The 57671-nt window shown below is 60.1% G+C and carries 53 protein-coding genes (1 of these 53 running past the window's edge); 25 read left to right on the top strand and 28 right to left on the bottom strand.

Annotated features, from left to right (window positions below; all coding sequences use genetic code 11):
* The 3 genes from amn to CE491_RS08345 all read right to left on the bottom strand — a co-directional run.
* Positions 1-1329, bottom strand: the 5' portion of a protein-coding gene (gene amn, locus CE491_RS08355) for an AMP nucleosidase (protein WP_199885029.1). 168 nt of this gene lie to the left of the window's left edge; 1329 of the gene's 1497 nt are visible here — the first part of the coding sequence; the start codon lies at positions 1327-1329; the stop codon falls past the left edge of the window.
* A gap of 254 nt (positions 1330-1583) precedes the next feature.
* Entirely contained in the window at positions 1584-3233 is a 1650-nt protein-coding gene (locus tag CE491_RS08350) for an acyl-CoA dehydrogenase family protein (RefSeq protein ID WP_110947878.1), read from the bottom strand.
* Positions 3234-3458: 225 nt separating this feature from the next.
* On the bottom strand, positions 3459-5414 hold the full coding sequence (locus CE491_RS08345) for a sensor histidine kinase (RefSeq protein ID WP_110947877.1): 1956 nt from the start codon (positions 5412-5414) through the stop codon (positions 3459-3461).
* A 339-nt stretch (positions 5415-5753) separates the two neighbouring features.
* On the opposite strand from CE491_RS08345, the gene CE491_RS08340 reads away from it, so the two are divergent.
* The 4 genes from CE491_RS08340 (at position 5754) to CE491_RS08325 (ending at position 9551) form a co-directional block, all read left to right on the top strand.
* Positions 5754-6551, top strand: coding sequence for a hydroxymethylpyrimidine/phosphomethylpyrimidine kinase (locus CE491_RS08340; RefSeq protein ID WP_110947895.1), 798 nt, complete (start codon positions 5754-5756; stop codon positions 6549-6551).
* A gap of 24 nt (positions 6552-6575) precedes the next feature.
* Positions 6576-7202, top strand: a complete 627-nt coding sequence (gene thiE, locus CE491_RS08335; protein ID WP_110947876.1) for a thiamine phosphate synthase — start codon at positions 6576-6578, stop codon at positions 7200-7202.
* A gap of 50 nt (positions 7203-7252) precedes the next feature.
* On the top strand, positions 7253-8536 hold the full coding sequence (gene hemL, locus CE491_RS08330) for a glutamate-1-semialdehyde 2,1-aminomutase (protein ID WP_110947875.1): 1284 nt from the start codon (positions 7253-7255) through the stop codon (positions 8534-8536).
* 451 nt (positions 8537-8987) lie between these two features.
* Positions 8988-9551, top strand: coding sequence for a tetratricopeptide repeat protein (locus CE491_RS08325; RefSeq protein ID WP_110947874.1), 564 nt, complete (start codon positions 8988-8990; stop codon positions 9549-9551).
* A gap of 23 nt (positions 9552-9574) precedes the next feature.
* Here CE491_RS08325 and CE491_RS08320 read toward each other — a convergent pair whose 3' ends face one another.
* Positions 9575-9901 carry a DUF1820 family protein gene (locus CE491_RS08320; RefSeq protein ID WP_062384926.1) on the bottom strand — a complete coding sequence of 109 codons (327 nt, stop codon included), beginning with the start codon at positions 9899-9901 and terminating at the stop codon, positions 9575-9577.
* Positions 9902-10036: 135 nt separating this feature from the next.
* Here CE491_RS08320 and miaB point away from each other — a divergent pair, with 135 nt between their 5' ends.
* From miaB to lnt, 5 genes are all read left to right on the top strand, one after another.
* The gene (gene miaB, locus CE491_RS08315; protein WP_110947873.1) at positions 10037-11365 is read left to right on the top strand and encodes a tRNA (N6-isopentenyl adenosine(37)-C2)-methylthiotransferase MiaB; all 1329 of its coding nucleotides are present in this window, start codon (positions 10037-10039) and stop codon (positions 11363-11365) included.
* Positions 11366-11651: 286 nt separating this feature from the next.
* A complete protein-coding gene (locus CE491_RS08310) occupies positions 11652-12656 on the top strand; it encodes a PhoH family protein (RefSeq protein ID WP_110947872.1) in 1005 nt (334 codons plus the stop codon).
* Entirely contained in the window at positions 12649-13149 is a 501-nt protein-coding gene (ybeY, locus tag CE491_RS08305; protein WP_110947871.1) for an rRNA maturation RNase YbeY, read from the top strand. Before CE491_RS08310 ends, ybeY begins: the two co-directional genes overlap by 8 nt.
* Before the next feature lie 5 nt (positions 13150-13154).
* Positions 13155-13997 (top strand): HlyC/CorC family transporter, encoded by an 843-nt coding sequence (locus CE491_RS08300; protein ID WP_110947870.1) that lies wholly within the window; start codon positions 13155-13157, stop codon positions 13995-13997.
* 28 nt (positions 13998-14025) lie between these two features.
* Positions 14026-15546, top strand: a complete 1521-nt coding sequence (gene lnt / locus CE491_RS08295) for an apolipoprotein N-acyltransferase (protein WP_110947869.1) — start codon at positions 14026-14028, stop codon at positions 15544-15546.
* A 147-nt stretch (positions 15547-15693) separates the two neighbouring features.
* Here lnt and CE491_RS08290 read toward each other — a convergent pair whose 3' ends face one another.
* Positions 15694-16455 carry a YdcF family protein gene (locus tag CE491_RS08290; protein WP_110947868.1) on the bottom strand — a complete coding sequence of 254 codons (762 nt, stop codon included), beginning with the start codon at positions 16453-16455 and terminating at the stop codon, positions 15694-15696.
* Between the two features lie 86 nt (positions 16456-16541).
* On the bottom strand, positions 16542-16925 hold the full coding sequence (locus tag CE491_RS08285; RefSeq protein ID WP_110947867.1) for a hypothetical protein: 384 nt from the start codon (positions 16923-16925) through the stop codon (positions 16542-16544).
* 441 nt (positions 16926-17366) lie between these two features.
* Here CE491_RS08285 and leuS point away from each other — a divergent pair, with 441 nt between their 5' ends.
* From leuS to CE491_RS08260, 5 genes are all read left to right on the top strand, one after another.
* Positions 17367-19973 (top strand): leucine--tRNA ligase, encoded by a 2607-nt coding sequence (gene leuS, locus CE491_RS08280; protein ID WP_110947866.1) that lies wholly within the window; start codon positions 17367-17369, stop codon positions 19971-19973.
* An 88-nt stretch (positions 19974-20061) separates the two neighbouring features.
* The gene (locus tag CE491_RS08275; protein ID WP_110947865.1) at positions 20062-20667 is read left to right on the top strand and encodes an LPS-assembly lipoprotein LptE; all 606 of its coding nucleotides are present in this window, start codon (positions 20062-20064) and stop codon (positions 20665-20667) included.
* Positions 20668-20708: 41 nt separating this feature from the next.
* Positions 20709-21746 carry a DNA polymerase III subunit delta gene (gene holA, locus CE491_RS08270; RefSeq protein WP_110947864.1) on the top strand — a complete coding sequence of 346 codons (1038 nt, stop codon included), beginning with the start codon at positions 20709-20711 and terminating at the stop codon, positions 21744-21746.
* A 266-nt stretch (positions 21747-22012) separates the two neighbouring features.
* Complete coding sequence (arfA, locus tag CE491_RS08265; RefSeq protein WP_110947863.1) at positions 22013-22171, top strand: alternative ribosome rescue factor ArfA; 159 nt, start codon at positions 22013-22015, stop codon at positions 22169-22171.
* A gap of 89 nt (positions 22172-22260) precedes the next feature.
* On the top strand, positions 22261-23595 hold the full coding sequence (locus CE491_RS08260) for a lytic murein transglycosylase (RefSeq protein ID WP_110947862.1): 1335 nt from the start codon (positions 22261-22263) through the stop codon (positions 23593-23595).
* A gap of 220 nt (positions 23596-23815) precedes the next feature.
* On the opposite strand, the gene lipA is transcribed toward CE491_RS08260, so the two are convergent.
* The 12 genes from lipA to CE491_RS08200 all read right to left on the bottom strand — a co-directional run bounded on the left by lipA (position 23816) and on the right by CE491_RS08200 (position 35274).
* Positions 23816-24877 (bottom strand): lipoyl synthase, encoded by a 1062-nt coding sequence (gene lipA, locus CE491_RS08255; protein WP_110947861.1) that lies wholly within the window; start codon positions 24875-24877, stop codon positions 23816-23818.
* A gap of 1 nt (position 24878) precedes the next feature.
* A complete protein-coding gene (gene lipB / locus CE491_RS08250; RefSeq protein WP_110947860.1) occupies positions 24879-25526 on the bottom strand; it encodes a lipoyl(octanoyl) transferase LipB in 648 nt (215 codons plus the stop codon).
* Positions 25526-25801 carry a DUF493 domain-containing protein gene (locus CE491_RS08245; RefSeq protein WP_110947859.1) on the bottom strand — a complete coding sequence of 92 codons (276 nt, stop codon included), beginning with the start codon at positions 25799-25801 and terminating at the stop codon, positions 25526-25528. The genes lipB and CE491_RS08245 overlap by 1 nt, the downstream gene beginning before the upstream one ends.
* Positions 25802-25899: 98 nt before the next feature.
* Positions 25900-27060: a D-alanyl-D-alanine carboxypeptidase family protein gene (locus CE491_RS08240; protein ID WP_110947858.1), complete on the bottom strand. Its 1161-nt coding sequence runs from the start codon at positions 27058-27060 to the stop codon at positions 25900-25902.
* 205 nt (positions 27061-27265) lie between these two features.
* On the bottom strand, positions 27266-28294 hold the full coding sequence (locus CE491_RS08235) for a septal ring lytic transglycosylase RlpA family protein (protein ID WP_110947857.1): 1029 nt from the start codon (positions 28292-28294) through the stop codon (positions 27266-27268).
* Positions 28294-29304 (bottom strand): lytic murein transglycosylase B, encoded by a 1011-nt coding sequence (gene mltB / locus CE491_RS08230; protein WP_110947856.1) that lies wholly within the window; start codon positions 29302-29304, stop codon positions 28294-28296. The genes CE491_RS08235 and mltB overlap by 1 nt, the downstream gene beginning before the upstream one ends.
* A 17-nt stretch (positions 29305-29321) precedes the next feature.
* Complete coding sequence (gene rodA / locus CE491_RS08225; protein WP_199885031.1) at positions 29322-30425, bottom strand: rod shape-determining protein RodA; 1104 nt, start codon at positions 30423-30425, stop codon at positions 29322-29324.
* A 31-nt stretch (positions 30426-30456) separates the two neighbouring features.
* Positions 30457-32355, bottom strand: a complete 1899-nt coding sequence (gene mrdA, locus CE491_RS08220) for a penicillin-binding protein 2 (RefSeq protein WP_110947854.1) — start codon at positions 32353-32355, stop codon at positions 30457-30459.
* Between the two features lie 31 nt (positions 32356-32386).
* Entirely contained in the window at positions 32387-32854 is a 468-nt protein-coding gene (gene rlmH, locus CE491_RS08215; protein WP_110947853.1) for a 23S rRNA (pseudouridine(1915)-N(3))-methyltransferase RlmH, read from the bottom strand.
* Between the two features lie 9 nt (positions 32855-32863).
* Entirely contained in the window at positions 32864-33256 is a 393-nt protein-coding gene (rsfS, locus tag CE491_RS08210) for a ribosome silencing factor (RefSeq protein WP_110947852.1), read from the bottom strand.
* 16 nt (positions 33257-33272) lie between these two features.
* Positions 33273-33905, bottom strand: a complete 633-nt coding sequence (gene nadD / locus CE491_RS08205) for a nicotinate-nucleotide adenylyltransferase (protein WP_267894474.1) — start codon at positions 33903-33905, stop codon at positions 33273-33275.
* Positions 33906-33999: 94 nt separating this feature from the next.
* A complete protein-coding gene (locus CE491_RS08200; protein WP_110947850.1) occupies positions 34000-35274 on the bottom strand; it encodes a glutamate-5-semialdehyde dehydrogenase in 1275 nt (424 codons plus the stop codon).
* A 289-nt stretch (positions 35275-35563) separates the two neighbouring features.
* Between CE491_RS08200 and CE491_RS08195 the strand changes: the two genes are divergently transcribed.
* Both CE491_RS08195 and CE491_RS08190 read left to right on the top strand, forming a co-directional pair.
* On the top strand, positions 35564-36247 hold the full coding sequence (locus CE491_RS08195) for a DNA-3-methyladenine glycosylase (protein WP_110947849.1): 684 nt from the start codon (positions 35564-35566) through the stop codon (positions 36245-36247).
* A gap of 3 nt (positions 36248-36250) precedes the next feature.
* On the top strand, positions 36251-37567 hold the full coding sequence (locus tag CE491_RS08190; RefSeq protein WP_110947848.1) for a bifunctional DedA family/phosphatase PAP2 family protein: 1317 nt from the start codon (positions 36251-36253) through the stop codon (positions 37565-37567).
* Positions 37568-37688: 121 nt separating this feature from the next.
* Here the strand turns inward: CE491_RS08190 and CE491_RS08185 are convergent, their stop codons facing one another.
* The 3 genes from CE491_RS08185 to CE491_RS08175 are packed head-to-tail and all read right to left on the bottom strand — an operon-like array spanning position 37689 to position 39365.
* On the bottom strand, positions 37689-38279 hold the full coding sequence (locus CE491_RS08185) for an LON peptidase substrate-binding domain-containing protein (protein WP_110947847.1): 591 nt from the start codon (positions 38277-38279) through the stop codon (positions 37689-37691).
* A 10-nt stretch (positions 38280-38289) separates the two neighbouring features.
* The gene (locus CE491_RS08180; RefSeq protein WP_199885030.1) at positions 38290-39000 is read right to left on the bottom strand and encodes an LrgB family protein; all 711 of its coding nucleotides are present in this window, start codon (positions 38998-39000) and stop codon (positions 38290-38292) included.
* A 2-nt stretch (positions 39001-39002) separates the two neighbouring features.
* Positions 39003-39365: a CidA/LrgA family protein gene (locus tag CE491_RS08175; protein ID WP_110947845.1), complete on the bottom strand. Its 363-nt coding sequence runs from the start codon at positions 39363-39365 to the stop codon at positions 39003-39005.
* 239 nt (positions 39366-39604) lie between these two features.
* Here CE491_RS08175 and CE491_RS08170 point away from each other — a divergent pair, with 239 nt between their 5' ends.
* The 3 genes from CE491_RS08170 to CE491_RS08160 all read left to right on the top strand — a co-directional run bounded on the left by CE491_RS08170 (position 39605) and on the right by CE491_RS08160 (position 42648).
* Positions 39605-40060 carry a MaoC family dehydratase gene (locus CE491_RS08170; protein ID WP_110947844.1) on the top strand — a complete coding sequence of 152 codons (456 nt, stop codon included), beginning with the start codon at positions 39605-39607 and terminating at the stop codon, positions 40058-40060.
* A 140-nt stretch (positions 40061-40200) separates the two neighbouring features.
* Entirely contained in the window at positions 40201-41895 is a 1695-nt protein-coding gene (locus tag CE491_RS08165; RefSeq protein ID WP_110947843.1) for a C13 family peptidase, read from the top strand.
* A 111-nt stretch (positions 41896-42006) separates the two neighbouring features.
* Positions 42007-42648: an oxidoreductase gene (locus CE491_RS08160; protein ID WP_110947842.1), complete on the top strand. Its 642-nt coding sequence runs from the start codon at positions 42007-42009 to the stop codon at positions 42646-42648.
* A 154-nt stretch (positions 42649-42802) separates the two neighbouring features.
* Here CE491_RS08160 and CE491_RS08155 read toward each other — a convergent pair whose 3' ends face one another.
* The 4 genes from CE491_RS08155 to CE491_RS08140 all read right to left on the bottom strand — a co-directional run bounded on the left by CE491_RS08155 (position 42803) and on the right by CE491_RS08140 (position 47218).
* Positions 42803-43093, bottom strand: a complete 291-nt coding sequence (locus CE491_RS08155) for a YceK/YidQ family lipoprotein (RefSeq protein ID WP_110947894.1) — start codon at positions 43091-43093, stop codon at positions 42803-42805.
* Complete coding sequence (gene ubiX / locus CE491_RS08150) at positions 43086-43715, bottom strand: flavin prenyltransferase UbiX (protein WP_110947841.1); 630 nt, start codon at positions 43713-43715, stop codon at positions 43086-43088. Before ubiX ends, CE491_RS08155 begins: the two co-directional genes overlap by 8 nt.
* Complete coding sequence (gene mpl, locus CE491_RS08145) at positions 43712-45061, bottom strand: UDP-N-acetylmuramate:L-alanyl-gamma-D-glutamyl-meso-diaminopimelate ligase (protein WP_110947840.1); 1350 nt, start codon at positions 45059-45061, stop codon at positions 43712-43714. The genes ubiX and mpl overlap by 4 nt, the downstream gene beginning before the upstream one ends.
* Positions 45062-45295: 234 nt before the next feature.
* Positions 45296-47218 (bottom strand): sigma-54-dependent Fis family transcriptional regulator, encoded by a 1923-nt coding sequence (locus tag CE491_RS08140; protein WP_110947839.1) that lies wholly within the window; start codon positions 47216-47218, stop codon positions 45296-45298.
* A gap of 306 nt (positions 47219-47524) precedes the next feature.
* Between CE491_RS08140 and exaC the strand changes: the two genes are divergently transcribed.
* The 6 genes from exaC (at position 47525) to CE491_RS08110 (ending at position 53290) form a co-directional block, all read left to right on the top strand.
* Positions 47525-49045 (top strand): acetaldehyde dehydrogenase ExaC, encoded by a 1521-nt coding sequence (exaC, locus tag CE491_RS08135; RefSeq protein ID WP_110947838.1) that lies wholly within the window; start codon positions 47525-47527, stop codon positions 49043-49045.
* 200 nt (positions 49046-49245) lie between these two features.
* The gene (locus CE491_RS08130) at positions 49246-49698 is read left to right on the top strand and encodes a GNAT family N-acetyltransferase (protein WP_110947837.1); all 453 of its coding nucleotides are present in this window, start codon (positions 49246-49248) and stop codon (positions 49696-49698) included.
* Between the two features lie 209 nt (positions 49699-49907).
* Positions 49908-50555 carry a DedA family protein gene (locus tag CE491_RS08125; protein WP_110947836.1) on the top strand — a complete coding sequence of 216 codons (648 nt, stop codon included), beginning with the start codon at positions 49908-49910 and terminating at the stop codon, positions 50553-50555.
* A gap of 3 nt (positions 50556-50558) precedes the next feature.
* Positions 50559-51377 (top strand): M90 family metallopeptidase, encoded by an 819-nt coding sequence (locus tag CE491_RS08120; protein WP_110947835.1) that lies wholly within the window; start codon positions 50559-50561, stop codon positions 51375-51377.
* A gap of 107 nt (positions 51378-51484) precedes the next feature.
* The gene (gene ppa, locus CE491_RS08115) at positions 51485-52012 is read left to right on the top strand and encodes an inorganic diphosphatase (RefSeq protein WP_110947834.1); all 528 of its coding nucleotides are present in this window, start codon (positions 51485-51487) and stop codon (positions 52010-52012) included.
* A gap of 552 nt (positions 52013-52564) precedes the next feature.
* The gene (locus CE491_RS08110) at positions 52565-53290 is read left to right on the top strand and encodes a LexA family transcriptional regulator (RefSeq protein WP_110947833.1); all 726 of its coding nucleotides are present in this window, start codon (positions 52565-52567) and stop codon (positions 53288-53290) included.
* 787 nt (positions 53291-54077) lie between these two features.
* Here the strand turns inward: CE491_RS08110 and CE491_RS08105 are convergent.
* The 3 genes from CE491_RS08105 to CE491_RS08095 form a co-directional block, all read right to left on the bottom strand.
* Positions 54078-55079 (bottom strand): LLM class flavin-dependent oxidoreductase, encoded by a 1002-nt coding sequence (locus CE491_RS08105; RefSeq protein WP_110947832.1) that lies wholly within the window; start codon positions 55077-55079, stop codon positions 54078-54080.
* 88 nt (positions 55080-55167) lie between these two features.
* Positions 55168-55923, bottom strand: a complete 756-nt coding sequence (locus tag CE491_RS08100; protein ID WP_110947831.1) for a glucose 1-dehydrogenase — start codon at positions 55921-55923, stop codon at positions 55168-55170.
* 194 nt (positions 55924-56117) lie between these two features.
* Positions 56118-57377 (bottom strand): cytochrome P450, encoded by a 1260-nt coding sequence (locus CE491_RS08095; RefSeq protein WP_234407544.1) that lies wholly within the window; start codon positions 57375-57377, stop codon positions 56118-56120.
* Positions 57378-57671 lie beyond the last annotated feature (294 nt).

The raw sequence follows: 57671 nt of genomic DNA, 5'->3' as shown, positions 1-57671 counted from the left end.
CTTGTCGGAAACACAGAGCAATGTTCCGTAGGGCACACGCAGGCGATAGCCTTGAGCTGCGATGGTGCCGCTTTCCATGTCCACGGCCACCGCGCGGGACAGGTTGATCAGCGGCCGCTCCTGCGCCCAGCGCAACTCCCAATTGCGGTCGTCGTAGGTCAGCACGGTGCCGGTACGAAGGCGCTTTTTCAAATCGTCGCCACGCTCGCCCGTGACTTGCGCGGCCGATTCCTGCAACGCCAGTTGCACCTCGGCCAGGGCGGGAATCGGGATGTTCGGTGGCAGTACGCGGTCAAGAATGCCGTCGCGACGCATGTAAGCATGAGCCAGTACGTAATCGCCGATGGTCTGCGACTGACGCAGACCGCCGCAGTGGCCGATCATCAGCCAGCAATGCGGACGCAGCACGGCCAGATGGTCAGTGATGTTCTTGGCGTTGGACGGGCCGACACCGATGTTCACCAGCGTTACGCCGTGACCGTCTTCGGCGATCAGGTGATAGGCCGGCATCTGGTAGCGGTGCCAGACCACGCTGGAGACGATGGCCTGGGCCTCGCCGTGGTCCATGCTCTTGTCGACGATGACATTGCCCGGCAGCACCATTTTCACGAAGCGCGGATCGTCACGCAGTTTTTCCAGGCCGTGAACGATGAACTGGTCGACGTAGCGATGGTAGTTGGTCAGCAGAATCCAGGGCTGCACATGGCGCCAGTCGCTGCCGGTGTAGTGCACCAGGCGGCGCAGCGAGAAGTCCACCCGGGCGGCGTCGAACAGCGCCAGTGGCAGCGGGTCGGTATTGGCCCAGTCATACAGGCCGTCGGCGATGCCGTCGGTGGCGGCGGACAGGTCGGTGCTCGGGAACACCCGGGCCAACGTCGCGGCGGTGACGCCCGTGCCGGCCAGTTCATCGCCCTGCTCGACCACGTACGGATAAGGAATGTTCTGCTCGCTGACGCCCACTTCGACCGTGACGGTGAAGTCGTTCATCAACGGCACGAGCTGTTCGAGCAGGTATTTGCGGAACGCCGCCGGGTGAGTGACCGTGACGCTGTAAGTGCCGGGCAGTTGCACCTTGGCGTAGGCACGAGTGGTCAGCGGTACTTCGCCGTGGCAGTGATAGGTCAGGCGCAGTTCGGGGTAGCGGAACAGCAGACGCTCGGCAGCGTCGGGCTCGACGCGATCCTTGAGATAACGCTTGAGCGCCTGGCTCAAAGCGCTGGTCGCACGTCCGTGCAGCTCGGCAAGCCGGTCCACAGCTTGCTCGGCGTTTTCTACGACAATAAAAGCTTCAGTCACGATGCGCATCCTTCTGATCTTGCAAGACTCCATCTTGCCTGCAACCGATGACGAAGGCACGAGTTGTGTCAGAGAGAGCGGTTCTCCACTGTCGTAACCTCCAGCAGCGCCTACAGTGGAATTGTGTCGTCCACGGATGATGAGGTCACCTCCGAACCCGGGCGTCATGACCTCGAGTTGCACGGGGCTCCATTGCAGGAGCGCGACTGCCCGCGAAAGCATTGTGCCAGTCGCCGGATGGGCCTCTGAAACGCCGCAAATCGCGGGCAAGCGCGCTCTTACACAATTCATCCCACCTGAGGCGACGACCTGGCCACCAGCGCCTCGACATCCACCCCACGCGGCAGCGCGCCGTAGACCCGGCCAGGGTGTTGCAGCCGTCCGGCGATGAAGCCGTCGCTGACCACCGAATTCCCCGCTTCGAGCAGCAGCTTGGCCTGCAGGCCGACGGCGATGTCTTCGGTCAATTGCCGGGCGCGGTACTGGATGTCGCTGGTGTCCATGAACGCCGTCTTCAACTGCTCGATATGCGCCGCCAGGCGCGCATCGCCATGGCCATCGCCCAATTCATCAAACAGCGCATCGAGTACGCCCGGCTCCTTGGACAGCGCGCGCAACACGTCCAGGCACTGCACGTTGCCCGAGCCCTCCCACGTCGAGTTGACCGGCGCTTCTCTATATAGACGCGGCAGGATGGTGTCTTCGACGTACCCCGCGCCCCCCATGCATTCGGCGGCTTCGTTGATCATGGCTGGGGCGCGCTTGCAGATCCAATACTTGCCGACCGCCGTTACCAGCCTGGCGAAACGCGCTTCATGGGAATCGTCCAGACGCTCCAGCGCACGCCCCATGCGCAGGGTCAACGCCAGCGCAGCTTCGCTCTCCAACGCCAGATCCGCCAACACGTTCTGCATCAATGGCTGCTCGCTGAGCACACGCCCGCCGACACTGCGATGTGCGCAATGATGCGCAGCCTGGGTCAGCGCCTGACGCATCAAGGCGCTGGAACCGGTCATGCAATCGAAGCGTGTCATGGCGACCATTTCGATGATTGTCGGCACCCCACGCCCTTCTTCGCCGACCATCCAGGCCAGTGCACCGCGAAACTCGACCTCGCTGGAGGCGTTGGACCAGTTACCCAGTTTGTTCTTCAGGCGCTGTATGTAGAACTCGTTGCGAGTGTCGTCCGGGCGATGGCGCGGCAGCAGGAAACAGGTCAGGCCCTTGTCAGTCTGTGCCAGGGTCAGGAAGGCGTCACACATCGGCGCCGAGCAGAACCACTTGTGGCCGACCAGCTCATACGCCTGACCGGGGCCGGGTTGACCAACCGGATAAGCGCGCGTGGTATTGGCCCGCACATCAGTGCCGCCTTGCTTCTCAGTCATAGCCATGCCGATGGTGGCCCCGGCCTTGTGAGCGATGCCAACGTTGCGCGGGTCGTACTGGGTGGCGAGGATTTTCGGCAGCCAGATATCGGCTAGATCAGGCTGCAACCTGAGAGCGGGCACGCTGGCGAAGGTCATGGTCAGCGGACAGCCGCTGCCCGCTTCGGCCTGCGTATGCAGGTAGCTCATGGACGCGCGGGCGACGTGGGCGCCTTGCCGTGGGTCGGTCCAGGGTAACGAGGGAATGCCGTGCTCGACAGCGGTCTGCATTAACTGATGATAGGCGGGATGAAACTCCACCAGGTCTATGCGATGGCCATAGCGGTCATGGCTGGCGAACACCGGTTTGTTCTGGTTGGCGAGGAAGCCCGCCTCCATCAGCGGTCCGCCCGCCAGAGCGCCGTACGCATCGATTCTCGATTCCGCCCAGCCTGCACCGAAACGCTTCGACCATTCCTGCAACGGCAGGTCAATGCGATAGAGGTTAGTCCCGTCCAGCGACGGCGGCTGATTGGTGACTTCATGGGTTTCGGCGAACTGATGCAGATTCATGGGCGGGCTCCGGTTCGAGTCGGCACGCGGCGATCGCGCAGATGCGAACCAGTGAATCACGCAGCGCAAGCCGAAAAAAGCGCCATAGGCGACTAAATGACGGCGGTTTTGCCCTGCTGACAGCTCTAGTTGTAGGAGCGCGCTTGCCCGCGATAGCGCAGGGTCAGACAGGTCTGGATCGCCCCACACTCGCGGGCAAGCACGCTCCGACAGTTCATACCCGCATCAAACCACCGGCAACGCCGCCCGTTGTACATCCAGACTCAACCTGAACTGACTGCCATTGCCCGGCTCCGACTGATGGCTCAAACGCCCGCCCTGCAATTCGATCAATTGCCGACAGATCGCCAGCCCAATTCCAAGGCCGCCGTACTCGCGGGTCATGGATCCGTCGACCTGATAGAAGTTGGCGTACAGCGTCTCTTCGTCCAGCCGAACGAAACCAATGCCGGTGTCGATGACGTCCATCAGCAAGCGCACCTGCTGCTCGTCGGTGTGGCCTTTCACACTTATCCTGATAGAGCCGTTTTGAGTGAACTTGATGGCGTTGTCCACCAGACAATCCAGACACTGGCGCAACTTCAGTTCATCGCCCTGCAGGCTGTCCGGCAGGTCTTCGTCCAGTTCGACGCTAAGGGCAAGGCCCTTGCCGCGGGCCAGAGGCTCGAATGTGCTGCGCAGCTGAAACAGCAAGTGGCGCAGGCTGAAGGCTTCGCTGCGCACCTTGATGCGTCCGGCCTGCAATTCGGTGAGGGTCAGGATACCGTTGACGATGCCCATCATGTTTTGCGCCGAGTCGGCGGCGGTCTGGCGGTACAGCTCGATTTCGTCTTCGGCCCAGTCCATCTGCATCAGCTCAAGCGAGCCGATCACGCCGTTCATCGGCGTGCGCAGTTCGTGAGTAAGGGTTGCCAGAAACTCGTCTTTGAGGCGGTTACTCACGGCCAGTTGCTGGTTGAGCTTCTCCAGATCCCTGCTCGACTGCGCCAGTATCTGCGTCTGGCGGTCGCGCATAGTGTTAATGCGATCGGCCAACGCCAGCGACAGCAGCGCGACCTCCACCACCGAACCGATCTGGCTGGCGTACATGGTCCAGAAGTTATTCGGCAACTGCCCCAGCAACATGGTGGCGTTGATGACGCCGCCCAGCAGAAACGCCGACCAGGCGAAGATGAAATAACGCGCGACGCGGCGCCCCTTGAGCCAGGCAACGATGCCGATCAGCAGGATGACCGGCGTGAACAGCAACACCAGCCCTGTCACCAGACGCAACGCGATGCCGTAATCCTGAGTCAGCGCCAGCAGCATGATCACCGTTGCGCAGGTCATCATCAGCAGCAACGGTGTATCCAGCCAGCGGCCCAGTCTTGGGGTTTGCAGGAATTTGCGTGCGAACTGGCTGGCGAACAGGATTGCCGCAGCGATCAGGAAAGTGGTGGACGTGTTGGCCCACCAAGGGCTGTCCGGCCACAGAAACTCGATTCCGGCGCCATTGACCGACACCTGATACAACCCGAAGCAGGTGATGTAAAGGATGTAATAGAGATAGCTGGTGTCACGCACGCTCAGGTAGATGAACAGGTTGTAGACCAACATTACCGCCAGCACGCCGTAAATCATCCCGAGCACGTAAAGCCGCGCTGGCTGGTCTTCGATGTAGGCGTGACCGGCCCAGAGATTGAGCGGCGCCTGCACCGAGCCGTGACTGGCGACGCGTACATACGCGGTCTTGCTTTGGTTAGGTTTGAGGTTCAGGTCGAACAGGTAGTTGTTTTGCTTTATCTGACGGCTGTCGAAGGGCAGCATGTCGCCGGTCTGCCAGGTAAGGCTGGGCTCGGCGGTTTCACTGGCGAGGTACAGGTCCACGTGATCCATCGGCGGATAGGCAAGCTCGAGCAGCCAGTCTGCGGAAGCGACCGGATTGACCGGGCGATAGGTCAATTGCACCTTCAGCCAGAACGCCGATTCCGAGAAACCCGCGTTGAGTGAACCGGCGTCGAGCGCGCGAAACCGGGCCTGGCCTTTGGGCGATGACACCTCTTCGATGGCGGCGCTGCCTGTCGGGTCTTCGAATACCTGCGTCGCGCGACCGAGCGGCAGCATGCGCGTGGTTTCATCGAACTCCAGGGCACAGGCCAGCGTTGGGAGCAGAGTCAGCAGCAGGGTCAGGAGAAGACGCATGAACCACCGCCGACAATATTCTGAGCGGCGACGTGAAACCCTTGATCCATGGGAGGCAATATTGGATTCCGGGCCGGGATTTCGGCCAGCTTGTTTAACGGGCAACGCACTTGCATTCACTCTTTTGGCAGAAGAAACAGAATATGGGCAGGCAGCATAACGACCGATGGCCGCATGACACTATCTGTATCGTCACCCACCCCAATTTCGTGATGCTTTCAGGACGACTGGCGCAGCCATGCCCGCAGGCAGCGGCCTGGAGCCCTTGAGCCGGTGCAGACGAAAAATCTGCCGCCGACCAGCGGCCCGGCAAAAGCTTTAGTGGTAAGCTCGCGCACCATGAATATCTATAGCTCCCGCCCCGTTGTCCTCTGTCTCTCCGGCCACGACCCCAGTGGCGGCGCCGGCTTGCAGGCAGATATCGAAGCCCTGCTCGCCCAGGGTTGCCACGCCGCTCCGGCGGTCACCGCGCTGACCGTGCAAGACACCGTGAACGTCACCGACTTTCGCGTTCTGGATCGCGAGTGGGTGTTGGCTCAGGCCAATGCCGTGCTCAACGACTCTCCCGTGGCTGCCGTGAAGCTGGGGATGCTCGGCTCGCTGGAAATGGTCGACACCGTGGTCGAGTTGCTCCAGGCCAACCCGCATCTGCCGCTGGTTTGCGACCCGGTCCTGCGTGCTGGCGGCGGCGGCCGATTGGGCAAGGACGAAGTGGGCTATGCGATGCGCGAGCGTCTGCTGCCGCTGGCGACCATTGCCACGCCAAATCTGCCCGAAGCACGGATTCTGGCCGAACTGCCTGAGGGCACTGCCGACGAATGTGCCGAAAAGCTCTTGCCGTTCTGCGAGCATCTGCTGATTACCGGCGGGCACGGGGACGAGAATGAGGTTCACAATCGGTTGTACATTCGCAACGGCCAGTCGCACACGTTTACCTGCCAGCGCCTGCCGGGCAGCTATCACGGCTCCGGCTGCACGCTGGCCAGCGCTCTGGCCGGTCGCCTGGCCCTCGGGCAAGACGTAATCAGCGCCGTGCAAACCGCGCTGGACTACACTTGGCGCACGCTGCGCGACGCCGAACAGCTGGGCAAAGGCCAGTTCGTACCCCGCCGCCTGCCGCTGGATTTCTGCTCGTAACGCCACGAAAAAGAGGCACCCCTGATGAAATTACGTGGCTTGTATGCCGTTACCGACAGCCAACTGTTGGCCGGCAAATTCCTGGCCTATGTCGAAGCCGCGCTCGATGGTGGCGTGACTCTTCTGCAATACCGCGATAAATCCGGTGACGAGACACGCCGTCTGCGTGAGGCCTCCGAACTGCTCAAGCTGTGCGAGCGCTACAAGACCCGCCTGATCATCAACGATGACGCCGAAGTCGCTGCCCGTCTTGGTGTCGGCGTGCATCTGGGGCAAACCGACGGCTCGCTGCCAGACGCCCGCGCCCTGCTCGGTCACAAGGCCATCGTCGGTGCCACCTGCCATGCGCAGCTTGAACTGGCGGAGAAAGCCAGGATCGACGGTGCTACCTACGTCGCGTTTGGCCGCTTCTTCAACTCCAACACCAAGCCCGGTGCGCCTGCGTGCAGCCTTGAAATGCTGGCCCAAGCACGAACGCGGATCAAATTGCCGATCGCCGTCATCGGCGGCGTCACCCTGGAAAACGCCGCCCCGCTGGTCGCTCACGGCGCCGATCTGCTCGCGGTGGTGCATGGCCTGTTCGGTGCTGATTCCACTCAGGAAGTGACGCGTCGCGCCCGTGCCTTCAACGACTTGTTCAAACCAGCCTGACCCCACGTCGGGCCGGTTCATCTCATTCGATTCAAACAGAGACCTTCACCATGTCCCGTTCTGAAACCCTGTTCGCCAACGCACAGAAACACATTCCCGGCGGCGTCAATTCGCCGGTCCGTGCGTTCAAGAGCGTCGGTGGCACCCCGTTGTTCTTCAAACACGCCGCTGGGGCCTACGTCACCGACGAAGACGACAAACGCTACGTCGATTACGTGGGTTCCTGGGGCCCAATGATTCTTGGTCACAGCCACCCCGAGGTGCTGGACGCCGTGCGCAAGCAGCTCGAACACGGCCTGTCCTATGGCGCGCCGACCGCGATGGAAACCGAGATGGCCGATCTGGTCTGCTCGATCGTGCCGTCGATGGAAATGGTGCGCATGGTCAGCTCCGGCACCGAAGCCACTATGAGCGCGATCCGTCTGGCCCGCGGTTATACCGGACGCGACAGCATCATCAAATTCGAAGGCTGCTACCACGGCCACTCCGACAGCCTGCTGGTCAAAGCCGGTTCCGGCGCGCTGACCCTGGGTGTGCCAAGCTCGCCAGGCGTTCCGGCGGCGTTTGCCAAACACACGCTGACCTTGCCGTTCAACGACATCGAGGCGGTCAAGGTGATGCTCGCGCAGGTGGGTCAGGAAGTGGCCTGCATCATCGTCGAGCCGGTCGCCGGCAACATGAACTGCGTGCCTCCCGCGCCGGGCTTCCTGCAAGGCCTGCGTGAAGAATGCGACAAGCATGGCGTGGTGCTGATTTTCGACGAAGTGATGACCGGCTTCCGTATAGCCCTTGGTGGAGCCCAAGCCTACTACGGCGTCAAGCCTGACTTGAGCACCTTCGGCAAGATCATCGGCGGCGGCATGCCGGTGGGCTGCTTCGGCGGTAAGCGCGAGATCATGTCGCACATCGCGCCGCTGGGTCCGGTGTATCAGGCTGGCACGCTGTCCGGTAATCCGCTGGCGATGGCTGCGGGCCTGACCACACTGCGCCTGATCAGCCGCCCGGGTTTCCATGACGAGCTGAGTGCCTACACCACACGCATGCTCGAAGGCCTGCAACAACGCGCGGACGCGGCGGGTATTGCGTTCGTGACGACGCAGGCGGGTGGCATGTTCGGCCTGTATTTCACCGACGCGAAACAGATCGTCACCTTCCAGGACGTAATGAGCAGCGACGCCGATCGCTTCAAACGTTTCTTCCACCTGATGCTCGAAGGCGGGGTGTACCTGGCGCCGAGCGCATTCGAAGCCGGTTTCACCTCCATCGCTCATGGCGAAACGGAGTTGCAACATACGCTGGACGCGGCCGAGAAGGCGTTCGCGCAGTTGAAATAAAACGAGTCGGTAGAAGCGCTTGCCGGCAAAGGCATCAGCCCAGCGACATTGATGTTGCCTGACCCAACGCCTTCGCGGGTAAGCGCGCTCCTACCGTATTGCGTTAGCCACATCCCTGGAGCGACGCATCGTCTGTAGGAGACGTCGAAGGTTACGACGGCAGCGAAAGCGCAATGTCTGTCGATGAATACGCAACGGGCCCGACGCTTTCCTCCGAAAGCGCCCGCAGCAATCTGATCCCGACAGTTGATTCGCACTGTTCTCGGAATGTTTTGTTCAATACCGGGTAACGCACACCGCTTCGAGCCCCCAAACACAGGGCAATCAGGCCCGTGCAGCAGAAAATCAGTAAAGACTTTGTAAGGTTGGCCCTGCTTATTTCATAATGCGCAGCCAGCACGTTTAGCTGGACGGGCATGCCCGCACCTTTTTCAGAGGTAAGTCGACTTCCATGAATCGCACCGGCCGCACCCTTGCATTGGGCTGCCTGTTGCTTCTTCATCCCCTGCTGGCGAATGCAGGTGGCAACTCGTTGTTAATACCAGCGGTGGGTCGCTGCACCCTGAATACCCAGCCAGACAACCTGCCAGCCGCTTTGTCGACTTGCCAGCAGGCGGCTCAAGGCGGGGATGCGCAAGCGCAATACGAGTTGGGACAGTTCTATTACGACGGCAAGAATACGCCACGTGATCTGACCCAGGCACTCAACTACTTCGAACAAGCCTCGTTACAAGGTCATGCGCAGGCACAGTATCAACTGGGTCTGATGTTCTTCCGTGGTGAGGGCGTGCAAGCCAATAACATCCAGGCGTATATCGTGCTGAAGATGGCGGCGGTCAACGGCTCGGAAGATGCCTTGGATCAGGCCGACGAAGTTTCCGCGCAGATGAAGAAGGAAGATCTGGAAGTCGCCACCCAGGTGCTGGGGCAAATCTTCCGCAAATACCTGCTGGAGCTGCAAACTGCCGAAGGGCGCACACCTTTCGCGCCCTTCCCTGATACCAGCAAGCCCTGATTGCCTGGCCTGCTCCGCAGGCTTTATTTGTCCGGCATCGGCATCGGAAACGGCATGACGTTGCCGGTCTGACGCGCTTCGCTGATCTTCGCGGTGCCCATGCGCTCGACTTCATCGATACGCACGATCGAATGCATCGGCACGAAGCTGCGCACCACGCCATCGAACTGTGCCTTCAACTTCTCTTCGCTGGGGTCTACCACCACGGTCGTACGCTCGCCGAAGACGAATTCCTCCACTTCCAGGAATCCCCACAGATCGCTTTGGTAGATCTGTTTGGCGTACATCTCGTACACCTGTCCCTGGTTGAGAAAAATCACCTTGTAGATTGGAGCTTCGCGTTTGGTCATAACAGGCAGGCAATGATCGGTGTTTTGAAAAGGGCGCGAACTATAGCATGCCGCTGGTTAGGCAACGCTAGGAAGCTGTGGCCATGGTCCCTATAATGCGCGGTTCTTCGAATCACCTGATGAATCCGAACCCGCATGGCCAAGAAGCTTTACATCGAAACCCACGGCTGCCAGATGAACGAGTACGACAGCTCGCGCATGGTTGATCTTCTGGGCGAACATCAAGCACTGGAAGTCACCGCCCGCGCGGAAGACGCCGATGTCATCCTGCTCAACACTTGCTCGATTCGCGAGCGGGCGCAGGATCGCGTCTATTCTCAGCTTGGCCGCTGGCGCGAGCTGAAACTGGCGAACCCGGAAATGGTGATTGCCGTCGGTGGTTGCGTCGCCAGTCAGGAAGGCGCGGCGATTCGTGATCGCGCGCCTTACGTCGATGTCGTGTTCGGTCCGCAGACCCTGCACCGCCTGCCGGAAATGATCGACGCCGCACGCGTCACGCGCTTGCCGCAGGTCGATGTCTCGTTCCCGGAAATCGAAAAGTTCGACCACTTGCCCGAGCCTCGTGTCGATGGCCCGAGCGCTTATGTGTCGGTGATGGAAGGCTGCAGCAAGTACTGCACGTTCTGCGTGGTGCCTTACACCCGTGGCGAGGAAGTCAGCCGTCCATTCGATGATGTGATCTCTGAAGTCTTCCACCTGGCCGAGAATGGCGTGCGTGAAGTGACGTTGCTCGGGCAGAACGTCAATGGCTATCGCGGCACGACCCACGACGGCCGTGTGGCGGACCTTGCCGAGCTGATCCGCGTGGTAGCAGCCATCGACGGCATCGACCGCATTCGCTACACCACCTCGCACCCGCTGGAGTTTTCGGACAGCCTGATCCAGGCCCACGCCGAAGTCCCGGAACTGGTCAAACACCTGCATTTGCCGGTGCAGTCGGGTTCGGACCGAATTCTGGCGGCGATGAAGCGCAATCACACCGTCCTCGAGTACAAGTCGCGCCTGCGCAAGCTGCGGGCGGCAGTGCCGGACATCTGCATCAGCTCGGACTTCATCGTCGGTTTCCCCGGCGAGACCGAGAAGGACCACCTGCAGACCATGAAGCTGGTGGAAGACGTGGGCATGGATTTCTCCTACTCCTTCGTCTACAGCTCCCGCCCGGGTACCCCTGCGGCGGACCTTGCTGACGACACACCGGAAGAAACCAAGAAAGAGCGCCTCAAGCAGCTGCAGGATCTGATCAACCGCCAGGGCTACGAGATCAGCCGCAAGATGGCGGGCACCGTGCAGCGCATTCTGGTAACCGACTACTCGAAGAAAGACCCTGGCGAGCTGCAAGGTCGCACCGAAAACAATCGCATCGTCAATTTCCGCTGCGACAACCCCAAGCTCATCGGGCAGTTCGCCGACGTGTACATCGACAGCGCGCAACCGCACTCGCTACGTGGGTCGTTGTTGCAATAACGTGCGCCGCCCCCATGTATCAGCACACTGTTGATCGCGCGGCCGCCACATCAATAACCTGTGGGAGTGAGGTTGCTCACGAAGACTGGCTTTAAGACGATACATTCGCTGCGGATGTACTGGCCCCTTCGTGAGCAAGCTCACGCCCACAGAGGTCGTGCCGGGTTTGGCAATACAGGCGAATCCTGCCGCCGTTCGACCATTAGTAAGTGAGCCCTTTCGGACACTGTCCACAGGGGTTATCCTTCGTTTCACATTCACTGCCGTCGGGCGGCTAAAAACCACTTTGAACGCACCTATCGAACCACATCGTTTCAGCCTTGAACCTATCGAGGCACACCGCTTCGCCAATCTGTGCGGACAGTTCGACGAGCACTTGCGCTTGATCGAACAACGCCTGGACATCGAGATCCGCAATCGCGGAGGCCAGTTCGAGATGATCGGCGAACCCAGACAAACCACGTCAGCTGAAAACCTGTTGCGCCGACTGTATCGGGAAACCAAGAGTACCGAGCTGTCGCCGGACATGGTTCACCTTTTCCTGCAGGAATCCGGCGTCGAAGCGCTGGACAACCACCCTGCCGCCGAAGTCGGCGTAGCCCTGCGTACCAAAAAAGGCATGATTCGCCCGCGCGGTCTGAATCAGCAGCGGTACGTAAAGGAAATTCTCGCCAACGACATCAACTTCGGCATCGGCCCGGCCGGTACCGGCAAGACCTACCTGGCCGTGGCTGCTGCCGTCGACGCGCTGGAGCGCGAGCAGATCCGCCGCATCCTGCTGGTTCGCCCGGCGGTCGAAGCGGGCGAAAAACTCGGCTTCCTGCCCGGTGATCTGGCGCAGAAGATCGACCCCTATCTGCGACCGCTTTACGACGCGTTGTACGAGATGCTGGGCTTCGAATACGTGGCCAAGCTGATCGAAAAACAGGTGATCGAAGTCGCGCCGCTGGCCTACATGCGCGGCCGCACCCTTAATAACAGCTTCATCATTCTCGATGAGAGTCAGAACACCACCGTCGAGCAGATGAAGATGTTCCTGACCCGTATCGGCTTTGGCTCTACCGCCGTGATCACCGGTGACATCACCCAGATCGACCTGCCAAAGGGCACCAAATCCGGGCTGACCCACGTTATTGAAGTGCTCAAGGACGTGCCGGGCATCAGCTTCACCCACTTCAAGCCCAAGGACGTCGTGCGCCATCCGCTGGTGCAGCGCATCGTCGAAGCCTACGAGCGCTTCGAGGAACGCAACGATCAGAGCGGCTCACGGGACAACCGCCGCGATGCTTGAGCTGGATTTGCAAGTCGCCTCTCAAGCCAGCGCCCCGAGCGAAGCCCAGTTCCGCCTCTGGTGCGAAATGGGCCTGCGCCAGCGCTCGGCTGATTCGGAAATGACGATTCGCCTGGTCGATGAAGTCGAAGGCCGGGAACTGAACCACACCTGGCGGCACAAAGACTACGCCACCAACGTGCTGTCGTTCCCTGCCGACGTCCCCGATGAACTCCTCGATATCCCGTTGCTGGGCGATCTGGTGATTTGCGCCCCTGTCGTGGCCCGCGAGGCTGCCGAACAGGGCAAGACGCAGGACGCACACTGGGCGCATCTGGTGATTCATGGCTGCCTGCATTTGTTGGGCTACGATCACATCGACGATGACGAAGCCGAGGAGATGGAAGCGCTGGAACGAGAGTTGCTTGCAGAGTTGGGCTATCCCGATCCCTACGCCGACGATGAAATCGTTGGCACACCACCTACAGAAACACCCGGCAAGGACCACGAGTAAGGGCTATGAGCGAAGACCGATCGAGCAATGGGCAAAAGTCATGGTTGGGCAAACTGACCCAGGCATTTGCCCATGAGCCGAAAAACCGCCAGGAGCTGCTTGAGCTGCTGCGCGAAGCCCATCAGAACAAGCTGCTGGACAGCGAAGCGCTGGCCATCGTCGAAGGCGCCATTCAAGTCGCAGACCTGCAGGTGCGCGACATCATGGTGCCGCGCTCGCAGATGATCAGCATCAAGGCCAGCCAGAGCCCTCGCGAATTCCTGCCCGCAGTGATCGACTCGGCGCACTCACGCTACCCGGTCATCGGCGAAAGTCACGATGACGTGCTTGGCGTGCTGCTGGCCAAGGACCTGTTGCCCTTGATCCTCAAGGAGGACGGCGGTGCCGCTGACGTCAAGAACCTGCTGCGCCCGGCGACTTTCGTCCCGGAATCCAAACGCCTGAACGTGTTGCTGCGTGAATTCCGCGCCAACCACAACCACATGGCCATCGTCATCGACGAGTACGGCGGCGTGGCGGGGCTGGTAACGATCGAGGACGTGCTGGAACAGATCGTCGGCGACATCGAGGACGAACACGACGTCGAGGAAGACAGCTACATCAAACCGCTGCCAAGCGGCGACTTCCTGGTCAAGGCGTTGACGCCGATCGAGAGCTTCAACGAGTTCTTCGACAGCGAATTCTCCGATGACGAATTCGACACCGTCGGCGGTCTGGTGATGCATGCGTTCGGGCATCTGCCCAAGCGTAATGAAATCACCGAAATCGGCGCGTATCGTTTCCGCATCCTGAACGCCGACAGCCGTCGTATTCATCTGTTGCGTCTGAGTCCGATCTCCCGCTCGTAAAGTCGTAATTCGTTATTAAGGATTGTAAATGCGCTGGATCACCCGTCCCGGCTGGCCCGGTAACCTGCTGGCCATGGTGGCTGGTGCGCTGATCACCCTGGCGCTGGCGCCATTCGATATCTGGCCACTGGCGATCGTGGCGCTGGTGGTCTTCTATGTTGGGCTGCGTGATCTCACGCCCCGCCAGGCCCTCTGGCGCGGCTGGTGCTACGGTTTCGGACTGTTCGGCGGCGGCACCAGCTGGATCTACGTCAGCATTCATACCTATGGCGAAGCGCCGGTCTGGCTCGCCGGGTTCCTGATGGTGCTGTTCTGCGCCTCGGTTGCCTTCTTCTTCGCTCTGCCCGCCTGGCTCTGGGCGCGCTGGATCCGCCGCAACGAAGCGCCGCTGGCCGATGCCTTGGCGTTCGCGGCCCTGTGGTTCGGCCAGGAAATGTTCCGCGGCTGGTTCCTCACCGGCTTTCCCTGGCTCTATTCGGGTTATAGCCAGCTCGACGGCCCGCTCAAAGGCCTGGCGCCACTGGGCGGCATGTGGCTGATCTCGTTCAGCCTGGCGCTGACCGCCGCGTTGCTGTGTAACCTGCCCCGGTTGCGTACGCGCAAGAGCTTTCTCGCCGCTGGGATCCTCTTGCTGCTGGCCCCTTGGGTTGTCGGCGTGGCGCTCAAGAGCCATGCCTGGACCGAGGCGTCCGGCGCGCCCCTGAAAGTCGCCGCCATGCAGGGCAACGTCGAGCAAAGCATGAAGTGGGACCCGGCCGCGCTGAATGCTCAGCTGGCCTTGTACCGCGACATGACGTTCACCTCGCAAAAGGCCGATCTGATCATCTGGCCGGAAACCGCCGTGCCGGTGCTCAAGGAGTCGGTCGAGGGTTATCTGTCGATGATGAGCAAATTCGCCGCTGATCGCGATTCGGCTCTGATCACCGGCGTTCCTCTGCGGCAGAAAGGTGGCCGTGGCGAGTACCGTTACTACAACGCGATTACCGTGACTGGCGAAGGCGATGGCACCTACCTGAAACAGAAACTGGTGCCTTTCGGCGAGTACGTACCCTTGCAGGACCTGCTCCGTGGCGTGATCACCTTCTTCGATCTACCGATGTCGGACTTCGCGCGCGGCCCAGCCGAACAGCCCCTGCTGCAGGCCAAGGGTTACCAGATTGCGCCGTTCATTTGTTACGAGGTGGTATACCCGGAGTTCGCCGCCGGATTGTCCGCGCAGAGTGATCTGCTGCTGACGGTAAGCAACGACACCTGGTTCGGTACCTCTATCGGCCCGCTGCAGCACCTGCAAATGGCGCAGATGCGAGCACTTGAGGCCGGGCGCTGGATGATCCGCGCGACCAACAACGGGGTCAGTGCGCTGATCGACCCGTTCGGCAAGATCACCACCACCGTGCCGCAGTTCGAGCGCGCCGTGATGTACGGCGAAGTCACGCCCATGCACAAACTCACGCCGTACCTGCACTGGCGTTCGTGGCCGCTGATCATTTTGTCGGTGCTGTTGATTGGCTGGGCGCTGCTGGCGAGCAGGATATCCAAAACGGTTTGACGCAGAACCTGACTGCCACAAATCCATTGTGGGAGTGAGCTGCTCACGAAGAGGCCAGTACATTCACAGCATTGCTGGTGGCCGTACCTAAGCCTTCGTGAGCAAGCTCACTGCCACGGGTTTCGTGTCATCAGTTACTTTGCGTGATCACCGATAAAACGCTTGATACCCCAACCACCCCACCGCCTCATTCAACAGCTGTCCCATCTGCCAGACGGCCTTGGATTCCGGGATCCAGCCACCGAAGGGTCTGGCGTTGTCGCTGCTCAGAAATCCAACGGGCGCGGGCACGACGCTGAAGCCGGCTTTCTCGAAGCTCCACACCGAACGCGGCATGTGCCAGGCCTGAGTCACCACCACGACACGCTTGATGCCCAATGGCTGCAACATTGCAGCGGTCATCGTGGCGTTTTCCCAGGTAGTGCGGCTCTGCCCTTCCTGCCAACGCACGCTCACACCGAAGTCATCGCGTAAGGAGTCAGCCATGATCGCCGCTTCACTGGGTGGCTCGCCGTAGTGCAGCCCGCCCGTGGTGAGGATCGGCAGGCCCGACGCCTTGGACAGACGCGCCGCATAGCGCATGCGCTCCAGCGCCACGCCGCTAGGTATATCGCTGCCCCAGCTCGGATCGTTGCGCTCACGACCGGAACCCAGCACCACAATCGCATCGGCCCGCTGCGCAAGCATTGACCACTCGCTCTGCGCCAAAGGAGGAATACTCTCGATCCCCTTGGCCGACCATTCCACCATCACCGGCAAGCTCATCAGCCACATGCCGCCCACCCCGACCACGAACAGCGCCCGCGCCAACCGGGGCCTGACGTTTCGCAGCCACCAGGCAAACAAAAGAAGCAGCAGAAAAAGGCCGGGCGGCAGGAGCAGGTTCTTGATGAAATAGCGAAAAGGCATCGAGCATCTCCAGAAGATGCCCGAAGCCTAGAAGGATTGACGCTAAGCAACAATGCTTAATCAAACGGGATAAAGCCCCGTAATGGTTACCGCTTGAAATGTTTACTGGAACTGTAGCGACTCAACTTTGCCGACACCTTGGCGCGACGCTGATCCTTCAGCCAGATGACATTAGCCGAGGGGCGCGGGGCGCGGACCGGCTCCGAAGGCTCCCGTGAAGTGCTGGAACTCCCCTTCTTTGTGTTTAGTGAATCTTCGATTACGACGGCTTCGTTGCTATCGGTTCTATCCAGATACGCTTCGATGAACTGAAACTCGGCGTGACTCAACCCACGCAGTTCCAGTTCAGCGGGATATTCATTGCGAAGCCGGACTGCTGTTTTCGCCATATCAAGGGCAAGCCCCAGACGATCGATCAAACGGTCATACAGATCAGGTTTCTTGTTTACTTGGTGCCGCAGCTCTGCCATCCGTTCACCTCACTGAAGATAAAGACATACCCTCGTCAATGAGCTTAGCGGCACTGCGAAAACCGGCGCGATGCCGCGACCAACGGCGGATGGCTTATCGGGACCGGTACGAAAAACAGGCGAGCGATGATCAGGCAAGGCAAAAGCAGGCGAGCAACGGCCGGGGTCGCGTTCGACTTTAGGCCGCTAAATGAGCATTGCGACCCTGCTTTTAACGCAACATGATCGAGCGCAGCTATTTGTCGTGCCGGGCCTGCGCAATCAGGGTTTCCCTCAGAACTCCGCCCTCATGTATGCTACGGCGCTTCCTGTAATTCCACTTCCGCTCAACCGGACTCGAACCCGTCGCGTTGCCAAAGGCACAGCCTGACAAGCGACGGTCATCAGGCCGCAACTGCAGCGAAGAGGTCAAGGGTCACCAATCTCTAGTCAAAAGTAGCCATGCACGAACTCTATCAGCCCCGCGAAATCGAAGCCGCCGCCCAGACCTTCTGGGAAGAGCAAAAGTCTTTTGAAGTCAGTGAACAGCCAGGCAAGGACACCTACTACTGCCTGTCGATGTTCCCTTACCCCAGCGGCAAGCTACACATGGGTCACGTGCGCAACTACACCATCGGCGACGTGATCGCCCGCTATCAGCGCATGCAGGGCAAGAACGTGTTGCAGCCAATGGGCTGGGACGCGTTCGGCATGCCGGCGGAAAACGCCGCGATGAAGAACAATGTCGCACCCGCCAAGTGGACTTACGAAAACATCGCCTACATGAAGACCCAGCTCAAGAGCCTGGGCCTGGCGATCGACTGGTCGCGCGAAGTCACCACCTGCAAGCCGGATTACTACCGCTGGGAACAATGGCTGTTCACTCGCCTGTTCGAAAAAGGCGTGATCTACCGCAAGAACGGCACCGTGAACTGGGACCCGGTCGACCAGACCGTTCTGGCCAACGAGCAAGTGATCGATGGCCGCGGCTGGCGCTCGGGCGCGGTGATCGAAAAACGCGAAATCCCGATGTATTACTTCAAGATCACGGCCTACGCCGATGAGCTGCTGGAGAGCCTCGACGAGTTGCCGGGCTGGCCTGAACAGGTCAAGACCATGCAACGCAACTGGATCGGCAAATCCCGCGGCATGGAAGTGCAGTTCCCGTACGACCAAGCCTCGATCGGCGAAGCCGGTGCGTTGAAAGTCTTCACCACCCGCCCTGACACGCTGATGGGCGCGACCTACGTGGCCGTTGCCGCCGAGCATCCGCTCGCGACGTTAGCCGCACAGAATAACCCTGAGCTTCAAGCCTTCATCAATGAATGCAAAAGCGGCAGCGTCGCCGAAGCCGACGTCGCCACGCAGGAAAAGAAAGGCCTGCAGACCTCACTGTTCGTCGAGCACCCACTGACCGGCGAAAAATTGCCGGTGTGGGTCGCCAACTATGTACTGATGCATTACGGCGACGGCGCCGTGATGGCAGTACCGGCCCACGACGAGCGCGATTTCGAATTCGCGATTAAATACAATCTGCCGGTCAAGGCGGTGGTACGCACCAGCGCGGGTGATGAAACGCCCGCCCCTTGGCAGGATGCGTACAACGAGCACGGTCAGCTGATCAACTCCGGCGAGTTCGACGGCCTGGATTTCGCCGGTGCCTTCGACGCTATCGAAGCCGCCCTGATCAAGAAAGAACTCGGCAAGTCGCGCACCCAATTCCGTCTGCGCGACTGGGGCATCAGCCGTCAACGCTACTGGGGCTGCCCGATCCCGATCATCCACTGCGACGCTTGCGGCGACGTGCCGGTCCCTGAAGACCAACTGCCCGTCAAGCTGCCGGAAGACGTGGTGCCGGACGGCGCCGGTTCGCCACTGGCGCGCATGCCCGAGTTCTACGAGTGCAGCTGCCCGAAATGCGGCGCCCCGGCCAAACGCGAAACCGACACCATGGACACCTTCGTGGAGTCGTCGTGGTACTTCGCCCGCTACGCCTCGCCTCACTACGAAGGCGGCATGGTCGACCCGAAAGCCGCCAACCACTGGCTGCCTGTCGATCAGTACATCGGTGGTATCGAACACGCCATCCTGCACCTGCTTTACGCACGTTTCTTCCACAAACTGATGCGTGACGAAGGTCTGGTCAGCTCCAACGAGCCGTTCAAGAACCTGCTGACTCAGGGCATGGTGGTCGCCGAGACGTTCTATCGCCTCGAAGCCAACGGCGGCAAGATCTGGTTCAACCCGGCCGATGTCGAGTTCGAACGCGACAGCAAGGCCAAGATCATCGGCGCCAAGCTGATTGCCGACGGTCTGCCGGTGGAAATCGGTGGCATCGAGAAGATGGCCAAGTCGAAGAACAACGGCGTCGACCCTCAATCGATGATCGACCAGTACGGCGCCGATACCTGCCGTCTGTTCATGATGTTCGCCTCGCCGCCTGACATGAGCCTGGAATGGTCCGACTCCGGCGTCGAAGGTTCTCACCGTTTCCTCAAGCGCGTCTGGCGTCTGGCTCAGGCCCACGTCAGCGCTGGCCGGCCGGCCGCTCTGGACAGGAACGCATTGAGCGACGAGCAGAAAGCCGTGCGCCGCGCGACTCATCTGGCCATCAGGCAAGCCGGTCAGGATGTCGGTCAGCACCACAAATTCAACACCGCCATCGCCCAGGTGATGACGCTGATGAACGTGCTGGAAAAAGCGCCACAGGCGTCGGAGCAGGATCGCGCGCTGTTGCAGGAAGGCCTGGAAACCGTCGCTCTGCTGCTGGCCCCCATCACCCCGCACATCAGCCATGAATTGTGGACTGCACTGGGTCATGCGGATCCTGTGATCGACGCGGCCTGGCCGGTTGTCGATGAGTCCGCACTGGTGCAAGACACGCTGCAACTGGTGGTACAGGTCAACGGCAAGCTGCGCGGCCAGATCGAAATGCCTGCCAGCGCCAGCCGCGAGGAAGTCGAAGCTGCCGCACGGACCAACGAAAATGTGCTGCGCTTCATCGACGGCCTGACGATCCGCAAAGTGATCGTGGTGCCGGGCAAACTGGTGAATATCGTCGCCAGCTGAATGGATCGGGCGCCCGGCACTGCCGGGCGCTGAAAACACTTCCAGAGCCCGCACTCAGGGCTCAAACGGATTCAAGGGGAACAACAAGATGATCAAACGCAATCTGCTGGTAATGGGCCTCGCGGTGTTGCTGAGCGCCTGCGGTTTCCAGCTGCGCGGCACCGGCACCAACGCCTTGTCGATCAAGGAGCTGGATGTCAGCGCCCGTGACGCCTACGGCGAAGTCGTCACCCAGTTGAAAAACACCCTGAGCAACAGCGGCGTGCACGTCTACACCGGTGCTCAGTACAAGCTGTTCCTGGCCCGCGAAGATGAAACCCAGCGTACCGCCAGCTACGCAGGTTCCGGCCGTTCGGCCGAGTACGAGCTGACCACGGTTCTGCAATACGAAATCCACGGCACCAAGGACGTCCTGCTGCTGGATGACAACGTGCAATCGACCAAAGTCTTCGTGCATGACGGCAACAACCTGATCGGTTCGGACCAGGAAGCCGACCAGGTCCGCAAGGAAATGCGCAGCGATCTGGTACAGAAATTGGTCGCCCGCCTGCAACAACTGACGCCGGAGCGCCTGGACGAGCTGCAAGCCAAGGCTGACGCCGCTGCTCGTGCGCAAGCCGATGCGGAAGCCGCTGCTCAACGTATTCGCGACGAGACACCACAACAGTCTCCGATCGAAATCCCGTCCAAGTGATGGCATTGGGGCCGGTTCGCCGGCCCTGATTTTTCTGACCGATGAAACTCGCCCCCGCTCAGCTCTCCAAACACCTCCAGGGTGCACTGTCACCCGTCTACATCGTTAGCGGCGATGATCCGCTGCAATGCCAGGAAGCCTGCGACGCCATTCGTGCCGCAGCCCGGCAACAAGGTTTCGATGAGCGTCAGGTGTTCAGTGCCGACGCCAATTTCGACTGGGGCAGCTTGCTGCAGGCCGGTGCCAGCATGTCACTGTTCGCCGAACGCCGCCTGCTGGAACTGCGCCTGCCATCCGGCAAGCCGGGAGATAAAGGCGCTGCCGCGCTGCTCGAATACTGCAGCCGCCCTGCCGAAGACACCTTGCTGCTGATCAGCCTGCCCAAGCTTGACGGCGCTGCGCAGAAGACCAAATGGGGCAAGGCGCTGGTCGAAGGTGCGCAAACCCAGTTCGTGCAGATCTGGCCGGTGGATGCCAGCCAGTTGCCGCAATGGATTCGTCAGCGTCTGTCGCAATCCGGGCTGGCCGCCAGCCCTGATGCCGTCGAGCTGATTGCCGCTCGCGTGGAGGGCAACCTGCTCGCCGCTGCTCAGGAAATCGAAAAACTCAAGCTGATGGCCGAACAGGGGCAGATCACTGTCGAAACCGTGCAGGCAGCCGTGGCTGACAGCGCGCGCTTCGACGTCTTCGGCCTGACCGATGCCATCCTCAATGGCGAAGCGTCTCACGCATTGCGCATGCTCGAAGGCTTGCGCGGTGAAGGTGTCGAGCCGCCGGTGATCCTCTGGGCACTGTCGCGAGAGTTGCGCGTGCTGGCCAACCTGGCGTTGCAATACAGCCAAGGCGTGCCGCTGGACAAGGCATTCAGTCAGGCCCGCCCGCCGATCTGGGACAAGCGCAAACCGCTGATGAGCAAAGCCCTGCAACGGCATTCCGCCCGCCGCTGGGGCCAACTGCTGATGGACGCCCAGCACATCGACGCGCAAATCAAGGGTCAAGCCGAAGGCTCGGTCTGGAACAGCCTGAGCCGCTTGTCCTTGCAGATGGCAGGACAGCGGCTGGCGTTACCGTCGGAGTAAATCGCGACAACATCAACTGTAGGAGTGCGCGATGCGCCATCAGACATTGATGTGGTGAATGTCATACCCTGTCGCGGGCAAGCGCGCTCCTACGATTTCCGTATTCGCCGCTATATATCCGCCGGATGCAGATCTAATGCCGCGCCATCTCCAGCGCCCAGAGAGCAACATGTCGGACTGGCGATAGCACAGATCAATTAGACGCTGCTCACGATCTGTCCGATTATCTCCGCCGCCCCCCCTGAGAGCCCATAGAGAGTACCGCCATGAGCAAAGCCACAAAGCGGCCGAACAAGGCTAAATCCATCGTCGCCCAGCCACTGTTCCGCAGCCGTCAGGAACAACCCGCCAAGGGCAAAGGCAGCTACCGCCGCGAAGCCTTCCAGTCGAAAAACTGGGAGGCTTCTTCCGTTATGGCGGCCTGAAAAAAACTTCAGGTTACTGACCGGCGCCCCGCCGGCTGGGTCGGCATGTTAAGGTCTGCACCTTACGGTTTATCCCTGTGGACGCCAGAATGCCCTTTAGCTTCCCCCGTCGTTGGCATGTCCGCCAACTGATCGCCGCCTCCAGCCTCTTTGTGCTGGTCGCCTGCGCGGAGCAACCTACCGCCGCCATCGCCACCCCGCTTCAAGCCGCCCCTTTGAATGCCGCGAAAGCCACGCCGACGCCGTCCGGCGCAGTCGCCGAACCGGACGACGCCAACTTCGAAATCCAGCCTGCGATGAGCTTTGCCGAATGGCAGAGCAGTTTCCGCTCGCAAGCGTTGAGCGCGGGCATTCGCCCGGATGTGTTCGACAAGGCCTTCGCAGGTGTGACGCCGGACATGAGCGTGGTCAAGGCCGACCGCAGTCAACCCGAGTTCACCCGCCCGGTGTGGGAATACCTCGACAGCGCCATGTCTGCCGTCCGAGTGCGCAAGGGCCAGGCATTGCTCGCGCAATATGCCGACACGCTGACTCAGATCGAACAACGCTACGGCGTCGATCGCCAGGCGCTGATTGCCGTGTGGGGCATGGAAAGCAGCTTTGGCCAGTTCCAGGGTACGCAGTCGGTCATCCGCTCGCTGGCGACGCTGGCTTACGAAGGTCGCCGTCCACAGTTCGCGCAGGACCAGTTGATCGCTGCGCTGCAAATCATCCAGCACGGCGACATCGACGCGCCAAGCATGTTGGGCTCGTGGGCTGGAGCGATGGGGCAGACGCAGTTCATTCCCACCACTTACAACACCCATGCCGTGGATTTCGACGGGGATGGCCGCCGCGATATCTGGAACTCCCCAATCGACGCCCTGGCCTCGACTGCGCACTACCTGCAAAGCTCTGGCTGGCAGAAGGGGCAGCCCTGGGGCTTTGAGGTGCAGCTGCGTCAGGGCTTCGATTACGCCCTGGCCGACGCCTCGACGCGCAAGACCGTTGCCGAATGGCAGCAGCTGGGCCTGAACCTGCCCAATGGCTCAGCGCTGCCCACCAATCTGCTGCAACAGCAGGCCGCCCTGTTGCTGCCCGCCGGTTACAAAGGCCCGGCATTTCTGGTGATGGACAACTTCCGAGCGATTTTGAAGTACAACAATTCGTCTTCTTATGCCCTGGGGATTGGCCTGTTGTCGGAGCGCTTTACCGGCGGCGGCTACGTGCTGGGCCAATGGCCTCGCGGCGACCGCCCTTTGAGCCGTTCTGAGCGTATCGAGCTACAAACCCTGCTCTCGGCCCGCCAGTACGATGCCGGCGCTCCAGACGGGATCATCGGTGCCAATACGCGCAAGGCCATTCGCAGTGCACAACAATCGTTCGGCTGGCCGGCAGATGGTTATCCGACGCAGGAGTTGTTGGAGAGTCTGCGCAAGCCCTGAGCAGCTTTTGTAGGAGCGCGCTTGCCCGCGAGGGCGTGCATCTGCGATATCGATGCTGATGGGTACATCCGCATCGCGGGCAAGCGCGCTCATACAGTTATGTTGGTACTCCAATAAAAAACGGGCCGGATAGTGATATCCGGCCCGTTTTGTATGATCGCTCCCACGCTCGGCGTGGTAATGCAGCCCCGGACGGTCGGCGTCCGGGGTCGACACCCCATCAGCCTGCAGTCAGCAATGACTTGGTCAACTTGGCCTGTTCGTCGGCGTGGTACGAAGAACGCACCAGCGGACCCGACGCCACGTTCTTGAAACCCATCTTGTAACCTTCCTCGGCGAACCAGGCGAAGGTGTCAGGGTGCACGAAGCGTTGAACCGGCAAGTGGCTGCGAGAAGGTTGCAGGTACTGGCCAAGGGTCAGCATGTCGATGTTGTGCTCGCGCATGCGCTGCATCACTTCGATGACTTCTTCATCGGTCTCGCCCAGACCCAGCATCAGGCCGGATTTGGTCGGTACGTGAGGGACCATTTCCTTGAAGCGCTGCAGCAGGGTCAGCGACCACTGGTAGTCGGAACCAGGACGCGCGGCCTTGTACAGGCGTGGCACGGTTTCCAGGTTGTGGTTGAACACATCCGGTGGCGTGGCGGCGGTGATTTCCAGCGCGATGTCCATGCGGCCGCGGTAGTCCGGAACCAGCGTCTCCAGCTGCACGTTCGGCGACAGCGCGCGGATTTCGCGAATGCAGTCGGCAAAATGCTGAGCACCGCCGTCACGCAAGTCGTCGCGGTCTACCGAGGTGATCACCACATATTTGAGCTTGAGGTCAGCGATGGCCACGGCCAGATTCTTCGGCTCATCCACATCGAGCGCTTTTGGACGGCCATGACCAACGTCGCAGAACGGGCAACGACGGGTGCAGATGTCGCCCATGATCATGAAGGTCGCCGTGCCGCCGGAGAAGCACTCGCCCAGGTTCGGGCAGGATGCTTCTTCGCAGACGCTGTGCAGCTTGTGCTTGCGCAGCAGAGCCTTGATACGGTCGACCTCGGGCGAGACCGGAATGCGGACGCGAATCCAGTCCGGCTTCTTCGGCAGTTCCACCGTAGGAATGATCTTCACCGGGATGCGCGCGACTTTTTCCGCGCCGCGCAGCTTCACGCCGGCTTCCACTTTGGGACGCGCCGCACGCTCGGGTGTGGCCACGTTCACTGTCGGGATCAGGGTTTGCACGGCGCTCTCTGTTTTCACAGCGATGCCCGCCGCCTCAGTCACAGTAGTCATATCAGTCGATTCCGCCCGTTAGGGTCGTCTGCTCAGCGTAGTCGAGGTGTTTGACGAGCTGCGCACGCAGCCGGGCACTAACCTCGGCAAATTCAATCGGGCCTGCCTGTTCACGTAGCTGGGTCATTGCCAGCCCCGCATACCCGCAGGGATTAATCCGTTTAAACGGGTCCAGATCCATGTCGACATTCAGCGCCAGTCCATGAAACGAACAGCCGTTACGGATGCGAAGGCCCAGAGAAGCAATCTTCGCTCCGTCGACGTAGACCCCCGGCGCTTCGGGTTTGGCCGCTGCCGTTACGCCGTAACTGGCCAGCAGCTCGATCAGGCTGTGCTCGATCCGCGTCACCAGTTCGCGCACGCCAAAACCCAGGCGACGCACATCCAGCATCAGATACGCCACCAGTTGACCGGGGCCATGATAAGTCACTTGGCCACCGCGATCGACCTGTACCACCGGAATATCACCCGGAAGTAGGAGATGCTCGGGCTTTCCGGACTGTCCCTGGGTGAAAACCGGGGGGTGCTGCACCAACCACACTTCATCGGGTGTGTCGCGACCACGACCGTCCGTGAAGCGTTGCATGGCCTGCCATGTGGGCTCGTAATCGATCAATCCAAGATCGCGAAAGCCCAAACGCTCGCCCATCACAGCACCATGTGCACTTTGCCCGTAGCGCGCAGCTCGCTGTTGATGTCGTAAAGCTGGTCTTGCCCGGTGGCGACGATATGCAGCTGCAACGTGGTGTATTTGCCGTTGCTGCTCTGGCGCTCGGCCTGCTTCTCATGAAGGATCGTCGCGTGTTTCCGGACGATCTCGATGACTGTATCTGTAAAGCCCACGCCGGTGTCGCCGATGATCTTGATCGGATAGTCGGCACAAGGGAATTCGATTTTTGGTGCTTTAACTTCGGAATCTGTCATGGCAGTAACGGCCTCGTAAGCCGGAAAACGGACAGTCCCCCACCGCGATCAGCGGCAGGGGCGTACGGAGCAACAGTCAGTCAGTGATCAATAGGTGATCAGGTGAACAGACTGTAGAAGAACATGCGAACGCTGTCCCACAGGCGGCGGAAGATACCACCTTCTTCAACGGCGTCCATGGCGATGAGATTAGCGGTGCGCACGACTTTGTCGTCCAGCTTCACGTCAACCTGGCCGATCACGTCGCCCTTGGCGATTGGCGCAACCAGTTTCGGGTTGATGGTCATGCTGGCGGTGAGCTTCTTGATCTCGCCTTTAGGCATGGTCATGGACAGATCGTCAGCCAGGCCGGCCTTGACCTGACGCTCGGTGCCCTTCCAGACCGGAGCCTGGGCCAGTTCGGTGCCCTTCTGATAGAAGGTCTGGGTTTCGAAGAAACGGAAACCGTAAGTCAAAAGCTTCTGGGTCTCGGCAGCGCGAGCCTGTTCGCTGTTGGTACCGAATACCACGGCGATCAGACGCATGCCATCACGAACGGCCGAGGACACCATGCAGTAGCCGGCTTCTTCGGTGTGACCGGTCTTCAGACCGTCGACGGTCTTGTCACGCCACAGCAGCAGGTTGCGGTTCGGCTGTTTGATGCCGTTCCAGAAGAACTCTTTCTGCGAGTAGATCGCGTAGTGAGCCGGGTCTTCATGGATGATCGCGCGGGCCAGCAGCGCCATGTCGTGGGCGGTGGCGTAGTGATCAGGGTTCGGCAGGCCGGTGGGGTTCATGAAGTGGCTGTTGACCATCCCCAGATCGCCTGCGGTCTTGTTCATCATGTCGGCGAATGCATCTTCGCTGCCGGCAATGTGCTCGGAGAGCGCGACGCTGGCGTCGTTACCCGACTGGATGATGATGCCGTGCAGCAGGTCGCTGACAGTCACCTGGCTGCCAACCTTGATGAACATCCGCGAGCCGCCGGTGCGCCAGGCGTTCTCACTGACGGTCACCGGATCGTTCTCGCCGATCTGGCCGCGACGGATCTCCAGCGTGGCGATGTAAGCCGTCATCAGCTTGGTCAGACTGGCCGGAGGCAGGCGCTGGTCACCGTTGTTTTCGACCAGGACGTTGCCGCTGTTGGCATCCATCAGCACGTAAGCCTTGGCAGCCAATTGCGGTGGCGATGGCGTCATCTGTTCAGCCGCGAACACGGCAGGCGCGGTGAATAGCGGAATAAGCAGGCAAAGGCGTTTTGCAAAGGTGGTGATGTTCATCCGTCTCTCGAAAATGCTAATGGGCAAACATGCCCTCGCGGGCAAAGCGGTAATGCCAGGCTACCCTGGCGAACGGGGTGACATTCTACAGATGCCCCCGTGAAAAGCTGCTGACAACGCTCGCTCTGGCGGCAAGTCGACTGCCAGGCAACTTCGATTCGACCTCGCTGACGAAGTTCGAACCATGATTCAGTACTGGTCGGACTTATTGATCCGATGTCACCACGCTCGGCGAGCCCAGATTGGCCGACCTTACGCTGTTCTGCAGTTGCTGGGCTTCACCCGGCGTGTCGACTGGCCCCATCCGCACGCGATAGAGCGTCTGTTGATTGCGCGCTATCGAGCTGACGAAAACCGGGGCCCGAACCATCCCGCTCAGTTTCGACCTCAGGAGTTCCGCAGCGTCCGGGTTGGCGAAGGCTCCCACCTGGAGAAACAGCCCAGACGCTTGTCCGGAAGCGTTTTTTTTTGCGTCGATCGGAACCGGCGAAACCGGCGCGGCATGCTGCTGCGGTGGCGGCGTCCATTGCTCGATGGTGCCTGCCGATGCGGTGATCACTGGCGCTGCCACAGGCTGACGAGGCGGCGGGTTGCTGGCCACTTGCGGCTGATCGAGCATCAACGGCGCCGGTTTACCACGCTGCGCCCAGTATTGCGCAGGGTCGATGCCCTCGACCTTGACCCGAGCCGTGCCGATTTCGGCATAGCCGAGCTTTTTGGCAGCGGCGTAGGACAAATCGATAATGCGATCCGAATAGAACGGACCGCGGTCATTGACCCGCAGGATCACAGTGCGGTTGTTGTCCAGGTTGGTCACCCTGACGTAACTTGGCAACGGCAGCGTCTTGTGCGCCGCGCTCATGCCGTACAGGTCATACACTTCGCCATTGGCGGTGTTCTGCCCGTGGAACTTGGTGCCGTACCAGGACGCCGTACCCGTCTGCGCATAGGTGCTGGAATCGCTGAGAGGAAAGTAGGTCTTGCCCAGCACGGTGTACGGATTGGCCTTGTAAGGACCGGTGTGCAGGGTCGGGACGGCATCGGGGATGCGTGAAACGTCGACGTCCCACCAAGGCGCACCGTCTTTATGCGCCCGGTTGATGTCCAGCCCCGGTTGCGCGCGGATGATGTTGCCCTGCTGCGTCGGTCGACTGGTGGAGCAACTGACGACCAGCAATGTCAGCGCCGCGAAGGCCATCAGCTTCAATGGTTGTTTGATCGGCAATGACCGCATTACTTGACGCCCCGAGCTTGAACAAGCAGTTCAGACAGCTGATGCACGGCCATGGCGTACATCACGCTGCGGTTGTAACGCGTGATCGCGTAAAAATTCTTCAAACCCATCCAGTATTCAGGGCCGCTATCGCCTTCGAGGCGAAACGCCGTGACCGGCATATCATCGCGCAGCGCATCATGACTCGCCCACCCCAAGGCTCGCAACTCCCCGACGGTCTTCACCGGCTCGATTCCCGGGCTCAATCCGTCTTCGAATTGCTCGCCGCGCACGCTCGCCTGACTGACCACGGGCTCACCGGCGACCCAGCCATGACGTTTGAAATAGCTGGCAACACTGCCGATCGCATCGTCGGGGTCGTTCCAGATATTGATGTGGCCGTCGCCGTCGAAATCCACTGCATAAGCGCGGAAGCTGCTCGGCATGAACTGCGGCAAACCCATCGCGCCGGCATACGAACCCTTGAGCGTCAGCGGGTCGACCTGCTCCTCACGCGCCAGCAGCAAGAACTCGCGAAGCTCCTTGCGGAAGAAATCGGCGCGCGGAGGATAGTCGAAACTCAGCGTCGATAATGCATCGATCACCCGATAATTTCCGGTATTTCGCCCAAAAAATGTTTCAACACCAATGATCGCGACAATCATTTGCGCGGGCACACCATACTCTTGTTCGGCACGGGCCAGGGCCACTTCGTGCTGCCGCCAAAAGTCAACGCCACGCGCTATACGCGCATCGGTGAGGAACATCGGGCGGTAATCTTTCCACGGTTTCACCCGTTCGGCGGGACGGGAAATAGCGTCCAGAATCGACTGCTTACGCTCGACACCTCGAAAGATTTCTATCAGCTGTTCGCCTGCAAACCCATAATCGCGGGTCATGTCGCTGACGAACTGGGCGACCTGAGGCGAGCCTTCATAGTCACCGGCAAGCGACTCCTGCACTGAGCCCAGGATGCCCATCAGACCGACCAGCGGCGCATATCGAGCAGCCCAGCCACGCACTACTTGCATTGAGTTGTTCACCTTAATCAAACCTGAGCGATCCATTTGCGATGCGTATGGATCGACATCAAAACCCCAAACGCTGACAGCAGCGTAACCAGCGAAGTTCCGCCGTAGCTAATGAAGGGCAATGGCACCCCCACGACCGGCAGCAGACCGCTGACCATACCGATGTTGACGAAAACATAAACAAAAAACGTCATGGTCAGGCTGCCCGCGAGCAGCTTGCCATAGAGCGTCTGCGCCTGAGCGGTGATCACCAGCCCGCGACCGATCAGCAACAGATAGATCAGCAACAGCGCGCAGATGCCCACCAGCCCGAACTCTTCGCCGAGTACCGCAATGATGAAGTCGGTATGGCTCTCTGGCAGAAAGTCCAGATGCGACTGGGTGCCCAGCAGCCAGCCCTTGCCGAAGACCCCGCCAGAACCGATCGCCGCCTTGGACTGAATGATGTTCCAGCCCGTGCCCAGCGGGTCGCTTTCCGGGTCAAGGAAAGTCAGGATTCGCTGCTTCTGGTAGTCGTGCATGAAGAAGAACCACATCGCCACCGCAACCGGCACGGCTGCCGCGACGACCCCGATGATCCACCGCCAGCGCAGGCCCGCCATGAACAGCACGAAGGTCCCGGAAGCGAGGATCAGCAGCGAGGTGCCAAGGTCGGGCTGGCGCACGATGAGAATGAACGGCAAGCCGATCAGCCCGAGACTCAACGCCACATGCTTCAAATGCGGCGGCAAGGTGCGCTTGGACAAGTACCAGGCAATGGTCGCCGGCATGATGATCTTCATGAACTCCGAAGGCTGGAAGCGGACCACTCCCGGAATGTTGATCCAGCGCGTGGCGCCCATGGCGTTGTGGCCCATGACGTCCACCGCTACCAGCAACAGCACGCCGAGGACGTAGGCAATCGGCACCCAGCGCGCCATGAAACGTGGCTCCAGCTGGGCGATGACGAACATCGACACCAGCCCGATGCCGAATGAAGTGGCCTGCTTGATCAGCAGGTCCCAACTTTTGCCGCTGGCCGAATACAAGACAAACAGGCTGCCTGCGGCCAACGTCAGCAGCAGGATCAGCAAGGGCCCATCCACATGGATTTTTTGCAGGAAGGTGGCGCGACGGCGCATCACATCTTCGCTGGAGAGGATGCGGTCGAAATTACTCTTCACGGGCCGCGGTCTCCGGAGGCAGTGTATTGCTGGCGTATTCGGGTTTCAGACGACCCTGAGGGTCCAGTAGCCAGGCATCCATGACCTGACGCACGACAGGCGCGGCAGCACCGGAGCCGGACTCACCGTTCTCGATCATCACCGCAACGACGATTTTGGGGCTGTCCGCTGGCGCGAAGCCCACGAACAAGGCGTGGTCGCGGTGGCGTTCCTGCAGTTTCGAACGATCGTATTTTTCGCCCTGGCGAATGGCGACGACCTGCGCCGTACCGCTCTTGCCTGCGATGCGGTATTGAGCGCCGATCGCTGCCTTGCGCGCAGTGCCCCGAGCGCCGTGCATGACCTGTTGCATACCGTGGTTGACCTTGGCCCAGTCGGACGGGTCGCGCAGGACGATATCCGGCATGGGGTTTTCATCCACAGGCTTCTGGCCTTCGACGGTCCTGGCCAGGTGCGGACGGTTCCATTTGCCTTTGTTCGCCACCAGCGCCGTAGCCTGAGCCAGTTGCAGCGGCGTCGCTTGCATATAGCCCTGGCCGATGCCGAGGATCAGTGTCTCGCCCGGGAACCAAGCCTGACGGCGGGTGATGCGTTTCCAGTCGCGAGACGGCATCAGGCCCGGCGACTCTTCGAACATGTCCAGCGAAACCTTTTGCCCGATGCCGAACTTGTTCAGATAAGAAGACAGCCGATCGATGCCAACCTTGTGCGCCAAGTCGTAAAAATAGGTGTCGTTGGAACGCATGATCGCCGTGTCCAGATCCACCCAGCCGTCGCCGGTGCGGTTCCAGTTGCGGTATTTGTGATCGTAGTTCGGCAGCATGTAATAGCCGGGGTCGAACACGCGGGTACTGGCGGTCACCACGCCGCTATCCAGGCCCGCGATGGCCACGGCCGGCTTGATGGTCGAGCCCGGTGGATAAAGGCCGCGCAGAATACGGTTGAACAGCGGCCGGTCCACCGAATCACGCAGCTCGGAGTACGCCTTGAAGCTGATACCGGTGACGAACAGATTCGGGTCGAAGCTCGGCTGACTGACCATCGCCAGCACTTCGCCGGTATTCGGGTCCAGCGCTACGACCGCGCCACGGCGTCCGGCAAGCGCAGCTTCGGCGGCTTCCTGCAGTTGAATGTCCAGGCTCAGAACGATGTCCTTGCCCGGTACTGGATCGGTACGTTTCAGAACCCGCAGCACCCGCCCGCGGGCGTTGGTCTCGACTTCTTCATAGCCGACCTGACCATGCAGCTCGGGCTCGTAGAAGCGCTCGATACCGGTCTTTCCCATGTGGTGGGTGCCGCTGTAATTCACTGAGTCGAGGCTTTTCAGCTCCTTCTCGTTGATGCGCCCCATGTAGCCGACCGAGTGGGCGAAATGCTCGCCCTGCGGATAGTGACGCACCAGTTGCGCGACCACTTCGACGCCCGGCAGCCGGAACTGGTTGACCGCGATCCGGGCGATCTGCTCTTCGGTCAACTCGAAGAGGATTGGCACCGGCTCGAACGGCCGACGTCCCTGCTTCATGCGTTTTTCGAAGATAATCCGGTCGTCCGGGGTGAGTTCCAGCACCTGAACGATGGTGTCCAGCACCTGCGCCCAGTCACCGGAACGCTCGCGGGTCATGCTCAAGCTGAAGCTGGGACGGTTATCGGCGATCACCACGCCGTTGCGGTCGAAGATCAGCCCCCGGCTCGGCGGAATCGGCTGCACATGCACCCGGTTGTTTTCCGACAGGGTCGAGTGATAGTCATGCTGGATGACCTGCAGGAAGTAGAGCCGAGCCACCAGCACGCAGATCAGCACGATCACCGCTACTGCACCGACCACGACCCGGCTGCGCACCAGGCGTGCGTCCTTTTCGTGATCTTTCAGGCGAATCGGCTGAGACATTTAGGGCGTGTTCACAGTGAAGGCAGCGGCGCTACTTGTGATAAGGGTGACCGGACAATACGGTCCAGGCACGATAAATCTGCTCACCGATGAGGATGCGCACCAGCGGGTGCGGTAACGTCAAAGGCGACAACGACCAGCGCTGCTCGGCACGGGCGCAGACTTCCGGCGCCAGTCCTTCCGGACCGCCCACCATCAGGTTCACCGTGCGCGAATCCAGGCGCCAGCGGTCCAGCTCCCCTGCCAGTTGCTCGGTGCTCCACGGCTTGCCATGAACCTCGAGCGTGACAATCCGCTCGCCCGGCTGCACTTTGGCCAGCATGGCCTCGCCTTCCTGACGGATCAGACGGGCCACGTCGGCGTTCTTGCCACGGGTGTTGAGCGCAATCTCCACCAGCTCCAGCGCCAGCTCCGATGGCAGACGCTTGGCATATTCGTGCCAGCCTTCTTCCACCCACTTGGGCATGCGTGAACCGACAGCAATCAGACGCAGACGCACAATGAGCCCTTATTCGTTGCCCGGTGTGTGATGCGCGCCGCTGGCAGCACGGCTCTGCTCGGCGCCTTGCCACAGTCGTTCCAGGTCGTAGAACTGGCGGGCAGCGGCGGTCATCATGTGCACGATCACGTCGCCCAGATCCAGCAACACCCAGTCGCTTTCGCCTTTGCCTTCTTCGCCCAGCGGCTGTGCGCCCTTGGCTTTGACGTTCTCGCGAACCTTGTCGAGCATGGCGTTGATCTGGCGGTTCGAGGTACCGGTGGCGATCACCATGTAGTCGGTCAGGCTGTGCTTGTCTTTGACGTCGATGACCAGGATGTCCTGAGCCTTGACGTCTTCCAGAGCGGCCTTGGTCAGCTCAACCAGCTCTTCGCCGGATACGGTGTTTTTTTGCTTTGTCATATAAAACTCATTCAGTTCAATTGGGCACACGGTACAGCCCGTGTGCCTCGATATAGGCCAGTACTGCGTCTGGCACCAGAAAACGTACCGACTTCCCGCTGGCCAGCAGTTGGCGGATCTGGGTGGCAGACACCGAAAGCGGCGTCTGCCAGACGAATGTAATGTGTCCGCCAGGGCCCTTGAGGGCCTTCGGATCGCTGACCGCGCGCGCCGCCAGCAGGTTACGCATGGCGTCCGGCGACTCGCTGTCGGCGTCCGGGCGTTGCAGCACCACGATATGGCAGTGCTCCAGCAACTCTTCCCACCGATGCCAGGTAGGCAGCCCGCAAAAGGCATCCCAACCCAACAACAGAAACAGCTGGTCATCGGCGGCCAGTTCAGCGCGCATCGATTCCAGCGTGTCGATGGTGTACGACGGCTTGTCGCGCAACAGCTCGCGATCATCCACCGTCAATGGCGACACTCCTTGCACGGCGCTACGGACCATCGCCAGACGGTCCTGCGCCGAGACACTTGGCGTGTCGCGATGAGGCGGTCTGGCGCTGGGCGTCAGTCGCAACTCATCGAGTTCAAGCAATGCGGCGACTTCCAGCGCACCGCGCAAATGGCCGATGTGCACAGGATCGAAGGTCCCGCCCAGCATGCCGATACGTCTTGGCGCGCGAGGGACTGAAGCCGCGTCCCCGGCAGGCTCGGCTACCGCTTTCGCATCCTCGCCTGCGTGCTGCCGATCGTCGGCCAAGTCAGACTGGCCCCTGCCCGCGCAATTGGCGTCCGTCACCCACGACGATGTACTTCTCGCAGGTCAAGCCTTCGAGACCCACCGGGCCACGGGCGTGGATCTTGTCGGTAGAAATGCCGATTTCCGCACCCAGGCCATATTCGAAACCGTCCGCGAAACTGGTCGGCGCGTTGATCATCACCGAGCTGGAGTCGACTTCGGCCATGAAGCGGCGAGTCTGAGCCTGGGAATCGGAAATGATGGCGTCGCTGTGATGCGAGCCGTAATGGTTGATGTGCTCGATGGCCTGATCCAGACCGGTGACGATTCGGATCGAGAGGATCGGCGCCAGATATTCGGTGTGCCAGTCTTCTTCGGTCGCCGGGATCGCGTCTATCAGCTCACGGGTGCGCTCGCAGCCACGCAGCTCGACGCCTTTTTCGCGAAACTGGGCAGCCATTTGCGGCAGGAAGTCGGCCGCGATGGCCTGATCCACCAGCAGCGTTTCCATGGCCCCGCAGATGCCGTAGCGATAGGTCTTGGCATTGAAGGCGATACGTTGCGCCGCAGCCAGATCGGCATGGGCACTGACATAAACGTGGCAGATGCCGTCCAGGTGCTTGATGACCGGCACCTTGGCGTCGCGACTCACACGCTCGATCAAACCCTTGCCGCCGCGCGGAACGATGACGTCAACGTACTCAGGCATGGTGATCAGGGCGCCAACGGCGGCACGGTCAGTGGTTTCGACTACCTGCACCACGGCAGCCGGCAGACCGGCTTCGTCCAGCCCACGCTGAATGCAGGCGGCGATGGCGCGGTTGGAATGAATGGCCTCGGAGCCGCCACGCAGGATGGTGGCGTTACCCGACTTGAGGCACAGGCTCGCGGCATCGATGGTCACGTTCGGACGCGACTCATAGATGATCCCGACCACGCCCAACGGCACCCGCATCTTGCCGACCTGAATGCCCGAAGGCTGGAAGTTCATGTCGCGAATGGTGCCGATCGGATCCGGCAGACTGGCGACCTGACGCAAACCGGCGATCATGCTGTCGATGCGAGCCGGGGTCAGGGCCAGACGTTCAAGCAGAGCAGGTTCCAGACCATTGGCGCGGCCCGCAGCCAGGTCCTGCTCGTTGGCGGCGGTCAGCTCTTCACGGGCAACGTCCAGCGCAGCGGCGGTGGCAGCCAGCGCGCGATTCTTCTGCGCAGTACTGGCGCGGCCGATCACGCGCGAAGCTTCGCGGGCGGCACGACCCAGGCGGGTCATATAGTCAAGAACGGACTCAGTCATGGTCTCAGAGGTCTTGGCAGAGAGGAAAGCGGCCGATTATAGCTGTCGGGCGGGCCGAACGACAGCGGCGACAGGGCGGATGGTCGATATAAGCCGGATTTGTTGGACGAAACCCTTTCGCTCGGATTGGAAACGTCCCTGTAGCAGTCCGGCTTGCCAGCGGTGGCGTCCTCTGGATTGCTCCAGACTGCCACACAAACAGAACGCGCCAGACAAGCGGATGTCCATTCAGCTGTAATTAAGCCCGACATTGCTATCATCGCCAGCCACCTCACTACGTTGCCTATTTATGCCCGACCACGCCCGACGCGCCCTGCCCGACACCTTTTTCAACCGCGACGCCCAGACCCTTGCCCGCGATCTGCTGGGCAAAGTGGTGCGTCACAAAGTCGGCGAGTTGTGGTTGTCGGCGCGCATCATAGAGACAGAAGCGTATTACCTCGAGGAAAAAGGCAGCCACGCATCCTTGGGCTATACAGAAAAACGTAAGGCTTTGTTTCTGGATGGCGGGCACATCTATATGTATTACGCCCGAGGCGGCGACTCACTGAATTTCAGCGCGGGCGGACCAGGCAACGCTGTGCTGATCAAATCGGCCTATCCATGGGTCGACGCACTCTCGGACGAGAACAGCCTGGCGCAAATGCTGCTGAATAACCCCGACGCCAGCGGCAATATCCGCCCGCCCGAACGGCTGTGCGCCGGGCAGACCCTGCTGTGCAAGGCGCTGGGCCTCAAGGTGCCGATGTGGGACGCCAAGCGCTTCGATCACGAGCAGATTTTCGTCGACGACGTGGGCCAGCACCCCGCACAAATCATCCAGACCACTCGCCTGGGTATCCCCGCCGGACGTGACGAGCAACTGATGTACCGCTTCGTCGACGCCGCTTATGCGCGGTTCTGCACGCGCAATCCGATCAGACGCGGACAAGTCGAAGGCCGCGATTATTTCATCATCGGGCAGGGAAATTGACCCATGGGCTCATGGCTCGACAACATCACCGCATGGCTGAGCACTAACCCGACCTGGCTGGGCGCCGCGGTCTTTCTCGTTTCATTCGTCGAATGCCTGGCCATTGCGGGCATCATCGTTCCGGGCACGGTCGCCCTCTTCGCGATTGCCGCGCTGGCAGGCAGCGGGATTCTGCCGCTGGGTGAGGCCTTGTTGCTGGGTTTCGCCGGCGGATTACTGGGAGACTTCGTTTCCTACTTCCTGGGCCGACGTTTCCATCAGAATATTCGGCGGCTTCCGGGGCTTCGCCATCATCCGGAGTGGATCGCCGGGGCAGAAACCTACTTCCAGCGTTATGGCATTGCCAGCCTTCTGGTCGGCCGTTTCATAGGTCCGTTGCGCCCGATGCTGCCGATGGTGGCCGGCATGTTCGACATGCCTTTCGTGCGGTTCGCTGCGGTGAGTGTCGTCGCAGCGGCCGGTTGGTCGGTGGCTTACATTTTGCCGGGTTGGGCGACGGGAGCGGCCATTCGTCTGCCTCTGCCGGAAGGCTTCTGGCCTGAGGCTGCGGCGGTCGGTGCAGGGCTGGCGCTGTTGCTGGGCGTGGCCATTCAAAGCAGCGTGCGGGGCAAACCTTACGCCACCGGGCTGATCGCGCTGGCCAGCCTGATTCTGCTGATCGCGGTGTTTCTGGGCTGGCCGTATCTGGCACATCTGGATCAGGGCGTGATGACGCTGGTGCAGGAACATCGCAGCGCAGCGGCGGAAAACTTCGTGGTCCTCGTTACAGGGTTTGGGGATTTCAGGACGCAATTCTGCGCGGCGGCCTTGCTGTTGATCGTTCTGATCGTTACGCGGCAGTGGCGCCACGCGATTTTCGCCTGCTCGACCACCTTGGGCTCGGCGATCATCAACCAGAGCATGAAATTCACCTTCGCCCGCGCGCGACCTGAAGTCCTGGCAGAGCCACTAGCAACCTACAGCATGCCCAGCGGCCATGCGTCAGCATCGTTCGCGCTGTTCATGACGCTGGCGGTGCTTGCAGGTCGCGGACAGCCCGTTCGCCTGCGATTGACCTGGCTGGCGCTGGGGGTGATTCCTGCGGCGTCGATCTGCGTATCGCGGGTGTATCTGGGCGTGCATTGGCCTACCGATGTGCTGGCCGGGATGCTGCTGGCGTTCTTCACCTGCGCCACGACCCTGGCGTTCGTGGAGAACAAACAGCCGCTGCCTGCCCTGCCGCTGCGCGTGTGGTGGCTGCTGTTACCGGCGATCCTCGCGGTGATGGTCGGGCTCGCGGTTCATTCGCTGACCCATGGGCTGATTCGATACGAGTATTGATGCATCACACAACCTGTAGGTAGGAGCGCGCTTGCCCGCAATAATGGCCTGGCCGCTGCTACCGTGTTGCCTGACACGACGCCTTCGCGAGCAAGCGCGCTCCTACAAACCCGGATCGCGACTAAGCCTGCATATCCCCCTGCATCTCATCGAGCAGATCCTGAATCGCGTCGAGCCGTTCTTCGGCGTCGTCGATTTCCAGCAGTTCGATTTTGTCTTCTTCGGCGAACGGCAGCAGGTAGGCCAGTTGATTGGACAGTGACTGCTGCCCGCTCGCCGTCAGCCCCATGTTCAGCGCGGCGACCATCGGGTGTTCGGCCAGGGCTGCCAGCAACGCCACCAGGTCGTCGTCCTCTTCCTGCAACGGTTTTTCCTGGGGTTCTTCCAGCCATTCCACTTCGGCGATCAACAGGTTGTCGCGCTGGGCGTCGGCGCTGACCACACGGAAACGCCGACCGCCGACCACACGAATACCCAGCAGGCCGTTGTCCTGCTGCTGGAAATCGGTCACCAGCGCCTCGCAACCGATCTGCGAAAAACCTTCGGGCACATCTCCGACTTCACTGCCTTCGGTGATGCACACCACACCAAAGCCTTCGCCCTGTTTCATGCAGCGGCCAATCATGTCCAGGTAGCGCGCCTCGAATATCTGCAGATCGAGCACACACCCCGGGAACAGCACAGCGTTCAGCGGAAACAACGGCAACGACATAGACACACCCTCAAGCAACCAGAGACACCGCCAGCGGCAGGAATAACGCCGTGGCGACCCCCATCAGACTCATGGCGAGCGCCGCAAAGGCACCGCACTCTTCACCTTCCTGCAAGGCCGCCGAAGTCCCCACCGCGTGCGCAGTCAGCCCCAGCGCCATGCCTCGGGCTTCCGGGCTTTGTACACCCGCCAGGGTCAACAGGCCGGGGCCGAATATGCCGCCAATGACGCCGGTGATCAACACGAAAACTGCGGCCAACGCCGCCACGCCACCGATCTGCTCGGCCACCAGCATGGCGATCGGCGAGGTAACCGACTTCGGCGCCATGGTCATCAGGATCATGTGATCGGCGCCCAGCACCCAGCCCAGCCCTACGCAAAGCGCGGTCGCCAGCACGCCGCCAATCACCAGCGTAGTCAACACAGGCCAGAACACCTGCCGAATCCGCCGCAGATTCAGATAAAGCGGCACCGCCAGCGCCACCGTCGCAGGACCGAGCAGGATGCTGAGAATTTCAGTGCTCTTGCGGTACTCGGCATATTCCAGCCCGCAGCTGACCAGCACGCCAATCACTACCAGCATCGACACCAGCACCGGCTGCAGAAAGACCCAGCGGGTTTTCTCGTAACCGGCCAGCACCACCTGATAGGCGCCCAGGGTGATGGCGATGCCAAACAATGGGTGATGAATGACCGACAGCCAGGCGCCATGCCAATCCAGACTCATGACGGCTCCCGGCGATTGGCCTGACGGTCGATGAGTTTTTGCATCAACCACCCCGCGAACGTGAGCGAGATCATCAATGACAAAACCAGAGACCCTACAATGGCCCAGAAATCGTCGGCGATCTGCCCCGCATAAACCATGACGCCCACGGCGGGCGGCACGAGCAGCAACGGCAGATAGCGCAGCAGACTGCTGGCCGCCAGGCTGATGGGCTCACTGACTTCGCCGCGGATCATCAGGTAAATCATCAACAGCACCAGGCCGATGATCGGCCCCGGCAGTATCGACAGGAATAAATGATTCAACGCCGTTCCCACCAGTTGGAACAGCACCAGCCACGTCAGGCCTCTTAGCAACATAAAAAACTCCAGCGAAATCGCGGCGACATTATAAGCACGCAGCCCGCCAGCCTATGAGGCGGTATTCGCGAGCCAGGGAATTCTTGACCCGGCTCCTGCGGCATGCTGATCATCACGCCTCATGAGTGCCGGGCGCTGCTGAAAACAATCAGTGGGTCCGGATCATTTAGTGAAGCAATAAAAGAGCCTATAGCGGTACCAGACGGATAAAACAAAACCAATCAACAAGGAGAGTATCTATGCCCTATGTACCTGTTGCAGAGCTCAAGAATTATGAAGGCAAGGAACTGGGAAGTTCCGACTGGTTGCTGATTGACCAAAAACGTATCGATCTGTTCGCGGAAGCGACCGGCGACTTTCAGTTCATTCATGTCGACCCGATCAAAGCTGCGCAGACCCCGTTCGGCTCGACCATCGCCCACGGCTTCTTGTCGCTGTCGCTCATTCCGAAACTGATGGAGACGCTGCTAGTGGTGCCCGAAGGCATGACGATGGCGATTAACTATGGGTTGGACAGTGTGCGTTTCATCCAGCCGGTCAAGGTCGACTCGCGCGTTCGTCTAAAAGTTACTCTGGCCGAAGTTACCGAAAAGAAGACCGGCCAATGGCTGCTCAAAGCCATTGCAACGCTTGAGATCGAGGGTCAGGCCAGGCCTGCGTTCATCGCCGAACCGCTTTCGCTCTGCTTCGTGTAAACCCCATAAAACATGAAACAGTCGTAACAGACTGTTTCATGACACTTACCGGCTGCGGCATACTCGGCGCGGCTGTGTGAGCGACTGGATACAAGTCCGCGATCCGAGCACGCCGAAACACCTCTTTTTCGGGATTTACCATGCGCGCGCTTGCCCCTCTGGCCCTTACCCTTCTGATTACCGCATGCGGTGACGGCGAATCGCTGTTGCCGCCGGATGCACGCCTGCCCGATGGCGGTCGTTATCGTGGCGAGGTGGTCAACGGCGTGCTGCAAGGCATGGGCCGTATCGACTACCCCAACGGCAGCTGGTACGCCGGGGAGTTCAAGAACGGTCAATGGAACGGCCAGGGCGAATGGCACGCCAGCAACGGCGACGTTTATAAAGGCAGCTTTCAGGATGGCCTGTTCCACGGCCAGGGTCAGCTGACCACCAGCGCCGGCAGCTACGTGGGCGGCTACAAACTGGGGCGGCGCGACGGCGAAGGCTCGCTCAAAGAGCATGGCATGAGCTATCGCGGCGAGTTCAAGGCCGACCTGTACGACGGGCTGGGCCACCTGACGCTGGAAGACGGCAGCGAGTATCAGGGGCAGTTCGCCCACGGCAAACCCAACGGCGAAGGCCAGCGCAGCGATGCCGCGGGCAACCAATTCAGTGGCAAGTTCGTCGATGGCCAACTGCAGGGCGTCGGCAACTTCAACAGCGCCGATGGCGATCAGTACGTCGGCGGCTTCCACGACAACCAGCTCAACGGCCGCGGGCGCTATGAAAACGCCGACGGCGACGTGTGGTCCGGCCAGTTCAAGGACGGTGCCTTCACCGGCAAGGGCGAACTGATCGGCTCCGACGGCACCAACTATCAGGGGCAATTTCGCAGCTGGCGGTTCTCGGGCGAAGGTCGCCTGAAGCTTCCGGACGGCAGCGTTTACATCGGTCATTTCGACAATGACAACTATCAGGGGTCGGGCGTGCTGACCTCTGCCGATGGCAACGTGCAAAGCGGCACCTGGTCCAACGGCCAGCGCGTGCGTGATGCGTCGGGCAAGCTGCTGCCCGACCCGCTGGAGGTGGGTCTGCTCGCGCAGGGCCCGCTTCTGGAGAAGGCGCTGGCCGCAGTTCCGGCATCCACACCGGCTATCGAGCTGTACAGCCTGGTGGTGGGCGGCGACGGCAAGCAGAGTGTGTTCCTGCGTGAGGCCGACTACGTCAACAACCTGCTGGCCACCCGGTTTGGCGCGCTCGGGCAGATTTCTCTGGTCAACCATCGCGACCACATGGCCGACCGCCCGCTGGCCACCCGCGAGAACATCAGTCGTGCCTTGCAGACCCTCGCTCAACGCAGCGGCCCGGAAGACCTGATCTTCATTTACCTCACCAGCCACGGCACCCATGAACATGAACTGGTGCTGGATCAGCCACGCCTGGAACTGTCGGATTTGCCTGCCAACGAGATGGCCGGCGTGCTCGCGCCGCTGAAGAATCGCGACAAGATCGTGGTGATTTCCGCCTGCTATTCCGGTGGGTTCATCCCGGCGATCAAGGATGAGAAAACCCTGGTGATCACGGCATCCCGAGAAGATCGCGTTTCGTTCGGTTGCTCGGAAGAAGCCGACTTTACGTATTTTGGCGAAGCGCTGTTCGGCAAGGCACTGGTGGCCACCGACGACCTGCAACAGGCCTTCAACGACGCCAGAACCCTCGTCGCCCAACGAGAAATCGAGGAAAACTTCGAAGCCTCCGAACCCCAGATCTGGGCCCCCAAAGGCGTCATCGCGCACTGGCAGAGACTGCGCAAGAGTCAGGCGGAACGAGCGCTGAATACGGTAAAACGCTAGCTGTAAGGGCGTACGAATGAATATTTCAACGCTTTTGTGAAACCCGCCCGGTCGGCGCGCAGTCTGTTGCGTTAGAACGCCTATGCTTGTGGCGGATCAGGGAGAAAGACCATGTACTTGACGCCGCAACACATTCTGCTTGCCGGGGCGACCGGTTTGACGGGCGAGCATCTGCTCGATCGCCTGCTCAATGAACCTACTGTCAGCCGCGTCCTGGCCCCGAGCCGTAGGCCGCTGGCTGAACATCCTCATCTTGAAAATCCGGTGGGCGACTTCTTTGCTGTGCTGCCCGAACTGGATGGTCAGGTGGATATCGCCTTTTGCTGCCTGGGCAGCACCATCAAACAGGCGGGCTCCCAGGACGCCTTTCGCGCGGTGGACATGGACATGGTCGTAGCCTTCGGCAAACGTGCTCGGGAACTGGGTGCCCGACATTTGCTGGTGATCAGCGCGGTGAATGCCGACCCTGAATCGAGCATTTTCTACAGCCGCGTCAAAGGCGAAATGGAAGAGGCGCTCAAGGACCAGAATTGGCCGCAACTGACCATCGCCCGCCCTTCCCTGCTGATTGGCGAGCGTGAGGATCAGCGTCTGGTCGAGCAACTGGCCGCACCGATCGCCAAGCTGATCCCCGGCAAATACGGCGGCATCGAAGCCTGTAACCTGGCCCGCGCGCTGTGGCGTCTGGCGCTGGAAGAGCAGGACGGGGTACGGGTTGTGGAGTCCGATGAGTTGCGGCGGTTGGGTAAGTGACCGTCTTGCGGCCCTAAAAACCATCCTGCCCCTACGCTGAAACATGTGGGAGCGAGCTTGCTCGCGAAGAGGCCATTACATTCGCTGCATCTCCGGCGGCGAAACCTCAGCATTCGCGGTCAAGCGCGCCGCTACGTTATGGTTTGTTTCCAGACTACATCCCGCCCGTCGCCTGAAACCCCACGCCTAATACCGTCAAAACCGACAACGGCAACAACACCGTATCGAGTAACGCGCTGCCCGGCAGATCCAGCATTGGGTATTTCGGTGCCTCGACGCCGAAGCGATCCTTCTCGCAGCACCCGCCCTGAATCGCATACAGATCCAGGCGCGTGCCGGAGTAAACCACCGGCGCGCCGGGTTGGTTGGCGTCGAGCGTGCGCACCGTCGAGCAACCGGTGGCCAGCACCAGGCCCAATGTGAGGACAAACAGTTTCTTATTCATCGGCGCCAAAATGATGTTCGCCCCAGCGCGGCAGCATGTCCTGAGGGATGTTCAGCAGATTGAGAATCCGCGCCACGACGAAATCGACCAGATCATCGATGGTCTGCGGCTGGTTATAGAAGCCCGGCGATGCCGGAAGAATCACCGCGCCCAGATTCGACAACTTGAGCATGTTCTCCAGATGAATGCTGGAAAACGGCGCCTCACGCGGCACCAGAATCAACTGCCGACGTTCCTTTAGGGTCACGTCGGCAGCGCGTTCGATCAGGTTATTGCAGGCGCCGGTCGCGATGGCCGACAAGGTGCCGGTCGAGCATGGCACCACGACCATCGCGCTGGGCGAGCCCGAACCGGACGCCACTGGCGACATCCAGTCTTCCTTGCCATAGACCCTGATCTGCCCGGCTTCTGCGCCGGTGTACTCGGTCAGAAACGCCTGCATCATCTGCGGCTTGGGCGGCAGTGTGACGTCGGTTTCGGTGGCCATGACCAGCTGCGCGGCCTTGGAAATCAGGAAGTGCACCTCGCGATCTTCACGCACCAGACAGTCCAGCAGGCGCAGCCCGTATTGCGCGCCGGACGCACCGGTCATCGCCAGAGTGATGCGTTCCGGCCCGCTCATTTCAACGCCTCGGCCAGCTTGCCGTGCAGGCCGCCGAAACCGCCGTTGCTCATGATCACCACGTGAGTGCCGGGCTGCGCCTGACTTTTCACCCGTTCGATGATGGCTTCCAGCGAATCGCACACCACCGAAGGCACAGTGCACAGTGTGGCGGTCGCGCCCAGGTCCCAGCCCAGATTCGCTGGCGCGTACCAGACTACCTGGTCGGCCTGATCGACGCTTTCCGGCAGGCCTTCGCGGTGCGCGCCGAGCTTCATGGAGTTGGAGCGTGGCTCGACGATGGCAATGATGGGCGAGTCGCCGACTTTTTTGCGCAGACCGTCCAACGTGGTGGCGATGGCCGTCGGGTGGTGCGCGAAGTCGTCATAGATGGTGATGCCGTGCACTTCGGCGACCTTCTCCATCCGGCGCTTGACGCTCTTGAACGCGCTCAAGGCTTCGACCGCCTGCTGCGGCACGACGCCGACATGCCGAGCAGCCGCCAGCGTGGCCAAGGCGTTGGCGACGTTGTGCTGACCGGTCATGCCCCAGTCGACCACGCCTTGAGCGACGCCTTCGAAACTTACTTCGAACTTCGAGCCGTCTTCGCTCAACAGCTTCGCCTGCCACTGACCGCCTTGCCCGGTAGTCTGCACCGGCGTCCAGCAGCCCATTTTGATTACGCGTTCCAGAGCCGGCTCAGTGGTCGGGTGAATCACCAGGCCTTCGCTCGGAATGGTGCGCACCAAATGGTGGAATTGCCGCTCAATGGCCGGTAGATCCGGGAAGATGTCGGCGTGATCGAACTCAAGGTTATTGAGGATGGCGGTGCGCGGGCCGTAATGGACGAACTTCGAACGCTTGTCGAAGAAGGCGCTGTCGTATTCGTCGGCTTCGACCACAAAAAAAGGTGTGTCGCCCAGCCGCGCGGACACGGCGAAGTTCTGAGGAACGCCACCGATCAGGAAACCTGGCGCCATGCCCGCGTGCTCCAGCACCCAGGCCAGCATGCTGCTGGTAGTGGTCTTGCCATGCGTCCCGGCCACCGCCAGCACCCAGCGCCCGCGCAGGACGTGATCGGCCAGCCACTGTGGACCGGAAACGTACGGCAGGCCCTTGTTCAAAACGTATTCGACAGCCGGGTTGCCCCGCGACATCGCATTGCCGACCACCACCAGGTCCGGTGCAGGCTCCAGATGCGAAGGGTCGTACCCTTGCATCAGCTCGATGCCCTGCGCCTGGAGCTGCGTGCTCATCGGCGGGTAGACGTTGGCGTCGGAGCCGGTGACTTTATGGCCCAAATCCTTGGCGAGAACCGCCAGCGACCCCATGAACGTACCGCAAATACCCAGAATATGAATGTGCATGACCGACCTCTTAAAACATGGGCGCAGGTTAGCTTAGAAGGTGGGCAATGCGCACGGGGCAATTGGCACAATGGGCTTTCTGTGAGCCGAGGCCAAACGCTGATCTAGGCAGCGCAGCCAATCTTTATAGGAGCGCGGTCGCCCGCGATTGCGATCTATCGGAAAAAAATCTGCGCCGCCTGCCCCTAACGCCATCGCGGGCGAGCGCGTTCCTACAGGTACGGTGTGAAGCTGCTACCGCGTAATCCCATGCTTGCGCAGCTTTCTATATAAGGTATTGCGACTCACCCCCAACTCCCGGGCGGCGTGGGTCATGTGCCAGCGTTGAGCCTCAAGAATCGCCATCAGTGCCTCGCGCTCGGCGCAATCGAGTGGCGAATCGTTCTGTTCAGTCATATCGGCAGCTTGATTTGCGGCCTGCTGATAGCGGATCACGTGGGGCAGGTCGGCAAAACGAATCACCTCGTCCTCGCTCAACGCTGCCAATGTCCGCAGCACATTGCGCATCTGCCGTACGTTGCCTGGCCAGTTGAATCCCAGCAGCGCTTGACGAGCCTGGGCGTCGATCGTGATCGGGTGACCGCCCGCTTCTTCCTCCAGCAGAAAATCCATCAACTGCGGCTTGTCGCTCCTGTCACGCAGCGGCGGCAGGGCGATTTCCAGGCCATTGAGTCGATAGTAAAGGTCCTCGCGGAAACTCCCATCCTCTACACGGCCCAGAAGATTACGGTGCGTCGCGCTGATGATTCGTACATCCACGGCTTGTGGTTCGCCACCAATCGGCACTACCAGACGATCCTCCAGCACCCGCAACAGGCGCGTCTGCAAGGCCACCGGCATGTCGCCGATTTCATCCAGAAACAGCGTGCCCCCGTCGGCCTGTTGCAGCTTGCCGCGCATGCCTTCCTTCCGTGCGCCGGTGAAACTGCCGCCGCGATAACCGAACAGCTCACTCTCGATCAGGCTTTCAGGAATGGCCGCGCAGTTCAGTGCCACGAATGGCCTGCCTGCCCGTTGGCTGGCCTGATGCACCGCCTTGGCAAACGCTTCTTTGCCGGAGCCGGTTTCGCCATTGATCAGCAGCGGCACGTCACGCTCGAAGACCTTCAACGCGCGACGGAAATCGGTTTGCAGCGTAGCGTCGCCCAAACAAATCCCGCTCAAGGCAGGCGGCGCAACAGGCTTGACGACGACAGGCGCAGAAAAGGCTTTCAACACGGGCCGCGATTGCCCACGCAGTACCGCGAAAAACCCGCGCCCGTCTCGGGTACGCAACGGCCAGCTCGTAGCGGCATCGGGCGCTGCACGGCTCATCAGTTCACCCAGCGAGCAATCGAACAACGACTCAACCGGCTGACCAACCAGATCGGCGCGGCCGGCGCTCAGCAAGTTCAGGGCGCTCTGGTTAAGCGCGCTGACCCGACCTTCGCCATCGAACGCCAACAGCCCTTCGCTGAATAGCCCCACCGACCGTGCCTGCAAATGAAAGCGCAGCAGCCATTGATCCTCGAAGTGTCGCAGGAAATAGCTGCTTTCAATCACCTTCGCCGACAGATTGACCAGCGCCATGGTATGGAACTGGCTCTGTCGCGACACATCGTGCCGCGCCGAGGAAACATCGAGCACGGCCAACAGATCGCCGTGGGGATCGAACACGGGGCTGGCCGAGCAGGTAAGCCCGGTATGCCGACCGCGGAAATGTTCGTCACGATGGATTGTCACCGACTGTCGCTCGACCAGACAGGTGCCGATGCCGTTGGTGCCCTCTCGCGCTTCGCTCCAGTCGGCGCCGAGCCAGAGGCCCGCGCGTTCGAAAATCTTCCGTTCGGCGGGTTCAGTCACGCAACTGAGGATCACCCCGCGCGCATCGGTCAACAGCACCGCATTACCCCCGGAAAGCTGCTGATGCAGGCTGTTCATCTCAACGTCGGCAATGGTCAGCACTTGCTGCAGACGCTCGCGGCTTTCGAGTACGCGAGCATGCTCGAGCACGGTCGGCGCCATGGGCTGGGCGGGGTCCAGGTGGTAGTCCTTGAGGCAGCGCACCCATGAGCGAGCAATCGACGGATCGGCGCCGGGGCCATATCGATGCGTTGCCTTGCCTTGGGCGACGGTCAGGACTTGCTGGGCGTGTCTGGCGAAGTGATTGCTGTGCATTTTTATTGTTCTTCCTAGGTGCTCCCGGGGAGTTGCGAACCAGCATCCTCCTAGCCCTTGCGCATTGCAATGCTTCCAAAGGCGCAAGCGGGCCGGCTGTCCCACATTCGATACAAACTGTCACGCAGGTCGTCCCGCAACCGACACATCCCAATAAGCCAAGCACCTGATATTTCGGCAAAACCCTTACAAACCGGGCATGGAACGGCACTGGCCCGCGCTTTGCTCTACGCTTTGATCAAGTGCAGCTATACCAAGTGCCGAGCGTTATCCCCACACAATCACAAGAGCAAGGAGATATTCACCATGCGTTATGCCCATCCCGGTACTGAAGGCTCGATCGTCACCTTCAAGACCCAATACGGCAATTACATCGGTGGCGAATTCGTGCCGCCGGTCAAAGGCCAGTATTTTGAAAACACCTCGCCAATCACCGGCAAGCTGATCGCCCAATTCCCTCGCTCGACTGCCGAAGACATCGATAAAGCCCTGGATGCCGCTCACGCCGCTGCCGATGCATGGGGCAAGACGTCCGTTCAGGAGCGCTCGCTGACCCTGTTGAAAATCGCCGACCGCATCGAGCAGAACCTCGAACTGCTGGCCGTGACCGAAACCTGGGACAACGGCAAGGCCGTGCGTGAAACCCTCAACGCCGACATTCCGCTGGCTGTGGACCACTTCCGTTATTTCGCAGGCGTGCTGCGTGCGCAGGAAGGCAGCGCGGCGGAAATCGACGGCAACACCGTGGCGTACCACATTCATGAACCTCTGGGCGTGGTCGGTCAGATCATCCCGTGGAACTTCCCGATCCTGATGGCCGCCTGGAAACTGGCCCCGGCGCTGGCTGCCGGTAACTGCATAGTGCTCAAACCCGCCGAGCAGACGCCGCTGGGGATTACCGTGCTGCTGGAGCTGATCGGCGATCTGCTGCCAAAAGGCGTGCTCAACGTGGTGCAAGGTTATGGTCGCGAGGCCGGTGAAGCGCTGGCCAGCAGCAAGCGCATCGCCAAAATCGCGTTCACAGGATCCACGCCCGTGGGTTCGCACATCATGAAACTGGCGGCCGACAGCATCATCCCGTCTACCGTTGAGCTGGGCGGCAAGTCGCCGAATATCTACTTCGAAGACGTGATGAGCGCCGAGCCGGAATTCATCGACAAGGCTGCCGAAGGCGTGGTTCTGGCGTTCTTCAACCAGGGCGAAGTCTGCACCTGCCCTTCGCGTTGCCTGGTTCAGGAGTCGATCTACCCGCAGTTCATGGAAGCAGTAATGAAGAAGGTCCTGAAGATCAAGCGCGGCGACCCGCTGGACACCGAAACCATGGTCGGCGCCCAGGCGTCGCAGCAGCAGTTCGACAAAATCCTTTCCTACCTCGATATCGCTCAGGGCGAAGGCGCCGAGCTGTTGACCGGCGGCAAGGTCGAGAAACTGGAGGGCTCGCTGGCGACCGGCTACTACATCCAGCCGACGCTGTTGCGGGGCAACAACAAGATGCGCGTGTTCCAGGAAGAAATCTTTGGCCCGGTGGTCAGCGTTACCACCTTCAAGGATGAAGCCGAAGCCGTCGCCATCGCCAACGACACCGAGTTCGGTCTGGGCGCTGGCGTCTGGACCCGCGACATCAACCGCGCCTACCGCGTGGGCCGCGCCATCAAGGCCGGTCGCGTGTGGACCAACTGCTACCACCTGTACCCGGCTCACGCCGCGTTCGGCGGTTACAAAAAATCCGGCGTAGGCCGCGAAACCCACAAGGTCGCGCTCGAACACTACCAACAGACCAAAAACCTGCTGGTGAGCTACGACATCAATCCGTTGGGTTTCTTCTGATCCGGTGGTTGCCTGCTAAAAGAAACGGCCTCTTCAGAGGCCGTTTCTTTATGGACGGCGCCTCATGGCAACGCCTATCTACCGAATCCCGACTTTGGATTGCGCTTTCTAAACCGCTTAGGCACAGTCAAAACCGTCTGTCCCCGTGCCAGGCGCGTCCTCCCCCTTTCATGAATTGCGAATGAAGCTGAGGCCCAACCATGCGGATCATCCAAGCCACCCTGGAGCACCTGGACCTGTTGACCCCTCTGTTCGTCAAATACCGCGAGTTCTACGGCGAACATCCCTTCCCTGATTCGTCCCGCGACTTCCTGGAAAAACGCCTGCGCCGTGAAGAGTCGGTCATTTATCTCGCCCTGCCTGACGATGATGACGGCAAATTGCTGGGCTTCTGTCAGCTGTACCCCAGCTATTCCTCACTGTCGCTCAAGCGCGTGTGGATTCTCAATGACATCTATGTCGCCGAAGACGCCCGCCGCCAACTGGTCGCCGATCACCTGATCCAGAAGGCCAGGAAAATGGCCAGGGAAACCCAGGCCGTGCGGATGCGCGTATCGACCAGCGCCAACAACGAAGTCGCGCAAAAGGTGTATGAGTCGATCGGGTTTCGCGAGGACACGCAATTCAAGAACTACGTTTTGCCGATTAACTGACCAGCTGCTTTCAGTGGCTGAAAACTTACTGTGGGAGTGAGCTTGCTCACTCCCACAGGTTCGGTATTGTCATCCCATCACTACCAAATGTTTCAATCTGGATACCGCGCCCAGCAACATCCCGTTTCTTCCCTCTATAATGCGCCCACATCAGCAGTCATCATCGACCCGCACGAGCCCAGCCAGGGCCTTTCAATCAGGTGCCGTACATGGATTTCAACCCGCTCGACCTCATCCTTCACCTCGACGTCTACCTCGACATGCTGGTGACCAATTATGGCACCTGGGTCTACGCGATCCTGTTCCTGGTGATCTTCTGTGAGACGGGTCTGGTCGTCACACCCTTCCTGCCGGGTGATTCCCTGCTGTTCATCGCAGGCGCCGTCGCGGCTGGCGGCGGCATGGATCCAGTGCTGCTGGCCTGCCTGTTGATGGCCGCTGCGATTCTGGGCGACAGCACCAACTACGTAATCGGTCGCACTCTGGGCGACAGGCTGTTCAAGAACCCGGATTCGAAGATCTTCCGCCGCGATTACCTGACCAAAACCCACGAATTCTACGAGCACCACGGCGGCAAAACCGTGACCCTGGCGCGCTTTCTGCCGATCATCCGCACCTTCGCGCCCTTTGTTGCAGGGCTCGGCAAGATGCATTACCTGCGCTTCCTGGGGTTCAGCGTGCTGGGTTCGATCCTGTGGGTCGGCGGTCTGGTCACCCTCGGTTACTTCTTCGGCAACATCCCGTTCATCAAGAAGAACCTCACGTTGCTGGTGCTGGCGATCATCCTGCTTTCGCTGCTGCCGATGATCATCGGCCTGGTCCGCAGCCGCATGGGCCGTTCGGCCACAGCGCGCTGAATCATGTGGTCACTCGGCGGCTGGCTGAAACGTCGCACGCTGGCGCGCAACCCGGTCGATCCTGAGCTTTGGGATCGGGTGCGCCAGCGCTTGCCGATTCTCGATGGCCTGACGGATGAAGAGGATCGCTACCTACTCGACAGCTGCGTACTGTTCCTGCATGGCAAACACCTCACCGCACTGGAAGGCGTTGAGCTGGACGACGAGTCGCGCCTGTTCCTCGCTGCCCAGGCGCAATTACCGTTACTGGCCTTGGGCGATCTGAACTGGTATTCGGGCTTTCACGAAATCATCCTCTACGGCGACGACTTCATCAGCCCGCAAAAACACCGCGATGCCAGCGGCATCGAACACGAATGGGACGGCGAGCACAGCGGTGAAGCCTGGTCGCAAGGCCCGGTCATTCTGGCGTGGCCGGGCGTGCTATCCAGCGGCGGCTGGGAAGCCTACAACCTGGTGATCCACGAATTGGCGCACAAGCTCGACATGCTCAACGGCGACGCCAACGGCCACCCACCGCTGCACAACGACATGCGCATTGCCGAATGGGCCAGCGCCATGCAAGGCGCCTTCGATGATCTGAATCGCCAGCTGGACGCCGATCCCGACGCCCAAACCGCGATCGATCCGTACGCCGCGGAGAACCCCGCCGAGTTTTTTGCCGTCACCAGCGAATACTTCTTCAGCGCCCCTGATTTGCTGGTCGAGGCGTATCCGCAGGTCTACGCACAACTCAAAGCCTTCTATCGACAGGATCCGCTCGCCCGGCTGACGGCACTTCAAGCGCACAACCCGGTCTATCAGGCTCAACACGATGTTTAGAAGACGAGCCCACGCATGGCAACGCTTCTCGAATATGCCTATAATCCGGGCCACTTTTTGGCGTTGGACGCCAGATTCTGAATGGTCAACCAAGGGGGCAAAGCCCAATGAGCTACAGCAAGATTCCGGCCGGTAAAGACCTGCCGAATGACATCTACGTCGCAATCGAGATTCCGGCCAACCACGCGCCGATCAAGTACGAAATCGACAAAGAAAGCGACGCCCTGTTCGTTGACCGTTTCATGGCCACCCCGATGTTCTACCCGGCCAACTACGGTTTCATCCCCAACACCCTGGCTGACGACGGCGACCCCCTCGACGTGCTGGTCGTGACGCCTTACCCGGTTGCTCCAGGCTCGGTCATCCGCGCCCGTCCAGTCGGCGTGCTGAACATGACCGACGACGGCGGCGGCGATGCCAAAGTCATCGCAGTGCCACACGACAAGCTGTCCCAGCTGTACGTCGACGTAAAAGAATACACCGACCTGCCACCGCTGCTGATCCAGCAGATCGAGCACTTCTTTGCCAACTATAAAGACCTCGAAAAAGGTAAATGGGTGAAGATAGAAGGTTGGGCCGGTGCAGACGCTGCTCGCGAAGCCATCACCAAATCGGTCGCTGCCTACAAAGGCTAATCCGATTCGCGGCCTCCGAAGCGCGCGTCGCCTTGGAGGCTGCTCTATCTTTGCCTGACCCCGCACCCCATTGACCCTCTGCATCTGCCTGACTTTCTGAATTGTTGAAGACCCGAAGGGCAAACGGCTATCCGAACTGGGAGGCAAATCATTCGCGATGGGCTCCGCAGCAGTCGCAAAACCATCCTCCTCTATCTTTTAGAATACCCCTCTCGCATTCTCCGCAGCTTTTTTCACTCTATTTCCCATCGCACATGTTTAAAACTGCACGATCCCAAACGATTCGTTTATCCCAATAAGCTCATGCGCCCTTTCGAACAACAATAAACGCAAAACACCGCTTTGATAGACGCTCTACCTCGCGCCAGTTATTGGAAATTGCCTTCAGACCCAGCGTGCAGCCACCGTTGATCCGAAATAAAACAATCAAAGAATTGCCCTACAGAAACAGTCAAAGTTGTAATCCCTACAATCACCTGCAAGTTTGATCCCCCACTCATTTGAACACTTCGTTCATTTAAACGAACTTGAACCGCACGTAAACTTCGCTGCATGAATACATCAGGTGATCGACTACGCGTCCTTCTGCGAGAGTGCCATCTCTCTGCAACAGACTTCGCCGCCAACCGCAAGGTAACGCCGCAACACGTGAACAATTGGTTCAAACGCGGCATACCCTTGGCACGCATGGAAGAAGTCGCCGAACTGTTGAGCGTCAACGTACGCTGGTTACGCACCGGCGACGGGCCGAAGCACCCAGGAGAAGGTCGCGACAAACACGGCCTGGACGGCAGCTCAAACCCACGCGCGGAGCGCATCAGCGTGCGCGAAGAACTGGAAATGCCCTTCTACACCGAACTCAAAACCCAGGAAGATGGCCAGACCGCCATCAGCGAAGCCCCCAACCACAAAGTCCGCCTGGCAAGACGCGTCCTCGGAGCCATGGACGTCGAACAACACAACGCCATCTGCGTCGCCATGATTGGCAACAGCATGGCGGACAAGATCCAGGACGGATCACTCATCGGCATAGACCGCGGCCGCACCAACGTCATCGACGGCGAAATGTATGCCCTCGAACACGACGGTATGCTGCGCGTGAAATACCTCTACCGCCTCCCCGGCGGCGGCCTGCGCTTGCGCAGCCACAACGCCAGCGAATACCCCGACGAAATCTTCAGCGCCGAACAGATCCAGCAACAACACATCCACATCCTCGGCTGGATCTTCTGGTGGTCGACCCTCAACAACCGCCGCCACCCCGCGACCTTGCCCTGATTTGCAAACGGAAAGCACAAATGCAAAGACAAAAGGCAGCGCATCAACACTGGGCAGACGGAGCGAGAGTGCGTATCCTGCACGCCTTCGTTTCAACACCCATCGGCTACCCGCTGCTGGGTGATCGACCAGGTAAAGCCCCCGTGGCCTGCCTCGTCTACCTCACAAGCGCATGCCTCGCAACGCGCACTTTTGCGGACGGGTACGGTTAGCCAAAAACGAACCAAACCCGTCACCGAGAAGCCGGCCACAAGCCGGCTTTTTAATTGCTCGAAATAATCCTATCCCATCCGAGAATCCTGCCGACAGCCTAGCTATTATGGGAGTTTTACGCATTCCTCTGTCCGATAGCGTTCGACGCCATTTGACCTCATCCGACGATGAAATGGGGGGACATGTGGGGGGACACCGGACGCGAAAGGAGAAGAATATGGGTAAGCTGAAACCTGAATAAGGTAGGCATGCTGAGCATTCCGCCAAGGAAACGGTGCAGATCACGAGCGCGACCGAGAAGCGTTGAACAATAGCCCAGCCCGCATGACCGTGACCTGGCTCAAGCAATATGTGGAATTCGCCGTGGTTCATTCAAACAGCCCCGCCGACAGTTCAGCGCCAGCCTTGCAGAACGAGCCGTCAAGCACCACTGCCGATGCGCAACTGGCAGCGGCACAGCAGGCTCTGACGCAATCACTGGCAGATTATCTGCTAGACCTCACGCATGGCGCCCCGCCAAGCTTTGAGCCGTCTGCGGTGAAAAACGCATTACGATTCTCAGAAGCTCCTCCGCCTAGAACCAAAGTTCTGCGAGCAACTCCATAGAACGGAGCTTGTCTGCAGGATCATGGGCATAGGTCATGATGATCAATTCGTCGGCCTGAGTTCGCTCGGTGAAGCGTTCCAGCGCCTGGCATGCGGTAGCGGGTGAGCCGACAGCCTTGATGTGCAGAAAGGACTCGGCGAAAGCTCGCTGCTCGGTCGTGCCCATGGCGTCCGGCGCTACCGGGGGCTGGAGTTTTTGCCGGTTACCGGTACGCACATCCAGGATCATGCGCTGCGAAGTCGTCCACAGGCGCATGGCCTCTTCGTCGGTGGGTGCAACCATGACGTTGATCCCCGCCATGACATAAGGTTTGGAAATTTGCGCGGTGGGTGCCCTCGGATCGAAAGAGCTTCGGTATATCTCCAGTACCCGGTCGACTTCGTCAGGTGCAAAATGCGATGCGATACAAAACGGCAAGCCAAGCCGGCCAGCAATTGAGGCACCGGAGATGCTCGAACCGAGTATCCACAGCGGGACGTGTGTCCCAATGGAGACTCCGCTGACGATAGGATCACTGTGTGCCAGGCCGGTATCGCTGAACCAACCTGTAAGGTCGTAGACGTTGCGGGCGAATGATTGCGGATCGGCGCCGGACCGACTCAGTACCTGGGCCGTTAATGCGTCGGTCCCGGGCGCTCGGCCAAGGCCCAGGTCTATGCGGCCCGGGGAAAAGTGCGCTAGCGTGCCGAACTCTTCTGCGACCTGCAGGGGAGCGTGATTAGGCAACATGACGCCCCCGGAGCCGACTCGGATACGTTGAGTCAGGGACGCGGCGCGGGAGATCAACATCGCGGGCGAACTCGCGCCCAGATACGCGGTGTTGTGGTGTTCGGCATACCAGATTCGACTATAGCCGAGTCTGTCCGCGAGTTGAGCAATGGCCATTGAGGAACTCAGGGCGTCGTCGACAGTGCCGCCTTCCGTGACATGGACGAGGTCCAAAATGTTAAGGGGGGTGTGGTTGGTCATGGCAATCCTTCAAGTCTTGAGAAATTCAGCAGTGTCACCGGTGAGTACCTGCAATTAGCAGCTTCAACAAACGGAATACCGCACCGCCCTAACGTGCGGTACTGCCGCCATCCACAGGCAAGGCAACCCCCACCACGAACGAAGCTGCATCAGAGCATAGCCATACCACCGCCTGTGCAATTTCCTGCGGCTGAGCCATTCGACCCAACGGATTAGCGATCGCCGATCGAGTTTGTAGGCCATCGCCAAAGCGAGTGTGCGTCAGCGCCGTTTCGACCAAGCCGGGACACACCGCATTAACCCGAACGCCTCGAGACGCGAACTCCACGGCAGCAGCCTTGGTCAAGCCGATCACTGCATGTTTTGCCGCGCCATATACACCGTCACTGGGGATACCTACCAGCCCCGAGCGTGAAGAGTTATTGACGATCGCGCCTTTACCCACGCTGAGCATGTGGTCAAGCTCAGCGCGCATGCAGTGCCAGACGCCCTCTAGGTTGACCGCCATAACCCGATCCCAGTTGTCCTGCGTGGATGTCAGAAGACTACTTGCACCATCGGGAATCCCGGCATTGTTGAAGGCGCAGTCGAGACCACCAAAACTCTCGACAGTAGTTTTGACCATCGATTTGACCGATGCTACGTCGCAGACATCCACCGAAATGAATAACGCTCGCCCGCCGCCACGCACAATTTCACTTACCAGCACCTCACCTGCAGTCGCATTTACATCTGCGACTACTACGGCTGCTCCCTCTTGGGCGAACTGCAGGGCCGTAGCCCGACCAATCCCGCTGGCCCCTCCAGTGACCAGGGCCACCTTGCCTTTCAATCGGCCACTCATCTGCGTGCCACTTGGTTAGCGTTAATACATGTCATGTCACTTGTATCCAACCTGCCGCCGCTTACTAACGCCAAATTGGCAAATATGTTCAGGATCAATCTGTGATTTTCCCGCCAATAGAACGCCATCTCGTGAACCCCTTTTCGACTTCCCTGAAATGAGCGCGCCTGTCCACGCGCTCGCGCCACAGTCGCTTACCAGATCACAGGCAAAGAATTGAGCCCGAACACGAACACGTTACGCTTGAAGTCGAGTTCTTCGAAGGGTACCGCCAGTTGCAGCGTGGGGAACCGACGGAAAATAGTCTCAAACACAACATGCAGTTCTAGTCTTGCCAGCGGCTGCCCCAGGCACTGGTGGATACCAAACGAGAAGGCAACATGCGCCTGATCCTTGGTTTCCCGATGAATGTCAAAGGCATCCGGACTTGTGAACACCTCCGGGTCATGGTTTGCCGCATGCAGCAATGCCAACACGCCCTCACCCTTGCGGATCAAATGACCGCCAATTTCGACATCCTGCGTGGCCACCCGATTGGAGTTCATATGAGTGATCGAATGGAATCGCAACATTTCTTCCGCAGCACCTCGGGCCAGCAACGGGTTAGCCATCAATGCTTCTTTCTGCTCCGGATGCTGCAGTAGGCTCACTAGCCCAAGACCTATCAGGTTTGCTGTCGTTTCGTGACCCGCCAGATAGAGCAATACACCCATCTGAACCGCATCTTGATGCGACAACTTTCCAGGGTTCACCCAGTCGATCGCCATGCGGCTGAGCAGATCTTCACCATCGCCCGGATCAAGTTCTTTTTCATGTAGCAATTTACTGATGTACGCCTCCATGTTGCGCGCAGCCTCAGTGAGCGCCTCTGGTGCCAGGCTCAGGTTTTGCCGGTCTTTGCTCCACTCCTGTAAAACCGAGTGATCCTCATAAGGGACCCCAAGCATGATCGAAATCACCAGGGAAGGCAGAGGTAGTGCGACCTTCTCGATGAAGTCCGCTGGGGCGCCGTCGCACTCCATATCATCCAAAAGTCTATTAAGCGCTGCCTGCACCTGTGGACGCATCGCCTGCATCCGCTTGACCATAAACTCCTTGGTCAGCATACGACGGAAGGTGCCGTGATCTGGCGGGTCCATGGTAATGAACGTTTGGTAGGACCGAGACTGCGCCGCACGAGAGGGCGAGATAAAGGGAAATCCAGCGGTATTAGGGTCTGCGCTGAAATGAGGGCTGGTCATCAGCTCACGAAACTCTTCCATGCGAGTCACGATCCAGGCATCGCTGCCGTCCCAGAGCTTGACCTTGGAGATCGGCTCTTGTGCACGCATCTGCGCATATTCCGCCGGCGGATCCATTGGCCAACGATCATCGCGAGGGAAGGGAAAGGTTTGCTCGGCAAATGGACATGTTCCGCTGGAAATGGCGGTGATGTTTTCTTGTTTTGTATTCATGAGTTTCTTCATCTCAAACAGGTAGACGCAAGTTTTTATCCACATTATCTCCACGGCTGCGCCATTCACCGTAAAGGGTTAGTTGAATAAACTCGAACTATTAGCGCAGACCACACTAGCTTGGCATTCACTTTTTCCAGTGAGTCGTTGAATGAAACCTATGTGAGTGTTAATCCTTCGCTTCAAACTTGATCACCTTTTAAATCCGATCATTTAAGGAAAATCTGAAAAAGACTTCCTGATTTGGCAGAATCCCCGGACACCAATCGCCGAGCTTTTCGATGATGAAGCAAA

Source organism: Pseudomonas bohemica (genome assembly GCF_002934685.1).
GTDB lineage: Bacteria > Pseudomonadota > Gammaproteobacteria > Pseudomonadales > Pseudomonadaceae > Aquipseudomonas > Aquipseudomonas bohemica.
Note: the sequence above shows the minus strand (reverse complement) of the source record. Positions and strands in the feature narration are given on the sequence as shown.

Excerpts from the sequence above, each read along its gene's own strand:
- CE491_RS08165 (WP_110947843.1), top strand. The coding sequence starts at position 40,201 with ATGCGCGCGCTTGCCCCTCTGGCCCTTACCCTTCTGATTACCGCATGC.
- mrdA (WP_110947854.1), bottom strand. The coding sequence starts at position 32,355 with ATGTCTCAGCCGATTCGCCTGAAAGATCACGAAAAGGACGCACGCCTG.
- CE491_RS08110 (WP_110947833.1), top strand. The coding sequence starts at position 52,565 with ATGAATACATCAGGTGATCGACTACGCGTCCTTCTGCGAGAGTGCCAT.
- CE491_RS08190 (WP_110947848.1), top strand. The coding sequence starts at position 36,251 with ATGGGCTCATGGCTCGACAACATCACCGCATGGCTGAGCACTAACCCG.
- CE491_RS08245 (WP_110947859.1), bottom strand. The coding sequence starts at position 25,801 with ATGACAGATTCCGAAGTTAAAGCACCAAAAATCGAATTCCCTTGTGCC.
- CE491_RS08160 (WP_110947842.1), top strand. The coding sequence starts at position 42,007 with ATGTACTTGACGCCGCAACACATTCTGCTTGCCGGGGCGACCGGTTTG.
- CE491_RS08170 (WP_110947844.1), top strand. The coding sequence starts at position 39,605 with ATGCCCTATGTACCTGTTGCAGAGCTCAAGAATTATGAAGGCAAGGAA.
- CE491_RS08095 (WP_234407544.1), bottom strand. The coding sequence starts at position 57,377 with ATGAATACAAAACAAGAAAACATCACCGCCATTTCCAGCGGAACATGT.
- CE491_RS08350 (WP_110947878.1), bottom strand. The coding sequence starts at position 3,233 with ATGAATCTGCATCAGTTCGCCGAAACCCATGAAGTCACCAATCAGCCG.
- lnt (WP_110947869.1), top strand. The coding sequence starts at position 14,026 with ATGCGCTGGATCACCCGTCCCGGCTGGCCCGGTAACCTGCTGGCCATG.
- CE491_RS08240 (WP_110947858.1), bottom strand. The coding sequence starts at position 27,060 with ATGAACATCACCACCTTTGCAAAACGCCTTTGCCTGCTTATTCCGCTA.
- ybeY (WP_110947871.1), top strand. The coding sequence starts at position 12,649 with ATGCTTGAGCTGGATTTGCAAGTCGCCTCTCAAGCCAGCGCCCCGAGC.
- mltB (WP_110947856.1), bottom strand. The coding sequence starts at position 29,304 with ATGCAAGTAGTGCGTGGCTGGGCTGCTCGATATGCGCCGCTGGTCGGT.
- lipB (WP_110947860.1), bottom strand. The coding sequence starts at position 25,526 with ATGGGCGAGCGTTTGGGCTTTCGCGATCTTGGATTGATCGATTACGAG.
- CE491_RS08290 (WP_110947868.1), bottom strand. The coding sequence starts at position 16,455 with ATGCCTTTTCGCTATTTCATCAAGAACCTGCTCCTGCCGCCCGGCCTT.
- exaC (WP_110947838.1), top strand. The coding sequence starts at position 47,525 with ATGCGTTATGCCCATCCCGGTACTGAAGGCTCGATCGTCACCTTCAAG.
- CE491_RS08195 (WP_110947849.1), top strand. The coding sequence starts at position 35,564 with ATGCCCGACCACGCCCGACGCGCCCTGCCCGACACCTTTTTCAACCGC.
- CE491_RS08175 (WP_110947845.1), bottom strand. The coding sequence starts at position 39,365 with ATGTTGCTAAGAGGCCTGACGTGGCTGGTGCTGTTCCAACTGGTGGGA.
- CE491_RS08320 (WP_062384926.1), bottom strand. The coding sequence starts at position 9,901 with ATGACCAAACGCGAAGCTCCAATCTACAAGGTGATTTTTCTCAACCAG.
- rsfS (WP_110947852.1), bottom strand. The coding sequence starts at position 33,256 with ATGACAAAGCAAAAAAACACCGTATCCGGCGAAGAGCTGGTTGAGCTG.
- CE491_RS08155 (WP_110947894.1), bottom strand. The coding sequence starts at position 43,093 with ATGAATAAGAAACTGTTTGTCCTCACATTGGGCCTGGTGCTGGCCACC.
- lipA (WP_110947861.1), bottom strand. The coding sequence starts at position 24,877 with ATGACTACTGTGACTGAGGCGGCGGGCATCGCTGTGAAAACAGAGAGC.
- hemL (WP_110947875.1), top strand. The coding sequence starts at position 7,253 with ATGTCCCGTTCTGAAACCCTGTTCGCCAACGCACAGAAACACATTCCC.
- CE491_RS08125 (WP_110947836.1), top strand. The coding sequence starts at position 49,908 with ATGGATTTCAACCCGCTCGACCTCATCCTTCACCTCGACGTCTACCTC.
- leuS (WP_110947866.1), top strand. The coding sequence starts at position 17,367 with ATGCACGAACTCTATCAGCCCCGCGAAATCGAAGCCGCCGCCCAGACC.
- arfA (WP_110947863.1), top strand. The coding sequence starts at position 22,013 with ATGAGCAAAGCCACAAAGCGGCCGAACAAGGCTAAATCCATCGTCGCC.
- CE491_RS08100 (WP_110947831.1), bottom strand. The coding sequence starts at position 55,923 with ATGAGTGGCCGATTGAAAGGCAAGGTGGCCCTGGTCACTGGAGGGGCC.
- holA (WP_110947864.1), top strand. The coding sequence starts at position 20,709 with ATGAAACTCGCCCCCGCTCAGCTCTCCAAACACCTCCAGGGTGCACTG.
- ubiX (WP_110947841.1), bottom strand. The coding sequence starts at position 43,715 with ATGAGCGGGCCGGAACGCATCACTCTGGCGATGACCGGTGCGTCCGGC.
- rodA (WP_199885031.1), bottom strand. The coding sequence starts at position 30,425 with ATGCGCCGTCGCGCCACCTTCCTGCAAAAAATCCATGTGGATGGGCCC.
- CE491_RS08300 (WP_110947870.1), top strand. The coding sequence starts at position 13,155 with ATGAGCGAAGACCGATCGAGCAATGGGCAAAAGTCATGGTTGGGCAAA.
- miaB (WP_110947873.1), top strand. The coding sequence starts at position 10,037 with ATGGCCAAGAAGCTTTACATCGAAACCCACGGCTGCCAGATGAACGAG.
- CE491_RS08200 (WP_110947850.1), bottom strand. The coding sequence starts at position 35,274 with ATGACTGAGTCCGTTCTTGACTATATGACCCGCCTGGGTCGTGCCGCC.
- CE491_RS08235 (WP_110947857.1), bottom strand. The coding sequence starts at position 28,294 with ATGCGGTCATTGCCGATCAAACAACCATTGAAGCTGATGGCCTTCGCG.
- CE491_RS08120 (WP_110947835.1), top strand. The coding sequence starts at position 50,559 with ATGTGGTCACTCGGCGGCTGGCTGAAACGTCGCACGCTGGCGCGCAAC.
- CE491_RS08260 (WP_110947862.1), top strand. The coding sequence starts at position 22,261 with ATGCCCTTTAGCTTCCCCCGTCGTTGGCATGTCCGCCAACTGATCGCC.
- CE491_RS08140 (WP_110947839.1), bottom strand. The coding sequence starts at position 47,218 with ATGCACAGCAATCACTTCGCCAGACACGCCCAGCAAGTCCTGACCGTC.
- CE491_RS08130 (WP_110947837.1), top strand. The coding sequence starts at position 49,246 with ATGCGGATCATCCAAGCCACCCTGGAGCACCTGGACCTGTTGACCCCT.
- CE491_RS08340 (WP_110947895.1), top strand. The coding sequence starts at position 5,754 with ATGAATATCTATAGCTCCCGCCCCGTTGTCCTCTGTCTCTCCGGCCAC.
- CE491_RS08105 (WP_110947832.1), bottom strand. The coding sequence starts at position 55,079 with ATGACCAACCACACCCCCCTTAACATTTTGGACCTCGTCCATGTCACG.
- ppa (WP_110947834.1), top strand. The coding sequence starts at position 51,485 with ATGAGCTACAGCAAGATTCCGGCCGGTAAAGACCTGCCGAATGACATC.
- CE491_RS08185 (WP_110947847.1), bottom strand. The coding sequence starts at position 38,279 with ATGTCGTTGCCGTTGTTTCCGCTGAACGCTGTGCTGTTCCCGGGGTGT.
- mpl (WP_110947840.1), bottom strand. The coding sequence starts at position 45,061 with ATGCACATTCATATTCTGGGTATTTGCGGTACGTTCATGGGGTCGCTG.
- CE491_RS08275 (WP_110947865.1), top strand. The coding sequence starts at position 20,062 with ATGATCAAACGCAATCTGCTGGTAATGGGCCTCGCGGTGTTGCTGAGC.
- CE491_RS08285 (WP_110947867.1), bottom strand. The coding sequence starts at position 16,925 with ATGGCAGAGCTGCGGCACCAAGTAAACAAGAAACCTGATCTGTATGAC.
- thiE (WP_110947876.1), top strand. The coding sequence starts at position 6,576 with ATGAAATTACGTGGCTTGTATGCCGTTACCGACAGCCAACTGTTGGCC.
- CE491_RS08325 (WP_110947874.1), top strand. The coding sequence starts at position 8,988 with ATGAATCGCACCGGCCGCACCCTTGCATTGGGCTGCCTGTTGCTTCTT.
- CE491_RS08345 (WP_110947877.1), bottom strand. The coding sequence starts at position 5,414 with ATGCGTCTTCTCCTGACCCTGCTGCTGACTCTGCTCCCAACGCTGGCC.